The 54,527-nt window shown below is 63.2% G+C and carries 60 protein-coding genes and 3 pseudogenes (2 of these 63 cut by a window edge); 19 read left to right on the top strand and 44 right to left on the bottom strand.

Going from position 1 to position 54,527, the window contains the following annotated elements:
* From FJ419_RS18890 to FJ419_RS31205, 6 genes are all read right to left on the bottom strand, one after another.
* Positions 1-502: the 5' portion of a TIGR04290 family methyltransferase gene (locus tag FJ419_RS18890; RefSeq protein ID WP_140696639.1), read on the bottom strand. Its footprint begins 260 nt before the window's first position; only the first 502 of its 762 coding nucleotides appear in the window; the start codon lies at positions 500-502; the stop codon falls past the left edge of the window.
* Positions 503-504: 2 nt separating this feature from the next.
* Entirely contained in the window at positions 505-1,308 is an 804-nt protein-coding gene (locus FJ419_RS18885) for a nucleotidyltransferase family protein (protein WP_140696636.1), read from the bottom strand.
* Entirely contained in the window at positions 1,308-2,405 is a 1,098-nt protein-coding gene (locus FJ419_RS18880) for a glycosyltransferase (protein WP_140696633.1), read from the bottom strand. The genes FJ419_RS18885 and FJ419_RS18880 overlap by 1 nt, the downstream gene beginning before the upstream one ends.
* 14 nt (positions 2,406-2,419) lie before the next feature.
* Positions 2,420-3,016 (bottom strand): histidine phosphatase family protein, encoded by a 597-nt coding sequence (locus FJ419_RS18875; protein ID WP_140635089.1) that lies wholly within the window; start codon positions 3,014-3,016, stop codon positions 2,420-2,422.
* Positions 3,013-4,116, bottom strand: a complete 1,104-nt coding sequence (locus FJ419_RS18870) for an inositol-3-phosphate synthase (protein WP_140696630.1) — start codon at positions 4,114-4,116, stop codon at positions 3,013-3,015. The genes FJ419_RS18875 and FJ419_RS18870 overlap by 4 nt, the downstream gene beginning before the upstream one ends.
* Positions 4,117-4,218: 102 nt before the next feature.
* Complete coding sequence (locus FJ419_RS31205; RefSeq protein WP_246679248.1) at positions 4,219-4,542, bottom strand: hypothetical protein; 324 nt, start codon at positions 4,540-4,542, stop codon at positions 4,219-4,221.
* Positions 4,543-4,752: 210 nt separating this feature from the next.
* On the opposite strand from FJ419_RS31205, the gene FJ419_RS18865 reads away from it, so the two are divergent.
* On the top strand, positions 4,753-6,018 hold the full coding sequence (locus FJ419_RS18865) for a hypothetical protein (RefSeq protein WP_246679247.1): 1,266 nt from the start codon (positions 4,753-4,755) through the stop codon (positions 6,016-6,018).
* On the opposite strand, the gene FJ419_RS18860 is transcribed toward FJ419_RS18865, so the two are convergent.
* The 9 genes from FJ419_RS18860 to FJ419_RS18820 form a co-directional block, all read right to left on the bottom strand.
* Complete coding sequence (locus FJ419_RS18860; protein WP_224544254.1) at positions 6,019-6,168, bottom strand: hypothetical protein; 150 nt, start codon at positions 6,166-6,168, stop codon at positions 6,019-6,021. It abuts the gene before it with no gap.
* A 114-nt stretch (positions 6,169-6,282) separates the two neighbouring features.
* Complete coding sequence (locus FJ419_RS18855; protein ID WP_140696798.1) at positions 6,283-7,317, bottom strand: UDP-glucuronic acid decarboxylase family protein; 1,035 nt, start codon at positions 7,315-7,317, stop codon at positions 6,283-6,285.
* A 23-nt stretch (positions 7,318-7,340) separates the two neighbouring features.
* Complete coding sequence (locus FJ419_RS18850; protein ID WP_140696625.1) at positions 7,341-8,450, bottom strand: glycosyltransferase; 1,110 nt, start codon at positions 8,448-8,450, stop codon at positions 7,341-7,343.
* Positions 8,447-9,541 carry a glycosyltransferase gene (locus FJ419_RS18845; protein WP_140696622.1) on the bottom strand — a complete coding sequence of 365 codons (1,095 nt, stop codon included), beginning with the start codon at positions 9,539-9,541 and terminating at the stop codon, positions 8,447-8,449. The genes FJ419_RS18850 and FJ419_RS18845 overlap by 4 nt, the downstream gene beginning before the upstream one ends.
* Positions 9,538-10,665 (bottom strand): glycosyltransferase, encoded by a 1,128-nt coding sequence (locus FJ419_RS18840; RefSeq protein ID WP_140696619.1) that lies wholly within the window; start codon positions 10,663-10,665, stop codon positions 9,538-9,540. Before FJ419_RS18840 ends, FJ419_RS18845 begins: the two co-directional genes overlap by 4 nt.
* A gap of 2 nt (positions 10,666-10,667) precedes the next feature.
* Complete coding sequence (locus tag FJ419_RS18835) at positions 10,668-11,768, bottom strand: glycosyltransferase family 4 protein (RefSeq protein ID WP_140696616.1); 1,101 nt, start codon at positions 11,766-11,768, stop codon at positions 10,668-10,670.
* Positions 11,753-13,045: a TIGR04295 family B12-binding domain-containing radical SAM protein gene (locus FJ419_RS18830; RefSeq protein WP_140696609.1), complete on the bottom strand. Its 1,293-nt coding sequence runs from the start codon at positions 13,043-13,045 to the stop codon at positions 11,753-11,755. Before FJ419_RS18830 ends, FJ419_RS18835 begins: the two co-directional genes overlap by 16 nt.
* Positions 13,042-14,115, bottom strand: coding sequence for an NAD-dependent epimerase/dehydratase family protein (locus FJ419_RS18825; protein ID WP_140696604.1), 1,074 nt, complete (start codon positions 14,113-14,115; stop codon positions 13,042-13,044). Before FJ419_RS18825 ends, FJ419_RS18830 begins: the two co-directional genes overlap by 4 nt.
* Positions 14,112-15,218, bottom strand: coding sequence for an SDR family NAD(P)-dependent oxidoreductase (locus tag FJ419_RS18820; RefSeq protein WP_140696601.1), 1,107 nt, complete (start codon positions 15,216-15,218; stop codon positions 14,112-14,114). The genes FJ419_RS18825 and FJ419_RS18820 overlap by 4 nt, the downstream gene beginning before the upstream one ends.
* A 190-nt stretch (positions 15,219-15,408) precedes the next feature.
* On the opposite strand from FJ419_RS18820, the gene FJ419_RS18815 reads away from it, so the two are divergent.
* Together FJ419_RS18815 and FJ419_RS18810 are read left to right on the top strand one after the other, a co-directional pair.
* The gene (locus FJ419_RS18815) at positions 15,409-15,681 is read left to right on the top strand and encodes a hypothetical protein (RefSeq protein ID WP_140696597.1); all 273 of its coding nucleotides are present in this window, start codon (positions 15,409-15,411) and stop codon (positions 15,679-15,681) included.
* Positions 15,682-15,842: 161 nt separating this feature from the next.
* Positions 15,843-16,049: a hypothetical protein gene (locus tag FJ419_RS18810; RefSeq protein WP_140542319.1), complete on the top strand. Its 207-nt coding sequence runs from the start codon at positions 15,843-15,845 to the stop codon at positions 16,047-16,049.
* 243 nt (positions 16,050-16,292) lie between these two features.
* Here FJ419_RS18810 and FJ419_RS18805 read toward each other — a convergent pair whose 3' ends face one another.
* Positions 16,293-16,616 (bottom strand): hypothetical protein, encoded by a 324-nt coding sequence (locus tag FJ419_RS18805; protein WP_140696594.1) that lies wholly within the window; start codon positions 16,614-16,616, stop codon positions 16,293-16,295.
* A gap of 586 nt (positions 16,617-17,202) precedes the next feature.
* On the opposite strand from FJ419_RS18805, the gene FJ419_RS18800 reads away from it, so the two are divergent.
* Positions 17,203-17,583 (top strand): histidine kinase, encoded by a 381-nt coding sequence (locus tag FJ419_RS18800; RefSeq protein ID WP_181170753.1) that lies wholly within the window; start codon positions 17,203-17,205, stop codon positions 17,581-17,583.
* A gap of 11 nt (positions 17,584-17,594) precedes the next feature.
* Here the strand turns inward: FJ419_RS18800 and FJ419_RS18795 are convergent, their stop codons facing one another.
* The 3 genes from FJ419_RS18795 to FJ419_RS18785 are packed head-to-tail and all read right to left on the bottom strand — an operon-like array spanning position 17,595 to position 22,585.
* A complete protein-coding gene (locus FJ419_RS18795) occupies positions 17,595-17,969 on the bottom strand; it encodes a response regulator (RefSeq protein WP_140696581.1) in 375 nt (124 codons plus the stop codon).
* Between the two features lie 34 nt (positions 17,970-18,003).
* A complete protein-coding gene (locus tag FJ419_RS18790) occupies positions 18,004-21,576 on the bottom strand; it encodes a CheR family methyltransferase (protein WP_140696578.1) in 3,573 nt (1,190 codons plus the stop codon).
* The gene (locus FJ419_RS18785; RefSeq protein WP_140696573.1) at positions 21,530-22,585 is read right to left on the bottom strand and encodes a chemotaxis protein CheB; all 1,056 of its coding nucleotides are present in this window, start codon (positions 22,583-22,585) and stop codon (positions 21,530-21,532) included. The genes FJ419_RS18790 and FJ419_RS18785 overlap by 47 nt, the downstream gene beginning before the upstream one ends.
* 324 nt (positions 22,586-22,909) lie before the next feature.
* Between FJ419_RS18785 and FJ419_RS18780 the strand changes: the two genes are divergently transcribed.
* Complete coding sequence (locus FJ419_RS18780) at positions 22,910-23,341, top strand: hypothetical protein (RefSeq protein WP_140635110.1); 432 nt, start codon at positions 22,910-22,912, stop codon at positions 23,339-23,341.
* 45 nt (positions 23,342-23,386) lie between these two features.
* Here FJ419_RS18780 and FJ419_RS18775 read toward each other — a convergent pair whose 3' ends face one another.
* Entirely contained in the window at positions 23,387-23,962 is a 576-nt protein-coding gene (locus FJ419_RS18775; protein WP_246679246.1) for a response regulator, read from the bottom strand.
* A 455-nt stretch (positions 23,963-24,417) separates the two neighbouring features.
* Between FJ419_RS18775 and FJ419_RS18770 the strand changes: the two genes are divergently transcribed.
* Positions 24,418-25,020: a diguanylate cyclase gene (locus FJ419_RS18770; RefSeq protein WP_140696570.1), complete on the top strand. Its 603-nt coding sequence runs from the start codon at positions 24,418-24,420 to the stop codon at positions 25,018-25,020.
* 14 nt (positions 25,021-25,034) lie between these two features.
* On the opposite strand, the gene FJ419_RS30825 is transcribed toward FJ419_RS18770, so the two are convergent.
* Entirely contained in the window at positions 25,035-25,172 is a 138-nt protein-coding gene (locus tag FJ419_RS30825) for a hypothetical protein (RefSeq protein ID WP_181170751.1), read from the bottom strand.
* A gap of 17 nt (positions 25,173-25,189) precedes the next feature.
* The gene (locus tag FJ419_RS18765) at positions 25,190-25,393 is read right to left on the bottom strand and encodes a DUF2934 domain-containing protein (protein ID WP_140696567.1); all 204 of its coding nucleotides are present in this window, start codon (positions 25,391-25,393) and stop codon (positions 25,190-25,192) included.
* 150 nt (positions 25,394-25,543) lie between these two features.
* Between FJ419_RS18765 and FJ419_RS18760 the strand changes: the two genes are divergently transcribed.
* The gene (locus tag FJ419_RS18760) at positions 25,544-25,858 is read left to right on the top strand and encodes a hypothetical protein (protein WP_140696561.1); all 315 of its coding nucleotides are present in this window, start codon (positions 25,544-25,546) and stop codon (positions 25,856-25,858) included.
* A gap of 168 nt (positions 25,859-26,026) precedes the next feature.
* Here the strand turns inward: FJ419_RS18760 and FJ419_RS18755 are convergent, their stop codons facing one another.
* On the bottom strand, positions 26,027-27,787 hold the full coding sequence (locus FJ419_RS18755; RefSeq protein ID WP_140696553.1) for a thiamine pyrophosphate-dependent enzyme: 1,761 nt from the start codon (positions 27,785-27,787) through the stop codon (positions 26,027-26,029).
* 143 nt (positions 27,788-27,930) lie between these two features.
* On the opposite strand from FJ419_RS18755, the gene FJ419_RS18750 reads away from it, so the two are divergent.
* The gene (locus tag FJ419_RS18750; protein ID WP_140696549.1) at positions 27,931-28,827 is read left to right on the top strand and encodes an alpha/beta hydrolase; all 897 of its coding nucleotides are present in this window, start codon (positions 27,931-27,933) and stop codon (positions 28,825-28,827) included.
* A gap of 1,028 nt (positions 28,828-29,855) precedes the next feature.
* Entirely contained in the window at positions 29,856-30,119 is a 264-nt protein-coding gene (locus FJ419_RS18745) for a hypothetical protein (protein ID WP_140542264.1), read from the top strand.
* Between the two features lie 35 nt (positions 30,120-30,154).
* On the opposite strand, the gene FJ419_RS18740 is transcribed toward FJ419_RS18745, so the two are convergent.
* From FJ419_RS18740 to FJ419_RS18715, 6 genes are all read right to left on the bottom strand, one after another.
* Positions 30,155-30,367 (bottom strand): hypothetical protein, encoded by a 213-nt coding sequence (locus FJ419_RS18740; protein WP_140696544.1) that lies wholly within the window; start codon positions 30,365-30,367, stop codon positions 30,155-30,157.
* 49 nt (positions 30,368-30,416) lie between these two features.
* Positions 30,417-31,016 carry a hypothetical protein gene (locus FJ419_RS18735; RefSeq protein ID WP_140635117.1) on the bottom strand — a complete coding sequence of 200 codons (600 nt, stop codon included), beginning with the start codon at positions 31,014-31,016 and terminating at the stop codon, positions 30,417-30,419.
* Between the two features lie 14 nt (positions 31,017-31,030).
* Complete coding sequence (locus FJ419_RS18730) at positions 31,031-31,897, bottom strand: DUF4142 domain-containing protein (RefSeq protein ID WP_348642821.1); 867 nt, start codon at positions 31,895-31,897, stop codon at positions 31,031-31,033.
* Between the two features lie 216 nt (positions 31,898-32,113).
* Complete coding sequence (locus FJ419_RS18725; protein ID WP_140696541.1) at positions 32,114-33,184, bottom strand: HWE histidine kinase domain-containing protein; 1,071 nt, start codon at positions 33,182-33,184, stop codon at positions 32,114-32,116.
* A complete protein-coding gene (locus FJ419_RS18720; RefSeq protein WP_140696792.1) occupies positions 33,184-33,927 on the bottom strand; it encodes a Crp/Fnr family transcriptional regulator in 744 nt (247 codons plus the stop codon). Before FJ419_RS18720 ends, FJ419_RS18725 begins: the two co-directional genes overlap by 1 nt.
* Before the next feature lie 483 nt (positions 33,928-34,410).
* The gene (locus tag FJ419_RS18715) at positions 34,411-34,629 is read right to left on the bottom strand and encodes a hypothetical protein (RefSeq protein WP_140696538.1); all 219 of its coding nucleotides are present in this window, start codon (positions 34,627-34,629) and stop codon (positions 34,411-34,413) included.
* A gap of 454 nt (positions 34,630-35,083) precedes the next feature.
* Here FJ419_RS18715 and FJ419_RS18710 point away from each other — a divergent pair, with 454 nt between their 5' ends.
* A complete protein-coding gene (locus FJ419_RS18710; protein WP_140696535.1) occupies positions 35,084-35,395 on the top strand; it encodes a hypothetical protein in 312 nt (103 codons plus the stop codon).
* Between the two features lie 232 nt (positions 35,396-35,627).
* Here FJ419_RS18710 and FJ419_RS18705 read toward each other — a convergent pair whose 3' ends face one another.
* Positions 35,628-35,816, bottom strand: coding sequence for a DUF3606 domain-containing protein (locus FJ419_RS18705; RefSeq protein ID WP_095768840.1), 189 nt, complete (start codon positions 35,814-35,816; stop codon positions 35,628-35,630).
* 275 nt (positions 35,817-36,091) lie between these two features.
* Complete coding sequence (locus tag FJ419_RS18700) at positions 36,092-36,400, bottom strand: DUF982 domain-containing protein (RefSeq protein WP_246679245.1); 309 nt, start codon at positions 36,398-36,400, stop codon at positions 36,092-36,094.
* Positions 36,401-36,774: 374 nt separating this feature from the next.
* Between FJ419_RS18700 and FJ419_RS30820 the strand changes: the two genes are divergently transcribed.
* From FJ419_RS30820 to FJ419_RS18690, 3 genes are all read left to right on the top strand, one after another.
* Positions 36,775-36,936 (top strand): hypothetical protein, encoded by a 162-nt coding sequence (locus FJ419_RS30820; RefSeq protein ID WP_181170750.1) that lies wholly within the window; start codon positions 36,775-36,777, stop codon positions 36,934-36,936.
* Positions 36,937-37,029: 93 nt separating this feature from the next.
* Positions 37,030-37,836 carry a hypothetical protein gene (locus tag FJ419_RS18695; RefSeq protein ID WP_095768838.1) on the top strand — a complete coding sequence of 269 codons (807 nt, stop codon included), beginning with the start codon at positions 37,030-37,032 and terminating at the stop codon, positions 37,834-37,836.
* Positions 37,829-38,578 (top strand): metallophosphoesterase, encoded by a 750-nt coding sequence (locus tag FJ419_RS18690; RefSeq protein ID WP_140696531.1) that lies wholly within the window; start codon positions 37,829-37,831, stop codon positions 38,576-38,578. The genes FJ419_RS18695 and FJ419_RS18690 overlap by 8 nt, the downstream gene beginning before the upstream one ends.
* An 86-nt stretch (positions 38,579-38,664) precedes the next feature.
* Here FJ419_RS18690 and FJ419_RS18685 read toward each other — a convergent pair whose 3' ends face one another.
* From FJ419_RS18685 to FJ419_RS18660, 6 genes are all read right to left on the bottom strand, one after another.
* Entirely contained in the window at positions 38,665-39,837 is a 1,173-nt protein-coding gene (locus FJ419_RS18685) for an MFS transporter (protein ID WP_181170749.1), read from the bottom strand.
* Between the two features lie 406 nt (positions 39,838-40,243).
* Positions 40,244-41,056 carry an SDR family oxidoreductase gene (locus FJ419_RS18680; RefSeq protein WP_140696525.1) on the bottom strand — a complete coding sequence of 271 codons (813 nt, stop codon included), beginning with the start codon at positions 41,054-41,056 and terminating at the stop codon, positions 40,244-40,246.
* A gap of 88 nt (positions 41,057-41,144) precedes the next feature.
* The gene (locus FJ419_RS18675) at positions 41,145-41,648 is read right to left on the bottom strand and encodes an SRPBCC domain-containing protein (RefSeq protein WP_140696522.1); all 504 of its coding nucleotides are present in this window, start codon (positions 41,646-41,648) and stop codon (positions 41,145-41,147) included.
* A gap of 3 nt (positions 41,649-41,651) precedes the next feature.
* Complete coding sequence (locus FJ419_RS18670) at positions 41,652-42,251, bottom strand: NAD(P)-binding domain-containing protein (protein ID WP_140696520.1); 600 nt, start codon at positions 42,249-42,251, stop codon at positions 41,652-41,654.
* 29 nt (positions 42,252-42,280) lie between these two features.
* Positions 42,281-43,048, bottom strand: coding sequence for an SDR family oxidoreductase (locus tag FJ419_RS18665; RefSeq protein ID WP_140696517.1), 768 nt, complete (start codon positions 43,046-43,048; stop codon positions 42,281-42,283).
* Positions 43,049-43,112: 64 nt separating this feature from the next.
* Positions 43,113-43,847, bottom strand: a complete 735-nt coding sequence (locus tag FJ419_RS18660) for an SDR family oxidoreductase (protein WP_140696514.1) — start codon at positions 43,845-43,847, stop codon at positions 43,113-43,115.
* Positions 43,848-44,073: 226 nt separating this feature from the next.
* Between FJ419_RS18660 and FJ419_RS18655 the strand changes: the two genes are divergently transcribed.
* On the top strand, positions 44,074-44,970 hold the full coding sequence (locus FJ419_RS18655) for a LysR family transcriptional regulator (protein ID WP_140696511.1): 897 nt from the start codon (positions 44,074-44,076) through the stop codon (positions 44,968-44,970).
* 92 nt (positions 44,971-45,062) lie between these two features.
* On the opposite strand, the pseudogene FJ419_RS18650 reads toward FJ419_RS18655, so the two are convergent.
* Positions 45,063-45,783 (bottom strand): annotated as a pseudogene (locus tag FJ419_RS18650) (SDR family oxidoreductase).
* A gap of 421 nt (positions 45,784-46,204) precedes the next feature.
* Between FJ419_RS18650 and FJ419_RS18645 the strand changes: the two are divergent.
* The 3 genes from FJ419_RS18645 to FJ419_RS18635 all read left to right on the top strand — a co-directional run bounded on the left by FJ419_RS18645 (position 46,205) and on the right by FJ419_RS18635 (position 47,998).
* On the top strand, positions 46,205-47,110 hold the full coding sequence (locus tag FJ419_RS18645; protein WP_181170748.1) for a LysR family transcriptional regulator: 906 nt from the start codon (positions 46,205-46,207) through the stop codon (positions 47,108-47,110).
* A gap of 91 nt (positions 47,111-47,201) precedes the next feature.
* Positions 47,202-47,558: a carboxymuconolactone decarboxylase family protein gene (locus FJ419_RS18640; protein ID WP_140696783.1), complete on the top strand. Its 357-nt coding sequence runs from the start codon at positions 47,202-47,204 to the stop codon at positions 47,556-47,558.
* Between the two features lie 2 nt (positions 47,559-47,560).
* Positions 47,561-47,998 carry a DUF302 domain-containing protein gene (locus FJ419_RS18635; RefSeq protein WP_140542248.1) on the top strand — a complete coding sequence of 146 codons (438 nt, stop codon included), beginning with the start codon at positions 47,561-47,563 and terminating at the stop codon, positions 47,996-47,998.
* Between the two features lie 112 nt (positions 47,999-48,110).
* Here the strand turns inward: FJ419_RS18635 and FJ419_RS31200 are convergent.
* Positions 48,111-48,206, bottom strand: a pseudogene (locus tag FJ419_RS31200) (DUF736 domain-containing protein); the annotation flags it as partial.
* A 38-nt stretch (positions 48,207-48,244) separates the two neighbouring features.
* Between FJ419_RS31200 and FJ419_RS31450 the strand changes: the two are divergent.
* A complete protein-coding gene (locus tag FJ419_RS31450; protein ID WP_281405826.1) occupies positions 48,245-48,367 on the top strand; it encodes a hypothetical protein in 123 nt (40 codons plus the stop codon).
* On the opposite strand, the gene FJ419_RS18620 is transcribed toward FJ419_RS31450, so the two are convergent.
* The 5 genes and pseudogenes from FJ419_RS18620 to FJ419_RS18600 all read right to left on the bottom strand — a co-directional run bounded on the left by FJ419_RS18620 (position 48,364) and on the right by FJ419_RS18600 (position 53,087).
* On the bottom strand, positions 48,364-48,756 hold the full coding sequence (locus FJ419_RS18620) for a nuclear transport factor 2 family protein (protein WP_140696502.1): 393 nt from the start codon (positions 48,754-48,756) through the stop codon (positions 48,364-48,366). The genes FJ419_RS31450 and FJ419_RS18620 overlap by 4 nt on opposite strands.
* Before the next feature lie 667 nt (positions 48,757-49,423).
* A pseudogene (locus tag FJ419_RS31580) lies at positions 49,424-49,987 on the bottom strand (epoxide hydrolase N-terminal domain-containing protein); the annotation flags it as partial.
* Positions 49,988-50,297: 310 nt separating this feature from the next.
* A complete protein-coding gene (locus FJ419_RS18610) occupies positions 50,298-50,795 on the bottom strand; it encodes a DUF2938 domain-containing protein (protein WP_246679244.1) in 498 nt (165 codons plus the stop codon).
* On the bottom strand, positions 50,792-52,198 hold the full coding sequence (locus tag FJ419_RS18605; RefSeq protein ID WP_140696496.1) for an MFS transporter: 1,407 nt from the start codon (positions 52,196-52,198) through the stop codon (positions 50,792-50,794). Before FJ419_RS18605 ends, FJ419_RS18610 begins: the two co-directional genes overlap by 4 nt.
* Positions 52,199-52,421: 223 nt before the next feature.
* A complete protein-coding gene (locus FJ419_RS18600) occupies positions 52,422-53,087 on the bottom strand; it encodes a metalloregulator ArsR/SmtB family transcription factor (protein ID WP_140696493.1) in 666 nt (221 codons plus the stop codon).
* A 464-nt stretch (positions 53,088-53,551) separates the two neighbouring features.
* On the opposite strand from FJ419_RS18600, the gene FJ419_RS18595 reads away from it, so the two are divergent.
* Positions 53,552-54,527: the beginning of a DEAD/DEAH box helicase gene (locus FJ419_RS18595; RefSeq protein ID WP_246679243.1), read on the top strand. It continues 1,517 nt past the right edge of the window; the window shows 976 of its 2,493 coding nt (coding positions 1-976); the start codon lies at positions 53,552-53,554; its stop codon lies beyond the right edge, outside the window.

Raw genomic sequence — 54,527 nt, 5'->3', positions numbered from 1 at the left:
GCGGCAGGACTTCCCCGCTGCCCCTCTGCATCGACTGGAAGATCATCAGGTCGCCTGCGACATGCGCGCGGATCAGGTCGAGCGCCAGCAGCGGATGGCGCAGGTGGTAGAGCACACCCATGAACAGCACGATGTCGAAGCGCTCGCCAAGCGCCCCGACGTCGTAGACGGACATTTCCCGGAATTCGATATCGCAGTCGGCGATCTCGGCGGCGAAGCGCGCCTGGGCGAGGTAGGCCTGGTCGAAATCGATGCCGAGCACGCGATCGGCGCCACGCTTCTTCATCTCGATCGAATAGAAGCCGGCGTTGCAGCCGATGTCGAGCACGGACATGCCCGAAAGGTCGGTCGGAATGGCATCCGCGAATTTGCGCCATTTGATCAGCGGATAATTGCCGAGGAAATGATCCGGCGCGGTTTCCACGCCCGCAAGCTCCATATTGTGGAACCACGGTCCCAGTGCGTCGATGCGGCGGCGTATTTCCGTGCTGGAATGCAGCATGGCTAAGCTCCTTCGCCTGGAAGAGTTGGCGCCGTTGAGAGATCTTGCGATGCGAACATCGGCGGGGTCTCCTCTTCAGCGACATCGTTGCTTTCGAGCAGCCTGAGCGCCGTGCGATATCCATCGAAAGTGCCGACGTCGACATAGGCCGTTCCGGCCTTGACGCCGTAGGCCTCGCCTCCGGCTGCGAGATAGGCGTTGACCAGCGTGCCGAAATACTCGTCGAAGCCGTCGCGCTGGCGCCACAGTGCCGCGAGCTGGTGGAAGATACGGCCAGGCATCTTGAAGGCGCCCCAGACCCAGTTTGTTGCGGCATCAGCTTGCTTGACCTGGATTTGCTCGACACGTCCGCTCTGATCCAGGACGACGGCGTCGAAGAGTTCCGGGCGATCGACCGGAAACATCAGAAAGGACAGCCGGTCGTCGGCCAGGCGGCAGAAGCCGTCCTCGGGGAACCAGATCGTGTCCGGCAGGCCGATCAGGACCGTTTCTTCCGGCGTGACCAGCGGCTCGGCACGGAAGATCGCATCGCACAGTCCGATCGGGGAGGGCTGCGCGACGAAGATTGCTGCGGCGGTGTCATAGCCCGCGGCATAATATTCGAGAATGTCCGACTTGCCGGAACCGATGATGAAGCAGATGCGGTCGACGCCGTTTCGGACCATCCGCCGCACCAGATATTCGCTCACCGCGCAGGGGCGCTCGGTCTGCCCGTCCAGCCGGCTGCCGACCGGCAGCAGCTCCTTGGAAAAGCCCAGCGGCTGAATGCGGCTGCCGCGGCCCGCGGCAGGCACGATCCCCAACATCAGATGGCTTCCTCCATTGCTCCATTTGCCATGGACGCGGCGGCGTTCAAGATGCGATCGAGTTCGGCGGCGCGGTGCGCGGACGTGTGCTCGTCGAGGACGCGTTCACGGGCGCGGCGGCCAAGCGCCTCGATGTCGTTGTCCGACAGGCCAAGCGCGGCGACGACATCGCCGGTGGTGTGTGCCAACAGAATCTCGCTGCCGGGCGTGAAGAAGCTGTCGAGGCCGGCCCAATCGTCGGAGATGATCGCGGCGCCGCAGGCGGCTGCCTCGAACAGCCGGCCTGACGGGCACCAGCCCTTGCGCGCCATCGCCTCGCGGGTGACGTTCAGCGTCAGGCGCGAGGAGGAAAAGAAGGCGGGGTGATCCGCGGGCGGCAGGTGCCTGACGAAGAAGATATTGCCGCTCCATGGAAAGTCCGCTGGATATTGTGCACCGCCTATGATGAAGCGGCGGTTCGGCAGTTGGGCCGCTGGAGCTACGAGCAGTCTTTCCACGGCCGCCTGCCGGTCCTCGGCATAGGTTCCGAGATAGGAGAGATCGCCGGCGAACTCGGACCGTGGCCGGGCCGGCTGGTGCCGGTTGGGGTCGACATGTCCGTATAGCGGCAGAACATGGCGCACGCCGAGAATACGCTTCAGCGCATCGATCGCCGGTCCTCCGGTATAGCTCAGGATCAGGTCGAAATCGCGCAGGCCATCCGGCTCGAAATAGGCCGGATAGTCACCTTGCTCGATTCTCGCCAGCGTTACCGGTGTATCGAGATCGTAGAACACCTTCAGCCCGCGGCAGCTCTCGTTGGCGAGCCGCGAGGCCCTTACGGCGTCCGGACAATAAGAGGTGACTATGACCACGTCGGCCTGCCGTATCGCGGCCTCGGCCTCATGGCGGATACTCTCCCAGTCCGGGTAGAGAATGATGTTGCAAGCATCGAGCCGGTCGAGGTCCCTGGCACCGGCGTAATAGGGCGTGTCGCGCTCGAAGAAGCTGATCGACCAGCCAAATGGGGCCAGAGCGCCTATCAGCCCACGCCAGAGCGTGGCATGGCCGTTGCCCCATGAGGACGTGACGGTGAGACCGAATATGACCATGCGCATAGCCAGCCGCTCCGTCAGGGGAGTTCGTTGAGGCGAATGAGCTTGGAACCCCAGTCGCCATGAACGACTGTGGTGACCGAGGCCGGCGCGATATCGAAGCGGAAGCAGTCGCCGAGCTGCAGGCCGAGGATCGCGCAGACGGCCGCCTTGATGACGTCGGCATGGCTGATAAGGGCGATGCACTGACCCTGCCCATTCTCGCGCAACGCGTCCATCAGGCCGACGATCCTGTGTTGGACATCCAGCATCGTCTCGCCGCTCGGCGTGCGGGCGCTCTGGCGCTGGTCGTTCCAAAGGCGCCAGCTTGCGTCGCCGTTCAACTCCTCGAAGGTCTTGCCGGACCATTCGCCGAAGTCGATCTCGTCGAGTTCCTTGCAGATCGCGATCTTCTCGACCTCGCAGGCGATCGCAATCGGCTTTGCGGTCTCCAGCGCGCGCTCGCGCGGGCTGCTGAAAATTGCGGCGAGCGGCTCACGTGCCATGCGGCGCGCGAGCTGCAGCGCCTGGGCCTGGCCGGCTTCGTCGAGGCGAACGCCTTCGAGCCGGCCGGCCAAATAGCAGCCGACATGATCATGTGCCGCGTGGCGGATGAGAAAGAAAGTCGTGGTCATTCGGCGGCATCGAGCAACGGCTCGTCCCCGCCGGCGATGAAGGCCAATGTGCGCAGCCGCGCCTCGGCGTCGGTGAACTGCTGGGGCGGCGACTTCATGAAGTAGCTGCTGGGGCCTGTGAGCGCGCCGGCAATGCCACGGTCGAGGGCCAGCTTTGCGCAGCGGACGGCGTCTATGACAACGCCCGCGGAATTGGGCGAATCCCAGACCTCAAGCTTGAGCTCGGCATTGAGCGGAACGCCGCCGAAAGTGGTACCTTCGACCCGTATATAGGCCCATTTGCGGTCAGTCAGCCACGGGACATGATCACTGGGGCCGACATGGATGTTGCCGGCCTCGAGCGGGACGTCGATCTGGCTGGTGACGGATTGCGTCTTGGAAATCTTTTTCGATACCAACCGCTCGCGCTCAAGCATGTTGAGGAAGTCGGTGTTGCCGCCGAAGTTGAGCTGATAGGTGCGATCGATGCGCACGCCGCGCTCGCGGAAGAGATTGGCGAGCAGCCGGTGCACGATGGTTGCGCCGACTTGGCTTTTGATATCGTCGCCGACGAGGGGAAGACCGCGCTCCTCGAAGCGCTGGCGCCATTCCGGCCGCGAGGCGATGAAGACAGGAATGCAATTGACGAAGGCGCAGCCGGCCTCAAGCGCGCATTCGGCATAGAAGTGCGTCGCCTGTTCGGAGCCGACCGGAAGATAGGATATCAGCACCTCTACCCCGCTTCGCCGGAGCCGGGCGGTTACGTTTGCCACCGGTTCCTCCGACTCTTCGATCTCGTCTCGGAGATATTTGCCGATGCCGTCGAGTGTTGGGCCGCGCTCCACACGAACGCCGGTCGGCGCGACATCAGCAAAACGGAAGGTGTTGTTGGGCGCGGTGTAGATCGCTTCCGCCACATCGCGCCCAACCTTGTTTTTCGCGACATCGAAGGCGCAGACGACCTCAATGTCGTCGACATGATAGCCGCCGAGGTCGGCATGCATCAGCCCGGGGATCGGCTCGTTGCCGTTGGCGTGGCGATAGTAGGAGAGACCTTGCACAAGAGATGACGCGCAATTGCCCACGCCAACGATGCCGATACGAACTTTCTTCGATGTCACGAAACCGCTGCCTCTTTGCTGGAGGTAAGTTCCTCGCGCCGAACCGGGAGCGACCTCGAATGTTCCTTCGCGCCGCGAAAAATTGCTGAGCCGGACCTCGGATCAAAGAGGCGCCGCTTCGCGTTGGCGGCCAGACAGGGGGATAGGAGCCGCATGATCGTCTTCGGCGACCACAAGCGAACGCGCAGCGCACAACAGCTCAGGGAAGCTGCCTTGGCCGCAGCGGCAGCAATCGGCGATTTGCCCGCCGGTATCGAACGTCACGCCGCCGTGGTCGATCTTTTCGTCAGCGCCTCCGAACTTGTGCAAGGCCTTGCCGATGCGGAATTCGACACCAGGGGTGCCGATTGCAATTCGTCGACACAGAAGCTGGGGTCGGAAATTCTCGTCGAGTTGTCGGAGGAAGTGCTGCGATCCTGGCAACAAGGATTTGTCCGGAGCGGAGTGCTCGACCCGTTGCTGCTTGCGAAGCTTGCCACCATCGATTGTAGCGGCGAAATAGTTACCGGCCCGGCCGAAGGCTACGCGCTTTATGCGCTATATCCGGAAACCTATCTGGTTGCGGCGCTGCAGTCGGGCCTCGACGCAAACACCTGCGTCATCGGGATCCGCGGCATCGGTCTCGGCCTCGCGGCGATGGTCGCCGCCGCGTTGCATGCGCCGCCTCCTGTCAGTGTGCGGCCGATCGGTCACCCGTTTAGCCGCCACATATGCGCCGCGCCCGAACTCCTCGGCGGCTGGCGCGACGGACCTCATGCCAAATTTGCCATCGTTGATGAAGGTCCGGGCCTCTCCGGCAGTTCCTTTCATGCTGTCGTTGCCTGGCTGCGCCGGCATGGCATCGATCAGGAGCGCATTCATCTGTTCCCGAGCCACCGCGGCGGGCCGGGCGTGCAAGCTTCGGCAGACATGCAGGCCATTTGGAGCCACTGCTCGCGCCATGTCGCGGATTTCGAAGCAGCCTTCGATGGATGCGTCGCGCCGAACCTTCGCCACTGGGTGGCGAACCTGCTCGGCAAGGCCGATGTCGAACTCAGCGAGATTTCCGGCGGCGAGTGGCGCAAGCATATTTCCACGCCGCGGGAGCATTGGCCTCCGGTGTTTGCCGGCTTTGAGCGGCGAAAATTCATGGCACGGGCGGGCACGGAGCGTTGGTTGGTAAAGTTCGCCGGTCTCGGCGGGACCGGGCAGCACAAGCTGAACACGGCGAGGTCGGTGCACAGGGCCGGTTTTGGAACGCAGCCTGCCGGACTCTGCCACGGCTTCCTGATCGAGCGTTGGACAGAGGCGGACAGGCTGGATCGGACAGAGCTGGCCAGGGACCTGCTGGTCGAATGGCTTGGACGCTATCTCGGCTGGCGCGCCGCCGAGTTGCCGACCGAAGAGGCCGGCGCGTCGCTGGATGGGCTTGCGGACATGGCCGTGCAAAACTGCAGGGAAGCCTTGGGGGAAGGGCCGGCCGAAGCATTAAAGGGTTGGTTCGCCCGCCACGCCTCGCATCCCTTCCTGCGCAGGATCGAGATCGACGGACGCCTGCACCCGTGGGAATTTCTGGTTCGGCCGGACGGAACCCTGCTCAAGACGGACGCCGTCGACCATTGCCGCTCGCATGAGATTGTCGGCTGTCAGGACATAGCCTGGGACATTGCAGGCGCGACAGTGGAATATCAGCTTTCCGACGCCGAGCTTTCGCGGCTCATCCAAGGCATCGAGGCAGAAATGTCGCGCGCCGTCGACCATTCCTTGGTGGACTACATGGAGCCCTGCTATCTCGCCTTCCAGCTTGGGCTATGGACGATGGCAGGTCAGTCGACACACGGCGATGAGCGGGTAAGGGCCACGCGCGCCGCCGACCGCTACGAAGCCGGGCTTTCGCGTTTTATCGAGCGCGCGAGGACCTGATCAGTCCAGCCTGCGCAGCATGTCCGCTTCCTGCTCCAGAATTGTGGCCACTTCCTCGCGCTGCAGATGTGTCATCATGAGGCTGACGCAACATTCGAGATAGGTGATGGAGGCTCGCCGCAGGAACGCGGCGGTTTCGGCGGCCGCCATCTGGTCGATGTCCTTGATTGGTCGCTTCGGCTGCACAGTTCTTCTCCATGACGGTTGTCATGTCCAACCGCAATCCCGGTCGGTTGTTCCGCTGCGGTGAAGGAAGCCACCGCCTCAGAGCTGAAGGTTTCGAACTTTTCCGGCCTCAGTCCTGTTAACCGGAGCGATCGGCTCAATCGCGAGGTCGTCGAGGCTGGAGAAAAAGGCGATGGTTTGCAGCAGGCCTTGCCTGAGAGGCACCTTGGGCGACCAGCCGAGAAGCGCCCTTGCGCGGCCTATGTCGGGCCGCCGGCGGCGCGGGTCGTCCTGCGGCAAGGGCAGGAATTTCACGGGCGATTTGGTGCCGGTCAGTTCCCGAACCAGCCTTGCCAGTTCGAGGATCGAAAACTCGCCGGGATTGCCCAGATTGACCGGCTGTCGCGGATTGGGATCCACATCCATAAGGCGTCGCAATCCTCCGATCATGTCGCTGACATAGCAGAATGAGCGGGTTTGCCGGCCGTCGCCGAATATCGTCAGCGGCCGTTTCTCGATCGCTTGCATGACCAGGTTGGACACGATGCGGCCGTCGGCCGGGTCCATTCTGGGACCATAGGTGTTGAAGATGCGGGCGATGCGAATATCGGCCATCTCGGCCCGCAGATAATCGAAGCAGAGCGTCTCCGCGGTGCGCTTGCCTTCATCATAACAGGCGCGCGGTCCTGTGCAGTTGACGTGGCCGACATAGTCCTCGCGCTGTGGATGCTGTTCCGGATCGCCGTAGACTTCGCTGGTCGACGCCTGCAGGAAGCGGGCGCCGTTGCTTGCGGCGAGCTCGAGCAGATTGAGCGTTCCGATCACACAGGTGCGTGTGGTGTGGACCGGATCGGCCTGGTAGCGGGGCGGCGATGCCGCGCAGGCCAGGTTGAAGATGCGGTCGACAGTCTCGCCGAGTTCCAGCGGGACGCAAACGTCCTGCTCGATCAGCCGGAACCGGGCTTGGCCGATCAGCGAGCTGACATTCTCCATTCGGCCGGTAAGAAAGTTGTCGACGCATATGACGCGATACCCTTCGTGAAGCAAGGCCTCGCATAAATGCGAACCGAGGAAACCGGCACCGCCGGCGACAAGCGCCGTCTGTGTCTGCTGAACCCTTCTTGATCGCCGCATCTGCAAAGTCTCCTGTCTGCTATTCATGCTGCACTTTCCACGTTCAGATCGATCGCCGCGCGGGCATGGACAGACTGGGTCAAAGCCAGAACGAATTCACGCGCCCGAGCGCCGCCGGTGTGGCTTGCAAGCACCGCCTCGCGTGCCGAACGGGCCATATCGAGTCTGGCCCGCTCCGATTTGGCTGTGAGGATTTCCTGCACGTCGGCGGCACTGGCTGCGGTCTCGATCGTCGATTCCGGGAAGAAGCTATCGAGACCGGGCCAGCGGTCGCTGATGATCGGTGTGCCGCAGGCAGCGGCCTCGAAGAGCCGCACGCTGGGCGACCATCCTGCCGCGATCATCGACGCGCGCGTAAGGTTCAGCGTGTAACGCTGGCGGCTATAGAACGCGGCGTGTTCGGCGGGCGGCAGGTGCTCGATCCGCTCGACATTGTCCGGCCAGGCGATATCGCACGGATATTGCGAGCCGGCGACGACGAAGCGGCGCTCCGGCAGGCGCCGCGCCGGCTCCAGCAGCAGCGTTTCGAGGGCGAGCTGCCGGTCGGCACTGTATGTTCCAAGATAGCCGAGATCCCATTCGATCGCGTCTCTGGTGCGATGGTGTCGCTTTGGATCGACCGAGCAGTAGAGCGGCTCCGTTCGGCGGGCGCCGAACTCCGATCTGAGGCGCTGCAACGTCGGTCCGCCGGTGAAAGAGAAGTAGACGTCGAAATAGGGGATCTGCCTGCGGGCAAGGTAATCGCAATCGTCCTCGGCAACCCGCGCCAGCGTCACTGGCGTGTCGATGTCGTAAAAGCAGAACTGTCCAGTGCATAGCGAAGCGAGGTCGTCGATGATGGTCCTGCCTTCCGGCACGAACGAGCCTATCACCACCGCGTCGGCCCGCTGCAACTCCTGCCGGTGATTGCGGGGCAGCTCGGAGACTGTCTGGTAGTAGCGCAAGTCGCAGAAATCGGGGTCGCGCAGGTCCCGCTGATGCGCGTACCAGGGCACGTCGCGTTCGAGGAAGCTGACGCGATGGCCGAGGTCGTTGAGCGCGCGCAGCAGTCCCCGGAAAGTCGTAGCGTGGCCGTTGCCCCAGGATGAGGATAACGAAAGTCCGAGGAAAACGATGTCGAGCGGTTTCGTCATTCCGCGGCCTCCATTGCCCGGCGCTCGAAATGCGCCTTGAAGATGTCGTCCACCAGCCGGGCTCTCAGCGTGTAGGTATGCTCGGCCAGAACGCGCCGCAGCGATGCGGCGCCGATCGCCTTCGCCCGTTTCGGGGTCAGCGTGCGCACGATCTCGGCGACGTCGGCACCGTCCCGCGCGACCAGGATCTCTTCGCCTGGGGTCAGGAACAATTCGACGCCGAGCCAAGCATCGGTGATCAGGCATGCGCCCGCGCCCGCCGCTTCGAAGACGCGTGTCGCGGGCGAAAACCCGTTGGCCGCCATGCTGTCGCGGCTGATGTTGAGCACCGCCTTCGGCGTCACGTTGAAGGCGTTGTGATCGCGCGTACCGACATGGCCGAGCCACGAGACGTTCGCCGGCAAGGGCTTGTCGCCCCAGCCGGATCCACCGAGCAGGAAGCGTTGGCTGCCAAGCACACGGGCCGGATCGAGGAAGAAGGCGTCGACGCGCGCCTCGCGGTCGGGCAGCCGATTGCCGAGGAAAGCCAGGTCGCAGGCAAAGCGCGGATTCGCGGCGACCGGATGATGTGTCTCGGGATCGAGCGCGTTGTAGATCGGCACGCATTCCGCGGCGCCGAGCGCGCGATAGTCCCAAACCACGGGATCGCCGCCGCCATAGGTCAGCACAAGGCCGATCCTCTTCAACGCCTCATGCAGCGGATGTTCGGCATGATTGCGCAGCTCGCTCAGGGTCGCCGGCGCGTCGACGTCCCAGAACACGGTCAGCGCATCCGGGCGAGCGTTGTCGAGAACCGCATGCAGCAGCGCCTCGTCCTCGAAACCGACGCCACTTGCCTTGACCACGACGTCTGCCTGCGCGGCGCGCGAGGCGACCTGCATCAGCGCATGCGCTGTCGGCTCGTAGACGACGACGCTGCACCAGTCCGGCACCTCGATATCGCGATGCTTCTGGCGATCGTAGACATCGGGCTCATAGAAGACGATGTCATAGCCGCGCTTCGACAACGCCTTGAGCAAGCCCCGATAATAGGTGGCCGCGCCGTTCCAGTAGGACGACAGAAGGCTCGATCCGTAAAAGGCGATCTTCATGCAACGGCCTCCCTTGCAGGTTTGAATTCAGCGACCTCGCGATTGCCGCATGCAGCGAGGATGTCGAACAACTCGTCGACGCGGTGCCGGCATGTGTGGCGCGCAAGGATGGTTTCCCGGCCGGACGCGGCCAGCGCCTCCGCACGCTGGCTGTCGTTCAGCACGTCGCGAAGGTGACCCCGCATCTCGGCGCCGTTCCGGGCGAACAGGAAATCGGTGCCGGCACGGAACAGTCCTTCGACATCCGACCATGGCGCCGAGACCAGCGGAATGCCGCAGGCCATCGCCTCGAACATGCGTATGGTCGGAATGCCGGGCAGGCTCTCCCGATAAGGCCGGCGGGGGATGTGCATGGTGACGCGATGCCGGGCGAAGCTCTTCGGCACGTCGGCATTGGCAATCCAGCCATCATAGCGCAGCCCTGCCTCGGCAAGCGCGGCTCGGGCATCGGTCGGATAGCGCACGCCGTGCACGGTTCCCGACAGCGCGAGAGCGCTCGCCGGCTCGATCAGGAACTCGGCGATCTCGGCGCTGCGTTCGTCGTCGCCCCAATTGCCGATCCAGACGAGGTCGCAGACGGGCTCGACATCCGGGCACGGCTTGAACAGTTGGTCGTCCGCCGCCTCATGCCAGGTGAAGACCCGTTTGCCCCAGCCGGCGCGAAGATAGCTCTCGCGCAGCACCTCGCCGAAGACCAGCACCCCGTCATAGTGCTCGAGCTGAAGTGCCGCTATCGCCTGCGTCGCCGATACGGCGCGGTGATGGGTGTCGTGGAACAGGAGCGTGAAATTGCCATAGGCTCGCGCCTGTCCGATGCGCGCGACAAGATCCTTGTCCGTCCATTCGTGGACGATCACGACATCCGCACCGGCGAGCCAGGCTTCGTGTGCGAAGCCGGCGCCATAGGTCAGCGCCATCAGCTCCGGGAAATCCTTGCGGAAGCGCTCGACAGCGAAAGGGCCTTGCTCGGCGAGCAGATTCGATCGGCTCCACCCGTCGGCGGGTTCCAGCGCGACCGCCTCATGTCCGCGCGCGACGAGCTCGCGCATGATGCCGCGCTGGAAATGCGCATTGCCGTGATTCCAGTCCGAAACGGCGGAGTGAGTGTAGAACAGGAAGCGCATGGTCAAAGCCCTGCCATGGCCGTCGCCGCCCGATCGTAGACCTCTCGCATCCGCGCCGTCTGGGCGCTGAGCGAGAATTTGCGCGCCCTTCGGGCGGCGCGCTGACCGAAATGGCGCCGCAAGCTTTCGTCACGCGAGAGCCTGGCGATGCAGCCGGCAAGCGCGTGGGGATCGCGCGCGTCGAAGAACGTCGCTGCTCCGTCCCAGACCTCGCGGTAGGTCGCGATGTCCGCCAATACCAAGGGGGTGCCCGCAGAAGCTGCCTCCAGGGCGGCCAGCCCGAAAGGCTCGTAGATGGACGGCGAGACAAACATGCTGGCCCGCGCCATCAATTGCCGAACCTCGCAATGGCTGATCGAGCCGAGCGAGATGCAATTGTCGAAGAACAGGCGCTGCCCGTCCGGACCTTCCGTTTCGCCTGCGGCGAAAACGGGAGGGCCACACAAGGCAGCCGCTGCATCGAGGGCCAACCCGTTTTTACCCTCATCCCACCAGCGCGCGGCAGCGACAACGAAGGACTCACGATGCGCGCCTGTCGGGCCGGGGAGCGCGCCATTGTGGACGACGCTCAAGCCCGCGATCGGGCCGTAGCAGGCCCCGAGCATGGCGGCATGGCTTCGGCTCGGCGCGACAATGGCGTCGGCGCGGTCGAATCCGGCCCGGTTGCGCTCTCGTTGCCAAGCCCAATCGCCCTCGGGCATTTGCGCCCGCACTGCATGCAGCCATGTGACCACGCAGGAATGCGATACCGCGACGATCGGACAAGTCAGTTCGAGACCGGCCGCCTGCGCCGGCGCATTGAGGTGTATGAGATTGATTGCATAGTCCGACGCAAGCTCCTGCAATTCGCCAGGCAACCGGTCGAGATCTTTCGTGTCGCGCGTCATCCAGTCCGGCGGGCATTTCAGCCAAACCAGCGTGGCGAAGGACCGCGCCTCCCGGGCCTGTTCGGGGGAAGGTTCGGGTCCCAGCCCGGCAAGCACGATGCTGTCGCCGCTGGCCGCCAGCTCTCGCGCCAGATCGAGCGAATAGCGCCAGACTCCGCCGACGGCGTCGGTCGTCATCAGAATGCGCCGCGGACCATGGGTCAGTGATTGCAGCATGAGGACTCCAACTCAGCCAGCGCATGCGGACGCTGGTCCTGGATGTCGCTGAAGGATCGGAAGGAGGCGAGGTAGTGCTCATGCGCTCGCTCCCAGGCAGTATCGTCGGGTTCGCCCCAGAGTTCGCGGTAGCTGGGCGAGCTCGGATAGGGATAGAGCGGCACGGGCTCGTTCGCCCAAACGCCGCGATCGATGAGGTGCTTGCGCCAATAGTCCACCAGTGCCGGGTCGTCCTCGACCACGCCGATCAGATTGGCCTGAACGAAAGGCACATGGCGACGGGCATCGACCAAAAGCGCAGCCAGATCCTCCGTGCCGAGCCGGCAGCGCTTGGCGAGCATCGCACGGCCCTCGACGGTCAGGCTTTCCAGGCCGGCTTCGATCGAGACGCAGCCGGCCTCGCCGAGCAGCTTGAGCAGGTCCGGCTTCCACAGGTCGATGCGGGTCTGGACACCGAACTGGATATCGCGGTCGACCAGCGCTTCCAGCAACGCCTTCTGCGGCAGGAAGATTTCGTCAATGAAATAGATGTAGCCGACCCCTTGAGCGATCAAACCGTCGATCTCGGCTATGACGGCATCGTGCTTCCTGCGCCGATACGCATCGCGGAAATCGATCTTGGCGCAGAAGCTGCAATTATAGGGGCAGCCGCGCGACGCTTCCACCTCGGCGCCGGCGCCCTTCTGGTGGGCATCGAACCTGTGGTGGTGGTGGCCATGCGCGGCGATCCAGTCGGACGGCCAGGCGAGCGCAGGATGATCGACGAACGGGCTGGCATGCACCCCGCCATTGCACACCGGAAAGTCGTTTTGGAGCCTGGCCGTATGCGCAACCTTGCTCCAGTCGCTCTGCCGTGCAAGCTCCGTCACGACCTCCTCGCATTCACCGCGCACGACGACATCGACGCCGAGCTTGCGCAGGGTCGGCGCCGGCGTCGCCGAGCCATGCGGTCCGACCGCCACCGTGCGTCCGCCGCGCCCGGCGAGATGATTGAGGAATTCCGCCGGCACGCGCAGCTCGGGCGGTGCGCAGCGCCAGAACAGATAGGTCGGCGCGGTTGTCACGACGGTCATGTCCGGTGCGAAAGCCGCAACGCTTTCCGCAAGGGCGGCGTTGTCCAGCCCTTGCAGCAAGCCGTCCAGCATCAGCACGTCGTGCCCTTCGGCTTCCAGCATCGCCTTCGAGTAGCCGAGCTCCAGCGGCAGATGCGGCTGGCGGCAGCCGAAATAGATGCTGTGCTCGTATGTCCAATGAGGATTGACCAGGGCTACCTTCATGCGACGTACCTCGTGGCTTCGGGGTGCGGTTGGAGCCGATGCCGCAGCAGCCAGCTGGCGAGATCGCAGACGCCTTCGCGCCATGGGACACGCGCCTGCCAGCCGATCGCTGCTTGCAGCTTGCGCGTGTCGGCGACGAAGAAGGGTTGGTCGCCAACGCGCTCGCGGTCGTGGCAAAGCGCGACATCGCTGCCCGTCATGTCGGCGATCTCCGCCAGCAGCACGCGCAGGCTGACCGCATTGCTCGGGCCGCCGCCCAGGTTGAATGCCTGGCCCTTGAGGTCCTGAATCCTGGCCAACACGCCGCGATAGGCGGCTACGGCATCGGACACATGCAGGATGTCGCGCACCTGCCTGCCGTCGCCGTAGATGGTAATCGGCCGGCCGGACAAGACGCTGAGAAGAAAATGCGCGACCCAGCCCTGGTCCTCGGTGCCGAACTGGCGCGGCCCGTAGATGCAGCTCATGCGCAGCACCGCTGTCGGCAGTCCGTAGGATTTGGAATAGTCGAGCACATACTGATCGGCCGCGCCCTTCGAGCAGCCATAGGGCGTGCAGAAATCAAGGCCTATCTTCTCATCGACCCCGCTCGCACGCACCTTCTCGTCGAGCGGCTCGTAGTGATCGTCGGCTTGCCGCACCGCGATCTGGGGCAGGCTGCCATAGACCTTGTTGGTGCTGGCGAAGACTACCGGGGCGCCGGTGCTGCGAGCGGTCTCCAGCACGTTGAACGTGCCTTTGAGGTTGATGTCGAAATCCTGCGCGGGATCGGTCAGGCTGGTCGTCACGGCGGTCTGGGCGGCGAGGTGAAAGATCGCCTTTGCCGGCGCCAGCGCCGCTGCCAGTGCGCCGGCATCGCGTATGTCGACGATTTTGGCGCTCAGCCGGTCGCCATGCTTTTGCGCCAGCCAGTCGAGATTCTGCTCGACGCCTGGGCGACCGAGATTGTCGACGACCAGCACGGCCTCGCCATCGGATAGCAGGCTGTCGGCCAGGTTGGAGCCGATGAAGCCGCTGCCGCCAATGATGGCTATCGGTGCCTTGCGCGAATGGCGGTGGCCCTGGGTCATGAGACCAATCCCCGCTCTTCCAGCTCGCGCCGCATGTCGGCGCCGCGGTCGATAACGACGCTGTTGCGGACCCATGCCGCGAATTCGCCGAGCGAATCTTCCAGTCGATGCTTCGGCTCAAAGCCGAGCAATTCGCGCGCCTTGGCAATGTCGGCGAAGCAGTTGCGTATATCGCCGGAGCGCGCCTTGCCGAGAATTTCGGCGGGGCGCTTCGGAACGCCCATGGCCTTGGCAAGCAGCCGGGCCACCTCGCTGATCGAATAGGCGCGGCCGCTGCCGATGTTGATGGCGTGGCCGGCTGCCTGGCGTTGCTCCAGCGCCAGGCGGAACGCGGTGGCGACATCGCGCACATGGACGAAATCGCGCTTCTGCTCGCCGTCCTCGAAGATTGTCGGCTGTTTGCCATTGGCGAGGCGTGAAGCGAAATTGGCGAGGACCCCGGTATAGGGATTGGAAAGCGCCTGCCCGACGCCGAACACGTTGAACAGGCGCAGTGCAACGGCATCGACGCCGTAGGCCTGGCCGAAGATCAGCACCGCGCGTTCCTGCGCATATTTGGTCAGCGCGTAGATCGAGGCGAGATCGGGCCGCTTCTCCTCGTCTGTCGGAAGAGGCGACAGTGTTTGGCCGGTCGCCGATACCAAATCCCAGCGGCCCTCCCTTATATCGGCAGGCTTTCGGCGCGCATTGTCGATCCGCTCGCCGTCCGGAGTCTGATAGAGGCCTTCGCCATAGATGCTCATGGAGGACGCCACGACGATCCGCTCGACCGGACGCTTGATCAACGCCTCTAGCAGCACCGCGGTGCCGAGATCGTTCGCGCCGACATAGCGGGCGATCTCGTACATGGACTGGCCGACGCCTACCTCGGCCGCCAGATGGATGACGGCACCGACGTCGGAAACGGCTTCGGCGACAGCGTCGGGGTCGCGCACGTCGCCCTTGATCAGTTCGGCCCCCGCAGGGAGGTTGATGGCTTCGGCGCCGTGCACCTGATCGACAAGCGCATCGAGCAGGCGCACCTGATAGCCATGGTCGGTGAGTTCCTGGGCGACGTGGCGGCCGATGAAGCCGCAACCTCCCGTAACCAATACACGTTTCACGATGACTCCCTTGCGGACTTTGCTTCGGCGCCCCGAACTGCGCGGCAAAAGGTTTGTTCCCTGCTTCAACAAAGTTCCCGTCGCAGGCGGTGCCGCAGCTTCGACAGGGAGCCGTTCCACCATCTGGAACATTGCCTGTTGGCTGCCGTTAGGACCGCTCATCGGCCCCCGCTGCAGAAAGGAAAAGTCCATGTCCGAGGCCAAGACGACCACCAACCACGACGAAATCCGCAAGTGGGTAGAAGAACGGAATGGCCAGCCGGCTGTCGTTCGCACGAAAGGCAAGGGCGGCATTCTGCGCATCGATTTCGGCGAGCCCGAAGACACGCTCGAGCCGATCGAATGGGACGAATTCTTCCGCATCTTCGACGAGAACGATCTCGCCTTCCTGCATCAGGATGAAGCCGGCAGCGGTGGAACGAGCCGCTTCAACAAATTCGTCGAGCGCAGCCAGAAAGGTTGAGAGGCCGAAAACCTGGCGTCATGGCGCCGTGGGGAGGCGGCCCTGCGGCGCGCGGCAGGGGTCAGGCTGTAGCCATCCCCGGCGCAGGGTTTTCGCGAATGGCGTCGGCAGAGGGAACCGCGTAGGCGCTCCGGCTGTTGGATCAGCAAGGAGCAATGACCATGGGACTCTTTTCCGACCTGAACAAGAAGCTGACCGAAAACCTGTACGCCCATGGCAGTTATCTGAGCGATCCGAGCGCCGACCTGCCGCGGCGGGTGGAGGAGACGGTCGACCTTCTGATGCCCTTCGTGCGGCCGGAGGCCCGCGAAACGGTGAAGCTGCAGATCCTCGGTATCATCCACGAGCATATCTATGACGAGGACTGACTGCGGCGACCGCTCGATCCGCCGGAGACGCTAGCCGAGGAACGCTTTCAGCCATTATCCCGAACGCCGGGATCTGCCTTGCTTTTCGGCGTCGCGGAGCAGCCGCACGATGGCGTCCACCGGAGACGGGTCCATGGTCGGCTGCGCTTTCCAGCGCCATAGATGACGAAACAAACTTCTCAAGCGCGGCATCGCAATTACCTCCTTGCGCTATCAAACCTGGAGCGGGGGACGATGTTCCTTTCATACCTGGCGGAAGATCGCGGCGAGCAGAAAAACAACCGCGGCCAGGACGACCAGCGCCACGATCACCAGCACCGGGCCGTTCCTGCGCGGCTGCAGGCCGGGTGCGTTCTCTGGCGGCCGCATCGCGTTGGCAAAGCTTGCCTGGTTGGTGAAGCTCGGTTCGCGCAGCTCTGCCGGCTTGGCGGAAGTCGGGATATCGCCGGCCTCGGCATCCGTCTCCTGCGGCGCCGCCGCAGGGTCGAACCCAGGGGTCTTGTCCTGCGTCCTGCCGGCCTGGATTTCGCCGCGGGCTTCGGCGGGCGTGCGTTGGTTGGGTGACATTCGGGCGCCTCCTTTGTTTCCAAACCTGCTTCCGGCCCCGCTGTTCCAACCGCGCCACTAAGACGGATATCGATCAGGGCGCTGCCTTCGAGTTCATCGCGAGCGTTGCGGGATGCCAGGCGCGGCTATCCAAGTCGATTGTTGAACTCGAGCGGAACTTTCGGGAGCAGGGGAGCTTTGTATCCTCGATACGGAGACGAAGCTCGGCGGGAGGGCTGGGCGGTTCGGGTTCGCGACGGCGACGTAATCTTGTCGGTCGTTTTCGATGAGGCAAGGCAGGAAAAGTCCGTCGCCGCATTGTGATGAGGCAAGTCTGTGAAGGATCGGACGATAAAGACCTTTATGCCCCTGCACGCGATTGCCGCCGCACGGGGCGATGGGCTGAGGCCGGAATTTCTTCGCCTGTTCGAGGCCCGCGCGGCCTTGTCAAACCTCGACGTGATCCAACTCAGCCGGGGCGAGGACGCAGGCTTGGACCAAGCCGGCCCGAATCCCATCGGCAGCCGCGCAGCCGTTTCCGGGCGAAATGTCGTGCGCTTCCCGGGCCGGCGGAGTACAACAAGCCGTTTGCCAGGGGGACGTAAGCGTGCCAGAGGAGATCGTCATGCAAGCGCCCCTGGCACTGATCATTGAAGACGAATATCTGATCGCTTGCGATGTGGCGGATGGCTTAAAAGCGCTCGGCTTCGAGGTGGCCTGCGTGGCCTCGGAACGGGCAGCCGCGACCTGGCTGGACGACAACCAGCCCGATCTGGCCATCATCGACATCCAATTGCTCGACGGCCAACGGGGGGCCGCCGCCGCTCGCCTCAAGGAAGCGGGTGTGCCTTTCGTCGTCCATTCGGGCTACGATCCGGCCTTCCAGTCGCCTGTCTTCCACGGCGCGCCTTTTCTGCCGAAGCCTGCGCCGATCCGGCATCTGGTCGAACTTGCGAGCCGGTTGGTAGGCGATCGCACCATGTCGTAGGTGAGGCTTTCTCAGTCCGGCGCATCGCTCTTGCGGAACCGCGACACCGCTTCGATCAACAGGTTGTAATCGACCGGCTTCGACAGCTTGGGCTTGTCGCGAAACCGGTCGGGAAAGACGGTGACGCTGTCGTAGCCGGTGAGGAAAATGAAAGGGACACCGCCGAGCGTGAGATGCTCGGCCAGGGGAAAGCTTTGCTCGCCTCGAAGGTTCACATCCAGAACGGCTCCGTCTAGAGCAACGCCCTCGATTTGTGCAAGCGCCTGTCTGACCGTCGGTGCCGGGCCGATCACTGTGCATCCTGCTTGGGTCAACTGGTCGGTGAGGTCCTCCGCAAGCATAAATACGTCCTCGACCACGAGGACATTCAGGCCGGACAAGAGCATGTTGTGTCCACTCCTCATCGCTCAGCGGCAAATGTCAGCGACCTGTGCCCGACGCCAGCGGAATTTCTATGTCGCATTCAAGTCCGGAGCGTTCGAACCTCAGGTCGACCTTCCCTCCCAGCTCGTACTCCAAACTTTGCTGGATGAAGCTCGTTCCGAAATTCCGCCTTGGCGGTTCTTCGACGACAGGTCCGTCGATTTCCCTCCAGCGGATTGACAGAATGCCCGGTTTGTCGGTGTTCCAGCCTACTTCGACGCGGCCGTCCTCTGTCGATAGGGCTCCGTATTTCGCGGCGTTGCTGGCAAGCTCGAAGAACACCATGCCGAGTGTCGCGGCCGCGCTCGCGCCTAGCTGCAAAGGGCTTCCGAGGATAATGATATTCTGGCGCTCCTTGCTGCTGTAAGGCGACAAGACTGCCCGCAGCAACTGCTCGAGATCGGCATCTGTCCAGTTGTAGGAAGACAGCACGTCGTGCGTTCGACCCATTGCCTGCAGCCGCTGCTGGAAGGACGTGGAAAAATCGCTCATCGAACTGGATGTGCGAACCATGCGGGACGTCAGCGCGGTGACCGTGGCCAGGATATTCTTCACGCGGTGCTGCAATTCGTGCAGCAGCCTTTCCTGGCTGCGCTCGGCCTCCTTGTGGCTGGATATGTCGACCAGCGCCGCGATGGCGCCGCGGACCTTGCCCTTTTCGTCGAACAGCGGGTTGGCCGACATCATCACGTCGATAGCGGTACCGTCTTCATGCTGGATACTCGCTTCATAGCCGGGAATTGCCCTGCCGGTGCGCATTGTCTTGAGCAGTGGCTGGTCATCGGTGCCTACCTTGGTTCCATTGAGCGTCAGCGGCAGGATTGCGGGCACGGATATCGGCTTGGTGCCAGTAGCGGGCCGACCCAACAGCTCCGCTGCGCGCCGGTTGGCGCGGATTTCCACGCCGGCGCCATCCTCTGCGATGAAGATGCCGATCGGCACGAGGTCGAGCAGGGCTCCCAGGCTTTCGACGCGGTTGCGCAGGTCATGCGAGAGCGCGCCGATCCTTTTCTCGGCCTGCGTGATCTGGGTGACGTCGACGAAGGTGACGACGATGCCCGCTATGATATTGTCGACTGTCCGGTAGGGCAGCACCCTCATGATATAGCTCTGGCCGTTGTCCATGCCCTCGACCTGCCGCTCGATCGTGCCAAGCCTTTGCAGCACCTGTTCCATGTCGGCCTGCAAGCCGTCGGCCGTGAAGCGCGGACGGACATGCGCCAGCGGCCGTCCGACATCGCTTTCCACCAGCCGGAACAGGTCGCGCGCGGTCGGTGTGAAGTTCTTGATGCAGAGGTCGCGGTCGAGGAAGATGGTGGCGATCTGCGTGCTTTCGAGCAGGTTCGCCATGTCGTTGTTGGCGCGGGTGAGCTCGTCGACGCGCAGACTGAGCTCGGCATTGACGGTGTGCAACTCCTCGTTGATCGACTGGAGTTCCTCTTTCGAGGTTTCCAGTTCCTCGTTGGACGACTGCAGCTCCTCGTTGATCGAGGAAAGCTCCTCGTTCGAGGATTTCAGCTCTTCATTGGAGGATTCGAGCTCCTCCGTCGTAATCTGCAGGCGCTCCTTGGTTTCCCTCAGCTCCCTTTCGAGCTGACTGACATTGGCGCTTTCGACATCGTCGGTTGTGTGGACGGCCTCGTCCTCGGCTTCCGGCTTGATCCCGCCGATATCCCGGAAGACCAGCATATAGAGCGGGTCGGAAGAACCATCGCCCGGCAGCGGCTGCACAGCCAGGCTGATCGTCTGACGCCCGCCATTGGTGCCGATGCTGATCTTGTTCTGGACCGCCACCTGTCCGGTGCTTACGGCCTTGTGGAGAGCGGCCCTCAGATCCATGCGCAACCCGCGACGCGCCATGGAAAAGACGTTGTGGCTGGGGGCGCCGGCAGCGAGCTCCAGATATTTGCCCGTGCCGCCTGAGCTGTGCATCATCTCGCCGGCGGCATTGACGATCACATAGGCCGGCGAATAGCGCTCGACGAGCAAACGCTCCGCGATTTCCTGCAGGGTTCCGGCCGTTGCCCGCCGGCGCGCACTTGGATCCGTCGATCTCGCCGCGGTAACGAGCGGGAATTCCGGCAACCGATGTGCGGTGGCCCCGTTGCGCCTCTGGAAGATGCGGCTTGTCTTGTCCACCGTCGAGAACAGCTGCGGATGGCGCGTGACGTTCTCCGAGGAACCGAGAAGGAGATAGCCGTTGTTGCGCAATGCGTAGTGAAAGATCGGGACGATCTTTTCCTGCAGTTCCGGGCCCATATAGATCAAAAGGTTGCGGCACGCGATCAGGTCGAGCTTGGAAAAGGGCGGATCGCGCAAGAGATTGTGCGCCGAAAACAGGCAGATCTCCCGCAGGTCGGCGGAAATGCGGTACGTGCCGTCCTCGCGCGAGAAGAACTCCTTCAGCCGCTTCGGCGTTATGTCCGGCGCGATCGTCGCCGAGTAGCGGCCGGCGCGCGCTACTTCCAGCGCGCGCTCGTCGATGTCGGTGGCGAAGATCTGCAAGTTGGGCGAGGCGGCGCCGCGCGGCGCGTTCTCCTTCAAGAGCATGGCGATCGAATAGGCTTCCTCGCCTGTGGCGCAGCCCGGCACCCATACCCTGATCGTCTCGCTGGGCTTGCGGTTCTCGAACAGCCGGGGAATGACCACACGCTCGAGAGCGTCGAAAGCCTGCGGGTCGCGGAAGAAGCTGGTGACGCCGATCAGCAGGTCCTGGAACAAAAGATCGACCTGCTGCGGGTCCTCCCGCAGTCGCTCGTAGAAGACGGTGGGATCGTCGATCTGCAGCACCTGCATGCGGCGCTGGATGCGCCGCAAAATGGTGTTGTCCTTATAGCCGCTGAAATCATGGCCCGTGCGCGAGCGAAGCAGGGCGGCGATGCGCGAAAGCTGTTCGGTCACTTCGCGCTTGCGTCGGTCCCGCTCGGTCTCGGTGCGGCTCGCGTGAGTGAAATAGCTGACCAGCTTGCCGGCCATCTCCTCCGCGGGAAGCACCATGTCGACCAGGCCGCTCTGGACGGCGCTGCGCATCATGCCGTCGTACTCGGCGCTCTCTTGCGCAAGCGTCAGTCCGCCGCACTCCTTGATGGCCCTCAAGCCGACGGTGCCGTCGCTGCCGGTTCCGGAAAGAATGATCCCGGCGGCGTTCTCGGCCTGCTCCTGCGCAAGCGAGATGAAGAAATCGTCGATCGGCGCCCGTTTGTCGCGCGCGGCCGCGATCTTGACCAAGTGAAAGCGCCGCTCTTCAATCCTCACCGAAACACCTGGCGGGATCACATAGATGTTGTCGGGTTTGACCTCTACGCTCTCGGCAACTGTTTGCGTTTCGATCGCGGTTGAGCGCTGGATGATGCTGGCAAGCGCACTTTCATGCTCGGCGTCGAGATGCTGGATCACGACATAGGCGAAGCCGCTGTCGGCGGGCACTTCGGGGAAAAAGCTCCGCAATGCCGCGATGCCACCCGCCGATGCGCCGATGCCGACAATGGGGAAGGACGCCGGCTGTTTTTCGTCGTCGCGCGAACTAACCCTTGCCTTGTGAGTACTTGCCTTCCGCGCTGACTTCGCCATTGCCCCTTACCTGAACCCGCCTGCTTTCGAGAATGCGTTCGATCACAGCGGCATCCGCCTCATATTCCTTCGCCCGCCTGCCCATTTCGGCGGCGAGTTCGGAGCGGCGCTTCGCCCGCTCCCGCTCTGCCATACGCGTGGCAAATGTTGCCCGCTGCTGATGCGAGCGGAGCAGGCTCCACAGGATCTCTTCGGCCTCCACCGCCTGCATCTCCATCACCGCGTCGGTGGTGAAGGCATGCCCGGTATGGCACCGATAGCGCAGCATGTCACCGTCTTCGATCTCCCACAACGGCCCGTGACATTCCGGGCATGTAAACACCGACAATTCGCCAAGTCGATCCGCTTCCTGCATCGTCGAATGCTCCTGCGCGGCAATGGCCGCTTCCAATCTAACCGCCGGCGGGGGAGGAAAGGATTCTCCGGCCGGCTCGACGGCAAGTTTTGCCAGCAAAGGGCCGAGTTCGGCAGCGGGCAGGCAGTGGTCGACCTCGACATAGCGCAGCGCGCTTTCAATCATCGCCGGCACCAGCGCGTCCTTGGGGTGCTGGACGACTGCCAGCCCGCCGACGGACTTGACGGCCCTCAACCCGGCGGTGCCGTCGGAAAGCGCGCCCGACAGCAGAACCCCGATGACACTCGCGCCGTAGCTCAGCGCCGCCGAGCGGAACAAGGGGTCGATGGCCGGCCGGGCAAGATTCTCGCGCGGGCCGCGTCGCAGCATCATGTGATCATCGTGAAGGAGAAGATGGAAGCCGGGCGGCGCGACATAGATGCAGCCGGTCCTGAACTCTTCGCCGTTCGTTGCCGGCCGCGTTTCGAGCGTGCCCGCGCGGTCCAGGATCTCCGGCAGGCAGCTGACCTGGCCGATATGCAACACGACGAAGATGGCCGCCGGCAGATCGGCCGGAAGGTTGGCGACGATCTGCTTCAACGGCTCGATTCCGCCGGCCGACGCGCCGATGACGATGATGTTATGGCGGTTGGATAGACCTTTGGAACGGGCCATTCCGCTACGAGCCTCCAAACTGGGCTGTAAGAAGTGTTCCGTTGGGTGACGGCATCATCGCGGTTCAGCGACAGGTCAGATGTTTAACCCTGCAACCTGCACGAAGTTCCGTTTGCTGCCGGCCAGGCTCGTCGCGAAGGATGGCGGGAACATAGGGGATGACTGGCAGTTGGGGTTCGCTTCAGACGCCACGCCAGGCGTTTGTCGAAGATCGGTGGGCAACAGCTGATCGGTCTGCGCCTGTCCCTCGCAAGCGCGGGCTTCAGGCCCGGCAGTCTGCCGCGCGCTGTACAGATGTCGCCGCCAAAACCACAGGAGACAGCAATGAAGCATCAGACCTCATATGAACTTCAATCGGTGGCAGTCGTCGACCGGCTTGGATTGATCCCCCTTGCCACGAGAACGCAGCGGATCGAGCGGTGGGCGGAACTGCTGGACCGCAATCCGCTTCGGTGTCTCTCCGCGCTGACGGGCACTGAATATGTCGATCCCGAGGTTCGCGAACAGGTGCGGGCGGACGGATCGCCGCTCGCGGTTGCTTTCGATGATCCGTTGCTGCGCGCGGCCGGTTTGCAGTCCGACACCTACGGCGAGGCGAAGCGCTTTTTCGAATTGTCCGATTGGCAATTGCATGACGTCGTGTGCAGCTGCCATGCCGGCGCGACGATGCAGGCCAGCTGGGCTGCCGCGCGGGTCCGTCGGATCATAAAAGGCAACCGGATCATTGCCTGGCTCAGAAGCCGCCTGACGCATTGAGAATGCTGGTCGCCAGGCGAGCGCAGGTCGCCGGCGGCTCGGCGATCAGTGCAGCAGGCAAGCTCCGCGCAGCCGCGCTATTTTGCGCATGATGGTGTTCAGCCAGTCGGCTATCGATGACCCCTCGGGCCTTTTGTCGATATCTTCAAGCGCCTGCTCCAAAGTGTGCTCGACAAGGCGGTCGGAAGCGCCGGCATCGTCCAGCAGCAGACGCGCGGTGAGCCGGAGCTTGGGGAGCAGCGCAACGACGTCCTCCGCCGCGGGCGCCGGCTGCGCGACGGTCACTGGCTCCCCAAAGGGTTCCGGCGGGAACAGCGCATCAACCACGACGGCGCCGTTCGAGGACTTGCTCAGGCTGCTCGCGAAACGCAAACGCTCGGGGATGGCGATCTCATCATAACCGCTGAAGAAGACGAAGGGCACGTTGCGCCGCATCAATTCGTCCGCGACCGGGAAGACGAGGCGACCATGCAGGTTGACATCCAGAATCGCTGCGTCCGCCGCCTTTGCATGTCGCCCGGCTTGCTCCACTGTCGCTGCCGGCCCGAGAATGATGGCGCCCATCCCAGCGAAGAAGGTCGCCAGATCGCTGGCCAGCAGCCACTCGTCCTCCGCGATCAAGAGGTGAAGTCCCCTGAGGTTTCGCACACGAAGCTCCTTGGTTCATATTCTGACGTTGGTGAGACCTCAGTCACGGGGCATGCCGCGTCGATACCGGCGCGTGTATTCATGAGGTCGCAGGGAAGCCAACTGGTAGAACGCGGCGATGGGTGAACCGTTCCGGCGGTTCGCTGCGCCGGATCCGACAGGTATGGAACCATTCCGCCGGCCGGCGGTTCGACACCAGGCGGGAGTCGGCCGGGTACCACGACCCATGACGTCGCACGGCGAAGCTTCCAGGGAAGACAGCGGCGCCAAAATGCCGACCGTGTCCGCGACCTTGCGGAAAGAATGAGAATCCCAAGCGGGTTGGTGCTGGCGCTGATCCTGAAATACGGCAACGAGCCGAACCTGCTCGATCGCGAGGCTGCAAAGTTCAGACGCGACGTGAACGGCGGCAGATAGGGAGCTGCGGCGTGCTGGCCGATCCCATGGTCCTCATCCTGATGTACTTCATCCTGCCTGTCTGGTTGGTTGCGGGCTTTGCCGACTGGCTCTGCCATCGCGCCAGCCACATCGAATCGACGACCGGTGCGAAGGAATCGCTCATTCACTTGCTGATGTTCGCCGAGGTTGGAATCCCGCTGCTTGCGGCAATGTTCCTGGAGGTGAACGCCCTGGTCATCGCCGTGATGATCGTCACCTTCTTCGTTCACGAAGCGACGGCGATATGGGACGTGCGCTATGCGACCACGGCTCGCACGGTGAGCCCCGTCGAGCAGCACGTGCACAGCTTTCTGGAAATGATTCCGCTGATGGGGCTGGTCATCGTGGTGGCGCTGCATTGGGGCCAATTCCTGGCGCTGTTCGGCGCCGGAACGGAAAGGGCTCGCTTCGATTTGACCTGGAAAGAACAGCAACTGCCGGTGATATACATTGCCGCCGTGATGATCGTGATCGTGCTGTTCGAGCTGCTGCCCTATGTGGAGGAGTTCTTCAGAGGCCTGCGCGCCAACTCGGGCCGGCTGGTGCCTGACAAGGCGAGGCGGCATGAGCCCGGCGACACCGCGACGCGCTGAGGCTGGCTGTCCTGTCAGCCATTCTGGTCGATAGCGTGCGGCGAGGGCTGCTGGGCACCACCGCTCGGGCGCCGGCCGTTTTGGTCAGCCCAGACCCAAACGGCGACCAGGACGATCACCAGAATGCCGAGCGCAATCAGGATACGACGCATCCGCGGGCCGACGTGCTTCAGCCGCCTGGCCTGTTGGCGGCGGGGTCAGAGCTGGCGCCAACCGCGGGATCGGGCGCCACCGGACCGCGCTCGACTTCCGAACCTTCCGACTCGATCTCCTGGACGGCTTGATCCCAGTGTTCCTGCTGACGGCCCTCCGGTCGGCCTTCACGCTCCCAGATCTCATGGGCGCGTTGCCTGATGCGTTCTTCCCTGTCCATGCCTGGCTCCTCTCGCACGGCTGAACTGCACTGTCTGCGCCTAATCGGATGCCTGGAGGTTTGTTCCACCGGACTTGAAACGGACTGCCCAGCAGTTGGGAACGCCGCTCTCGCGCCGGTGTTATCTTTCATCCAACCGGAGACAGAGTCATGAAGAACAGCCAGAACCGTCGCGAGACCGGCGCCAGGAAATATCCCGCCAATACCGATCCGGATCCGAGCGACGAATTTTCCCAGGACGCCGCCGGCAATGAAAAACCCCATGTCGATCCGGGCCTCAGCCGTAAGCAGGGCGAGGTCGAGGACAAGACCCGTCAATCTGAGGGCCGCAATCCGCCCCGACAGCCGACGCCAAGCACGGCGACGGAAAAGAGCTCAGGGGCAGGTCCCACTGTCGCGGAGCATTCCAAGGACGCCAAGGCGCCCAGGAGCGGCCGTCAGCCCGGCGCGTATGTAAAGGAATGAACGCGGGCCGTCCCATAGGCCAATTCCTCGTAACCTGGGTCCACGAAGATTTCGCGCGGAATCTCTGATATCGCCGCCAGGATTTTCCCGATCCGGGATGCCGCCGCCGAGATGAACATCGACCATTCGACGGCGCCGGCGGGAAAGGTCGAGTGTCAGAATTCCCGCCTATTCGCCGGCCTCCATCATCGTCTTGGCTGGCTCCTGCGCGACGTTTTCCTCGATCTGGTCGCGGCCCGGAGTGCGAGGCAGCGCCTTGCGGAAGTTCTTGACGTAATCGGGCGGCATTTTCGGCGGCATCATCGGCTCATAGGCGTCGACGAGCGCTTCTATGATCACCGGCCCGCTGGCTGCGAAAGCCTGGTCGAGCACGCGCTCGACCTCCTCCGCCCGCTCGATGCTGAAACCTTTCCCACCCATCGCCTCAGCGGCCTTGGCAAAATCGATCGGCTGCAGCTCGCAGCCGAATTGGGGATTGCCGAGGAACATCATCTGCTCCCAGGCGATCTGGTTCAGCATGTTGTTCTTGATGACCAGGAGTTTCAGCGGAATGCCATAGCGCACGGCCGTCGAAAACTCGCCCAGTTGCATGGCGAGCCCGCCATCGCCGACGATCGCCGCGATAGGGCGGCCGGGAAAGGCTATGCCTGCGGCGATCGCATAGCTGAGACCGCAGGACATGGAGGCAAGCGCACCCGAAACGCTAAAGGCTTGCCCCGCGCGGAGATCGACATGACGGGCGGCAAGCTCCGTGTTCTGGCCGGAATCGGTGGCCAGGATCGCATTCTCTGCAAGACGTTCGCCGAAGGCGCGCGCGACGCGTTGCGGTTTGAGAGGATGAGCCGAGGCGTCTTCGGACTGGCGCATCATCTCGCGCCATTTGCGCATCGAGCCTTGCGCCGTCGCCAGGAACCCGCCGTCAGCTTTCTGCTTCAGCCGCTTGTTGAGGGCGCGCAAGGTCTCCGCCGCATCGCCGACCAGACCGGCTTCGACCGGAAAGCGCAGGCCGATGCGCTGCGCATCGCAATCGATCTGGACGCCACGCGCCTTGCCCGGCCGCGGGTAGTACTCGATGTAGGGGAAGGTCGAGCCGACAATGAGGACGGCGTCGCATGTTTCCATCGCCTCCTGCGATGGCAAGGTGCCCAGAATGCCGATGCCGCCAGTGGTGTAAGGATGGTCGTCCGGCAGCACCGCCTTGCCCAGCAGCGCCTTGATGACCGGCGCCTGCAACAGCCGCGCCGACTCTTCAAGCTCGGCTGCCGCGCCGATCGCTCCGCGTCCCGCGAGGATCGCCACGCGCCCTGCGTCGTTGAGAATGGCCGCGGCCTTGTCCAACTCCGCGTCTTGCGCGACGCAGTGAGGAGCGAACATGCCCTGCGGCGTGTGCGCCGGCCGGTTGCGCTTGGATCGCTTGGCCGCGTCGGCGGGCTGTTCCTGGATATCGCTGGCGATTGAAAGATGGGCGACGCCCTTGCGGGCGAGCGCGGTGCGGCAGGCGAGGCTTGCCACGTTCTCCATATGCGCCGCGTCCGAGACCTGGACGTTGTAGACGCTGACGTCGTTGAAGACGCGGGTGAGATCGACATCCTGTTGCGTGAATGTCTCGATCAGGTCATGGAACTGCATGCCGGTAATTGCCAGCACCGGCGCCTGGTCGAGCTTGGCGTCGTAGAGCCCGGTGAGAAGGTGAGTACCGCCGGGTCCCGACGTTGCGAGGCACACGCCGAGCTTGCCTGTCCATTTGGCGTAGGCGCAAGCCATGAACGCGGCCGATTCCTCATGCCGCACCTGGACGAAGGATATCCTGTCCCGGTTTTTGCGCAGCGCCTCCATGACGCCGTTGATGCCGTCACCGGGCAGCCCGAACACGACTTCGACGTTCCAGGCAATCAAGGTGTCGACGAGGATTTCGGCTGCGTTGGGCATGGCGAGGCTCCGCGGTTGGTTTCCGAACCGGCAAGACCACGGTTGGTTCCCTCGTCGGATCGGGCCGAGCCGGCGGCCACAAGGAACAAACCCGATTGCACAGGGTTGGGCGGCCACTGCAATTGCTGCTCTGAGGAGGATCTGTGGAAGAGCCTGTCTTCTGCGACACGCCGCTGCTGCGGGTCGCCTATGTGAGCGGCGGATCCGAGGACGGAGCGCCTGTGCTGCTCCTTCATGGTTGGCCCGACGATGCGACCACTTTTGCGGACGTGTCGCCACTTCTTCACGCTGCGGGCTTTCGCACCTTCGCGCCATGGCTGCGCGGGTTTGGAGGGACTGTGTTCCACTCCGCCGAAACGATGCGCTCAGGCGAGATCGCGGCCATGGCGCAGGACGCGCTCGACTTTGCCGATGCCATCGGCCTCGAACGGTTCGCGGTTGTCGGCCACGACTGGGGGGCACGCATCGCCTACCTGCTCGCCTCCGTCTTTCCGCAGAGGATAAGATGCTGCGCGGCGCTTTCGCTGGGATGGCAACCCGGCTCGCTTCCGACGCCGCCTTTGGAGCAGACGAGGGCCTTCTGGTACCAGTGGTTCATGGCGACCGAGCGCGGCGAGGAGTTCGTGCGACAGCACGGCCACTCCTTCGCTCGATTCCAGTGGGGCAGCTGGAGCCCGCCAGGCTGGTTTGACGACGCGCTGTTTGAACGTGTCGCGAGGTCCTTCAAAAATCCGGACTGGCCGGACGTGACGCTGCATTCCTATCGCGTGCGCTGGGGGGAGGCGGATCCCGACCCGCGCTACGCTGAACTCGCGCGCAAGCAGGTTGAGGCGCAGGTCATCTCGGTGCCGACACTGGTCCTTCATGGCGATGACGACCGCGTCGTTCTGCCGGGTTCGTCCGAAGGCAAGGAGGAGTATTTCTCGGCAAGCTACGAACGTGAGCTTCTGCCGGGCGTCGGCCACTTTCCGACCCGCGAGGCGCCTGAGCAGACCCGAGAGGCGCTGGAGAGCTTCCTGACAAGCTTCGGCAGGCAATAGGCGGGCCCGACTTCGATATTCGGGACAGCTGCGCCCGGGAGGAAGTGCGTCGGTCCAGCAGACGGACGAGACAGGAACCTTTTTCCCGTCAGTGGGTTAATGGGGCAGGCATTAACCCATGTTAGGGGAACGGCCGTGACACGCAAGGTTCGTCAAGTGCTCAGATCGGAGGAGGAACCCTCCAAGATCACGACGCCGGAGCGCGAGACGAGCGTCGCGTTGGAGGCGCTGAGATGCGAGAATGCACCGTCTCGAATGTTGGCACTGGCGCGTAAGCTCGACGCCGCGATAGCGTTGCGGACGCGCAAAGCCCGCCCGAATTGATTGTCGACTGGGACGTTCCGATCGCGACGATGCGGAACAATCACGGCCGGCAGTTGTTCGTCTCCAAACCTTCCATGAGGCGATCGGATGAAGGGCATAATTCAAAGCCTGATTGCCGAGTTCCTGCCGCGATGGTGGCGCCGAAAATCTCGCGGCCCGGCACCGAGGCAAGCGCCGGTTCGTGTGTTCTCGCGGGTAGAATCGGACAGTTCCCAAGCGACCGGGGCAGGGGAAGGATCGGACAAAGGTCCAAGATGGCCAAGCTAGGGCATGCCCGCTCCGCCGGCTGAAATCTCAGTCCCGATTGCTCGTTCGGCAACATCATTTCAGCTACACGAGGGCTGGTTAAGTTTACGACCGACAATTCAGCGCGCACTTTCATGGAAACTTGCCGCAAGCTCCGGCCGTGGGCGAGAAGATTGCCGTCAAATTCTGAGTGTTCACCCGACGCGCTAGAAACGTGAAACTTTCTCCGGAACATTTCTGTCGCCTGCCGGTTCGAAAGCCGATCGCCCTCCCTCTAGCGATCCAGGGTCCCATCAGGCCCATGGCCCGTTGCCGCATGCAGGCAGCGGGCCTTCTTCGTATGGATCGCCGCGTGGATCTTCGATTGCCGCGAGGCTCCCGAACCGGGCGCAAGGGGAACAAGCGGGATATCTCCGGGTTCCTCTGAGATAGCGGGAACTGTCAACCGGGAGGCCGCAATGAGCGAGGCTATGACGACCTCAAATCACGAAGTGATCCGAGCTTGGATCGAGGCGCGCGAGGGCAGGCCCGCCGTCGTCGCCGGGCCGGGGAAGGGCGCGATCCTGCGGGTCGATTTCGGCGCAGGCGACGAAGATCTGAGGCCGATCGAATGGGAAGACTTCTTCAAAGTGCTGGACGACGACAATTTGGCGTTCGTCCACCAGGACATGACCGCGGAGGGTACCATCAGCCGCTTCAACAAATTCATCGCGCGTGAGTAGGCCTCCAGGAAAGAGCAGATATCGCGCTCGAACTGTCACTGAACCCCCGGCATCTTGCTGGCATCCTGTGGATTCTTCGTGATGCCGGCGGCCGGCGAGGTATCCTGCGGCGCGTTCCCGCCCTGGTTTTGTTCGGGCGTCCGTTTGACGGGCGCTGTTTGCCAGCCTGTGCCGACATAGACGAAGGCCCAATAACAGAGCACCAGGACCACCGCAGCCAATATCAGTGGCAGAAGCACCCGTCTCATGTCGAACTCCTGGCTGGCTTTGCGTCTGTTGTGGCCGCCGACGGCGAGGTTAGGCCGTCCTTCGGCGCGCCGCTTCCCGCTCGACATCCTCAGCCGAATAACCGCCGGCAGCCGGATCGAAGGCTGCCCACCCGCCCGCTTCATATTCGCTGCGGCGGTCGGCGATGTTGACTGACGCGGAGCTGTGAAGGACTTCCCGGGCTTCCGAAGCGAGGTCGTCCTCGACGCGAGCTGTCACCAGCGTGCCGCCGCGGCGGACGCCTTCGGCATAGACATGCGCGTCTTCCTCCGGCACGCCGGCATCGGTCAGGCTGCCGATAATGCCGCCGGCCGCGCCGCCCACAATCGCTCCGGCGACGGCGCCCGCGGCTGTCGACGCCAGCCAGCCGGCCGCGACGACCGGCCCGACGCCCGGTATCGCCATGGCGCCCAGGCCTGTCGCCAAGCCTCCGGCGCCGCCCACGACCGCCCCGATACCGGCGCCGCTGGCGGCATCCTCGGCGGCCGGCGATTGCGTGTTTCGATACCAGCCGCGGGCATTGTTGGCCATGATGCTGATGTCGGATGACGGGACGCCGGTGGACTCCAGCTCGCCTACCGCGTCAGCGGCGTCATCATAATCGTCGAACAGCGCGGTGATCGTTTGCATGTCGGTTCTCCTGTCTATTGTTGGCCGGCGAAGACGTTGCCCTGATAGTCGAGTGCAACGGAGGTGCCCTTGCCGTCCTTCGTCGCCTGACCGCGCCAGATGCCCTGCTCGTCCTTGGCGAGCGCTGACACGTCCGCATAGCCGGCATCCTGGATGCGCTTCTTCGCCTGTGCCTCGGTGAAGCTGTTTGCGCCGGGAACCGGAGCGGGTGGTTTGGGTGTCGACGCCGATTTGACCGCCGGCATGCTCGCGCTGGCGCGGGCGATCTTCTCGATCATGTCCTGATGCATTTTCAGTGTCGGCAAGGTTTCCGCCGCGAAAGATTTGAGCGCGGGATTGTCTCCGTCCTTGGCGTAGGCCTCGAACAGGCCGACTGCGTCCGCGTGTGCCTTGCGCTGCATCTCCACGTAAGGCTGATCCAGCGAGGCCGTCGTGCTCTGCAACCGTTCCAGATCGCTCTCATGCTGCGCATCGGATCGCGTCGGTACCTGCAATTTCTGCTCCGCGGCGATCTTCTGCAGTTTGGCGTTCGCCGCGCCGTGGTCGGTGATCATCCGCTTGGCGAAATCCTTGATCTGCTGATCCTTCGCATTGTCTTGCGCGATCTTGCTGGTATCCACCTCAAACATCCCGCCGATGGCAGCCTTGTCGACGAAGGTCTGCGCGTCGTCGGCCGCGAAGGCCGGAAGGGCAAGCATCAACGCGACGGCCGTCGATGGAACGAGCAACATACGCATGCTCATGGCTGAAGGCTCCCTTGCTGTTTGATGGGACCGAACCGCTATTCCCAGCCTTTGTTCCGCGACAGACTTGTGGCGTGTCAAAAGGCCGAAATGGAACCCGCCTGCTCCGGCCGGGCGGGTTTCTGATCGATCGATCATGGCGAAGCCCGGTCAGCGGGCAAGCGAGGAGCCGGTGAATTCATCGATGAGGATCGGCCCCTTTTTACAACGGGGGCGGGCCTTTGCCCCAATCAAGCGCTCAGCGTCGAGGCGAACCGGCCTTTGTCTCAGAGCTCTGCTCGCGGGTGGAACGAAAGCCGAATCCGGGAGGTCTGGAAGTGGGCGGCAACCATGCCTCCCATAGCCGTGGTCGTGCTACTGGCCGCCTATGGCGCCAAGCGGGATGGCAGCCGTGAAATTGAGCCCGCTCGGAGCGAGCCGCAAATCCACTGTCGCTCCGAGCTCGTACGGCAAGGTGCCCTCCAGAACCTCCAAGCCGAAGCCGCGCCGCTCGACGGGTTTGAAACCGTGGGATCCGCTCTCCTTCCATTTGAAATGGAGCAGGTCCTCTTCCAGCTGCCATTGGATGTCGATGCGCCCCGCGCGGCTGGACAGTGCTCCGTATTTCAGGGCATTGGTCGCTAACTCGTGAATGGCCAGCCCCATTGTCTCGGCGGCCTTGGGCGCAAGCGTCAAGGGCGGACCTTCGATCGTCAGGTTCTCGCCTTCCCGGCCGCCCGCAGCACGCAATTCTTCCGCCACGATCAATGCCAGACTGATACCGATCGACGGGCGGCGTGTGATGGCCGCCTGGACCCGGGCGAAGGCGTTGATGCGGCCTTCCAGATGGGCCGCGGCTTCGTCCAGGGATTCGCTCTTCTCCATCGTGCGCCGCACGATCGAGCGGATGACGGCCAGCGTGTTGCGCACGTGATGCTGCAATTCGGCGAAGCGGGCCTGCTGTTGTTCCTCGCATTCCTTCTGACGCGTGATGTCCTGACCGATGCCCCCGATCTGGGCGACCTTTCCCGCTTCATCGCGCATCGGAAAATCGGCGTTGCGCAGCCAGCGTATCTCATTGTCGGCCGGCCGGCATATCCGGTATTCGAAGGTGACGCTTTCGCCGTCGCGAATGCGCTCGATCTGGGCCAGCACATGCTCGCGGTCTTCAGGCAGGACAAGGTCGATCCAGCTGGCGAAGTTGTCGCCGGCCAGGGCCTTTTCACGGCTCGTGCCGTAAATGGCGTCGAAGGCCGGGGTCAGATATTCCCACTGCAGCGTCTCGGCGTTGCGGATCCAAAGCACGTCCGAGGCGGCCTCTCCGAAATCCTGCAGGTTCTCCTCGCTTGCGCGCAGTCCGGCTTCGGCACTCGCATGCTCGTTTAGGGCCGCCTTGACCTCGGGCAGGCTACGTTCAAGCGGCTTTTTGGGCGGACCCTTTGACATCACTCTTCATTGGCATCGAGATGCCTGCCTTCACGATCGAGATGCAGATAATTGGGATTGAACAGCGCGACGTCCTGTAATGCCTGAAGGTTGGGAATGGTCAGCGTCCTGTCCCTTAGCACGATGAGGTTCGAGGCGCGCAGCTCCTGCAGGGTGCGATTCACATGAACCGTCGACATGCCCAGCGTCTCGCCCAGTTCCGTCTGCGTCAATGGGAACTCGCAACTGCTATTGCTCGTGCAGCCGGCGGCTTCAAGCCGGATGAACAGCTCGCATAATAAATGCGCCATGCGCTCCAGTGCATCGCGCTGCCCGAGGTTGACGGTCCACTCGCGCTGTATTGCCGCTGCGACGAGCGATTCCCACCACAGCGCCTGGGTGATGCGCGGATGCCCGATCATCATCTCGTCGAAGGCCGTGCGCGAGATTTCCGACACCACGACCGGCGTGATGGCGCCGATAGAGTGGTCCATTTCCTTCAGGACGAAGACATTCAGATCGCACAGGTCCCCAGGCAGGAAAAATGCGATGATCTGCCTGCGGCCGTCTTCGAGGGTCTTGTAGCGGCAGGCCCAGCCCTCGCTGATCAGATTGATGAATTCGGGCTTCTCGCCCTCATGGATGATATCCTCGCGCGCGGCGAAACGTCGAACCCGTTGCGCCGCTATTCTTAGCAGCATGTCCTTGTCGGCTTGCGAGAGCCGCGTGAACTTCTCGAGCTTCCGGATCAGAGGCCGCCTCATCCTTATCCTTCTTGTCCGTGATACACAGAACGACCGGGCAACGACCTTACCTATGTTAACGTCCATTTGCCGCGCACGGCTGCGCGCAGGAAGCGCATATGGACGAGAAAGTCGCCGATGCTCGCGCACCGTCCTGGAGACGCGTATTTTCCTGAGCAGGATATCACAGCCGCGATTTTCGCGCTCGGTTTCACGGCTATCGATCCCGTTGCGACGTGCGAAGAGGCCTTGGAAGCGCCTGGCCAAGGTCGCGTCGAGATGGGCATGACCGATCTCGACCGGCCGGATCCGCCGATTGATCATGCATCGTGAGCCAGCGCTGAGAAGCGGCTGCCGCGGGTGTCCGCCACCGGCTACGACGCAGCCGCGTCCCTCTCGTGTTGCCGAAATCGCGGGCTTGACAAGCCACTGCCGACCGATCCGGCGCGCCACCCGCTGGACATGACACGCCGGCCTTGCGACCCTTGAAAGATCCTCGCCGGATTAAACTGTCATCAAGTCGAAGCTGACGGCGTGTCCGTGCTTGACGGCCGACCGCGCGATCATGTTGCTCAATTGAGGAGACTCTATCGAGCAATCCGGCATGACAGTCAGGATGGCCCGCGTGGCCGCGGCCACCGACACCGGCGAGCGGCGCGAGGAACGCGTTTCCATATAGTGCTCGATGAGTTCGTTCAGACGGACAGGATGATATTTGATCACGCTGCACCTCCCTAAGCCGCGTTTTATCTGTCTTGCAGCCAACGAATGCTCCCGGTCTCGCGGTCGCGCATTAACCCATGAGAGGGAGGTGGAAATTCTTTGAAGCTTCGGCGCTGCAACGACACGTCCGGAGCAGCCGGCATCTGAAAATGCGCCGCCATTGAGATTTCGGGCCGCGGAGCCCTTTCCGCTCCGAGATGCATCGACCGCGAGATGTCGTCGCGTCTGTCGCTGGTGCGCAGGGTGGGTTGCGAAAGGATCAAAAAAGCGGTCAATCAACTCGACTCCGGAGAATAACTGCCGCACCATTCGGCGGCAGACCGCCCGGTACCGGCAAGAGGCGCGTCGAGCAGCGCTACGGTGTTTCGAGGAGCCCTGGCCATGATAGAGAAATCTGAGCTCGGCGGCCGCACCGTCCTGGTCGTGGAGGACGAGTATTATATCGCTCATCGAGGTGGCGCGCGCGCTCAGCTGCGCCGGCGCCGAAGTCATCGGGCCTTGTCCATCCGATCGGGCTGCGCGGGCCGAACTCGAAGAGCGGCGCCCTCATGCGGTTCTGCTGGACATCAATCTCGGACCCGGGCCGTCATTCACCTTGGCCGACTCCCTCAAGGACATCGGTGTCCCTTTCGTTTTCATCACCGGCTACGACCAGGATGTGATTCCCGGCCGGTTCGACGACATCGAGCGGCTGCAGAAACCGGTGCAACTCAGGCAAGTCGTCGGAGCCATTTCCAAGGCGCTGGACGGACTCCAGCGGCAGTGACGAGGGCGAGGTTCCGCGAGGCCGCAAGCAAGTGGTCGAGGCGTTGGCGCTTCGGTCGATGACATCGGCTTTGCGCGCATTCCCTTCGCCGGCGGCTTCAGCCAGACGCATCCGCGGCAGGTCATTCCGGGCTAGAGCAATTCCAGGAAAAGTGTGAGCGGTTTTCCGTCCGGAATTGCGTCAAAACAAAGAGATAGAGCGGTTCGCCGTTTCCGTGAAACGGTGAAACGCTCTAGCGAGAACCGAGCGCCTTGGCTTCGCGCTCCAGCGTTGCGCGGTCATTGCCGTGTTTGCGAATAAGCTCCCGGGCTTCGGGCATCGTCAGCTGGAATTTCCGCGCGAAATACGCGACCTCATATTCTTCGTCGCCCGATACGCGGTCGCGGTCGCGGAAATCGCGCTTGTTCTTGTCGTCGGCCATCACCGTTCCTCCTGGTTGAAGAACAACGTCCGCCGGTAAACGTTCCGCCGGCCGCTGCACCGAACATGCGGCTCGGTCCGGTTCGGAAGTCCTCCGTCGCACCCACCGGCGCACTGACGCACTGATCGAAGAAACGGCATGGCCGTCGCGAGGAGCCGCCTTTTTGCCGGAACGATCCCGCTGGCAGCTGGATCAGATCGGGGCGGACAAAATCTCGGCTCGCCGATGGATGCCGGCCAGCACACCGGGGCGGCAGACCCGCTGGCATGCTGATCTCAGCTCTGGTCGCCAAGCAATATTCTGGCGTCCTCGGCAGCAGCGACGAAAGCCTGGCGTGCGACCCTTGGCGGCTCCTGATTGCGCAACACCGCAAGGCAGGCCTGGATCGCGCGGTGCCGTGTCCTCAAATCAGGCTTGGGCCAATCATGCAAAAGCACGTCAGCCGCATCCAGCACCGACACGACGACGCGGTCGCGGTCGATGCGACCTGGCTGCACCACGACCGGTTTGCGAAAACGTTTGCTGCGATAGCGCATAGCCGCTTTGCCGCTGAAACGGTGATCGGACACGGCATCATCCTTCAATCGGCGTTTGCGACAACAACCTATGTTAAGGCGGCGCGACCGATCGTGGCGCAAAGTGCGGCCGCCTTAGTTCCCTCACCGAGGCAGGCCCGGTCTGCGCTCCTGTGTCACCAACGAGGATAAGCAGACCGGGCTTTCAATTGCCTGCCGCAATGCGTGCGGGTAAAGGCCTTCAGCGATCCCATCCTCCCTCGAAAGCGCGCTTCTTCAATAGACATAGACGCGACCGCTACGATTTCCGTCTGGCCGAGCATGGGCGCCGCCGTGAAGCGAGATCGGCCTAACTGTCGCCTCGCACGGACGGCGGGCGGAACATTTGGCCGCCAACTCGGTTAGCCGGACGACCGACCGCCTCCAACCGGGAAGGAAAAGCCATGCTCGGTATCGATCTGTGGGCCTTCGTCGTGATCGGCGGGCCGATTATTCTCCTGCTCGTGCTCGTTTATGCTCTTTTGACTCGCCGGCACCGAGGACCGGCCGAACGCCGCGAGAGCGATCGTGCAACCGAGCGCCTATACCGCAAGCAAGAGGACTGAGGTGAGGCTCACCCACAGTCGCCGGCAACGGAACCAGCCGGTCAGGTTGCTGTTTACATCCCGGAACAAGATTTGAGCTCGGAGCAACGGTCGATGGCCGATGACGAGTTGCCGGGCGTGCTGGCGACGCTGCCTGTGATTGACGCCAAGGCGGAGCCGACGCTGAAGAGCGCGGAGGCGGAAGCTTTCTATACGCACGCGATCCGCGAGCTCGCCGCCACCGACATTCCTTTTCTGGTTGCCGGGACATATGCGGTGAGCGCCTATACCGGCGTCGTGCGCCAGACCAAGGACCTCGATATCTTCTGCAAGGCAGGCGATTGTCCGCGCATCCTCGCCCATTTCAAGGATATCGGCTACGCCGTCGTGATCGAGGACGATCGCTGGCTGGGGAAGGTCTTCGAAGGTCCGCATTTCTTCGATGTGATCTTTGCTTCCGCCAACGGCACCATGCAGGTCGAGGACCAGTGGCTGGAGCATGCCCGGCAGGTCGAGCTGCTGGGCAGCCGGGTCAGGATCATCGGACCCACGGAACTTATCTGGTCGAAATGCTTCATCCAGGACAGGGGACGGCACGACGGCGCCGATATCGCCCATACCATCCTCAAGGCACATGAGCAGATCGACTGGCAAAGGCTGCTGTCTTATCTCGATATCCACTGGGAGGTGCTGCTGATGCAGTTGCTGAATTTCCGCTGGATCTATCCCAGCGAACGCGACCGTATTCCCGACTGGTTGCTTGACGATCTGCTCGATCGGCTCGCCAGGCAGCGGCAATTGCCTTCGCCGAGAATGAAGATCTGCCGCGGTCGACTGCTGTCGCAGGTCGACTATGAGATCGATGTCAAGGAATGGGGCTTTGCCGGTGTCGGCGGCGTTGGAGAATTTCACGATGGCTGAACAAAGCAGGGCAAGCGGCAAAACGAGCGGAAACGGCAAAATCAAAGTCGCCGCGGTGGGCGATCTGCATGTTCAGGAAGATGCCCAGACCTCCCATCGCGATCTGTTCGGCGAGGTTTCGCGCGAAGCCGACATCCTGGTGCTTGCCGGGGACCTCACCAATCTCGGCAAGCCGAAGGAGGCCGAGCTTTTGGCGGAGGATCTTCGGGCCTGCTCGATTCCCGTGGTCGCGGTGCTCGGCAACCACGACTACGAATCCGGTTGCGCCGAGCAGATAGCGGCGACACTTCGCCAGGCCGGCGTTTACCTCCTCGACGGACAGGCGACGGAACTGATGGAAGTCGGCTTTGTCGGCGTCAAGGGTTTTGTTGGCGGGTTCGGCTCGAGGATGCTCGGGTCCTTCGGTGAGCCGGCAATCAAGGCCATGGTGGCCGAGAGCGTCAGCGAGGCGATGCGGCTGGAAAATGCCATGCGGCAAGTCCGCGCCAAGCGGACGCTCGTGGTGCTTCACTACGCCCCGATCGCGGAAACGGTCGCCGGCGAGCCGCCCGAAATCTTCCCGTTCCTCGGCTCTTCCCGGCTGGCGGAAACGATCGACCGGTTCAAGGTGAGCGCCGTCGTGCATGGTCACGCGCATCGAGGCACCTTCGAAGGTCAAACTCCCGGCGGCGCGAAAGTCTACAATGTCGCCATGCACGTCGCGAAGCCGACGGGCCGGCCCTATGCGCTGATCGAGATCTGAGCCGGCCAGGGGCATCCTTCTCGAGATCGATGAATTCATTGGCGCCGTAGGCCCTTCTGAGTCCTCCTGAATGGGCGCCAGGTCAGCTATCGGTGGCCGCGCCCCGCAAGAAGGAACAACGGCAGCGACGCAAGCTGCGCGATCATGACGAAGGCTATAACCGCGGGCAGGGAGCGTTCGTATAGCAGACCAGTCGCGATGCTTCCAACGAGCCAGCCGACGCCATAGGCGGCGTAGAAGAGCCCAAACGCCAGACCGCGCCGGCCTTCCGGCAGGATTCCCGCGATGACTGCCTTCAGCAGGGTGTCCTGCGTTGCGTAGCCGACGCCCCACAACGGCATGGCAAGGACGATCGGCAGCAGGGTGTTCTGGAACGCCAAGGGTGCGAACAGCGCCGAGAGGACCACGCCCGCCAGAATCACCGGGAGGCCGATGCGGTCATAGAGCCTGCCCAGCACGAGGTTGGCGATCACGCCGCAGCCGGTCGAGAGCGCCAGCAGCACAGGTATCCATGGTCCTGCAACCAACTGCATCCGTGCCAGGTGGAAAGCGACGAGCTCGTAGCTCATCAGCCCTGCGGCGAAGACCGCGGCTGCAGCCATGTAGAGCCAATAGGGTGCGCCGAATCCCTTTGCCTCCGCTGTGGGCCGGTCCTCGAGGCGTGCGGGGACCGGAAAGCCGACGCGCGCGGCCGCCAGGGCGGCGCCCGCAAGGACCGCCGAGACGAACAACCACGCGAAACCAGTCCGGTAGTCGCCACCCAGCAACAGCACCAGTGCGATGATCAGCGGGCCGACCGTTGCGCCCGTCTCGTCGAGGGCAGTGTTCAGGCCGTAGGCCCAGCCGCGTCCGAGCTTGCCGGTGGTATAAGAAATCATCGCCTCCACGGTCGGCTTGCGGATAGCCCGTCCGATGCGTTCGGCGATGATCAGGACGCCCGCGATCTGCCAGCTGCCCGCCAGCGCCATGGCGGGGACGGCAAAGAGATTGATGGCGTAGCCCACGAATGTCACCAACCAGTAGCGGCCGGTCCGATCGGCGACGTAGCCGGAGACCGAACGCAAGGCATAGCCGAGAAACTCGCCGGACCCGGCGATGATGCTGACAGCGGCCGCGCTGGCGCCTAACGCACCCAGGAACTGGCCGTTGATCGCGGCGCCTCCCTCATAGGTGACGTCACCAAACAGATTGACGACGCCCATCATGAGGACGAAACGAAGTGCAGGCGAATCTGTGAAACCGGACGTGCGCTTCATCATGACCACCACGAGCGACCGAGCCAAAGGATGATGCGCGAGCGGGCCAGAAGACCTCCCGTTCTAAATGATTTCGCTCATTGGTGGTTCCAGGCTGCAACGCTCACCCGCATTCAACTACGCAGGCTTGACCAACGAAAACGGCGGCTCCTTAGAGCCCGCCGTCGGAACCGTATCGTCGTTATTTCATTGGGAAGCCCAGAGCGCCTGAGAAGACGTGGTTTCAGAAGCTGGAAAGGATTTGCAGCAGATGTCCGCCGTCAAGTCCAACCCCGTCTTCGAGGATTCAGCGCGCTGGCGCGGAAGGAGGACGCGCGCAACGGCATGAAAGCTGTAGCTGTTGATCGATTTGGTCCGCCGTCAGCCCTGACGCTGCATCGGCTTCCGGTACCGAAGCCCGCCCGCACGATCAGGCAACGAAGCGGACTACGCCGCCGTCGACGCGCAGAGCCGCGCCGGTCGTCGCCGAAGCCTGCTCCGAGCAAGCGTAGACGATCATGTTGGCCACCTCATCGGTGGTCGCAAAACGCTGAATGAGGGTGGTCGGGCGCATCGCCTTCAGGAAGCCTTGCTCGGCTTCCTCCTGCGTGATCCCGTTCGCCTCCGCCTGCTTTGCCATGAAGTCACCCAGTATCTCAGATCGAGTAGGGCCCGGCAGGACGGCATTGACGGTGACGCCCGTGCCCGCGGCCGCCTCGGCAAGCCCGCGCGAGACCGCCAGTTGCGCGGTCTTTGTCATGCCGTAGTCGAGCATCTCCTTCGGGATATTGACCGCGGACTCGCTGCTGACGAACACGACCCGGCCCCAGCCCTTTTTCACCATGCGCGGCAGGTAGTGGCGCGTCATGCGCACGCCGCTCATGACATTCAGCTGGAACAGGCCAAGCCAGTCCTCGTCGGGGATATTCGCAATGTCTTCGATGCCGTTGTAGTCCCGGATATATGCCGTACCTACGTTGTTCACGAGGATATCGGCGTCCGGCACCTGCGCGATGAAAGCCTCGACACCTTCGACGGTGGCCAAGTCTGCTGCAACGCCAGTGATATTGCTCCCGGGAATGGTCTGCCGAATTTGTTGCACCGCCTCGTCGACCCGGGCATTCCCACGGCCGCTGATAACGACTGATGCCCCTGTACGGGCCAAACCTTCCGCAGTGGCACGGCCGATGCCCGCCGTTGACCCGGTGACAATCGCCTTCTTACCTTTGAGGTCTATATTCATTTCAACTATCTCCAATCTTGGCCGGCGCGGCCTTTACCCCGCTCAATGTGCTGAGGCGCTGGGCAGCCCAAGTCCAAGGACCCGCAGGTTAACCTGCCTTGACTTCTACTTTCGCCTCCGCCGCGCCGGCGAGGCGTTCGATCCATTCCTGGTGATAGCGATAGAGCCCACCGGGACGCTTGCGCCCGAGTTCGTCGAGGAACCACGAGCCCTGCTGCGTTTCCTCGGTCAGCACGTGGCAGCCATCATCTGTGGGAGTGATGACCCAGCCATGGTACGCGCTCGAGCCGGTGTCATCACCATCGACGGTCGTTGCCCACGCAAGTCGGCGGAAGGGCTCGCACTCCGTAACAACCAGGCTCATCGGGAATCCGACGGTCACTCGGCTGTATTTGGTCCCGCGCGCCAATTGCCTTTCGCCGCTCAGGATTTTGACCTGGTCTTCGGCAGGAAAGTAGCTCGACCAGTTCTCAGCATCGACCAGCAGCTTCCATACCACTTCTGGGGGCGCTTTCACGTCGATGTCGTTGAGCGCATAGATCGCCGACGTTTTGGGGTCGTACTTCTCGGGCCAAATCACACGGTCGTACACCGATTACTGCTCCTTCTTGAACAAGTCCTGGAAGATGAGCCGGCCCCAGATGCGGCCGCGTGCGTGCACCAGCGCGCCGCCCTCGTTGAGCTTTCCCAGCTTGACGGGTGCGAACCCGAGCTGTTTGGCCAAGGCCGCCACGGGAGCGGTCGCGCCCTCGTCGTCGCTCGACAGGAAGACCACCCGATGACCGCCCTCGACGACCGGATCGGCAGCCAGGGTGGCCGCAATGAGGTGATTGAAGCCTTTCACGAACTTGGCGCCGGTGAACGACTTCGCAACGAAGGCGGAGGACGGGAGGCCGTCCAGCTCTTCAGGTTCAGGAAACGCGTTCATCGCGTCGATGACCGTCTTGCCGTTCCAGCTCGGCAGGGCTTTCGCAACCTCGCGATGCTCCCCGAAAGGAACCGCCAAGATGATTGTGTCGGCCTCGAGTGCTTCCCGCAGCGACTTGGCGACCACCGTGGGTCCAATCGCTCGAGCCTGCGGCGCCAAAGCCTCGGGGGGCCGGCGGCTCGCGACGGCCACGTCGATGTTCTTGCGGGCGAAGGCGCGGGCGAGGGCCTGGCCGATCTTGCCGAAGCCGATAATTGCGTAGCTCATTATATTCTCCTTTGCTTCTTTCGTTGTGGTCAGAGCTTGTAGCCGCCGCTTGCCTCAATCGTCTGGCCGGTCACCCAGTGGCCTTCATCGGAAGCCAAGAACGCCACGACGGCGGCGATTTCCGAAGGCTCGCCAAAGCGGCCCAGCGCGATCTGTGCCTCGACCGCCTTTACGAGTTCGGAATTCTCTCGGAAGGCGGCGTTCGCGTCGGTTCGCGTGTAGCCCGGCGCTACGGCGTTCGCGGTAATTCCGCGTGGCCCCAGCTCGGACGCGAGTGCTTGGGTAAGATTGTTGATGGCCGCTTTGGCCATCGAGTAAATGGGCGCGGCTGTCACGGGCTTCGTCGCGGCAGCGGAAGAGATGTTGATGATGCGCGCGCCATCGGCGAGACGACCCATGGCGGCCTGAACGATGAAGAAGGGCGCGCGGGCATAGACGGCGATCAGGGTGTCCCAACTGTCCGGCGTCGCGTCTTTGAAGCCAATCCAGCCGATATTGCCAGCGTTGTTGACCAGAATATCGAGGGCTTTGCTTCCCTTCCGCTTGGTGAACTCGGCGTCGAGTTTCTCGAACAAGGTCGGGACGGTCGCTGGGTCAACGAGGTCCGCGTGGATTGCGAACGCAGTACCTCCAGCTTTCTCGATGGCCGCGACCGCCTCGTCTGCACCAGATTTGCTGGCGTTGTAGGTCAGCGCGACCGTCGCACCATCTTTTGCAAGACGTTCGGCGATAGCGCGGCCAATGCCCCGCGATGCCCCGGTAACGAGAGCAGTTTTGCCTTTAAGGGAGTGTTCCATTTTATTTTCTTCCGTGGGTGTGCGAATAATGGGATCAGTGGAGTGATCGGCCGTGCGAGGCGGGTCAGAGTTGCGCCAGGCCGCCGTCGACGGCGACCTCGCTGGCGGTCATGAAGCTGCTGTCCGACGACGCGAGAAACGCAGCCACCGCCCCGATCTCCGCCGGATCGGCCATGCGCTGGAGCGGAGTCATCGCGCCGTAGGCCTTCTGGCCTTCCTCGCCTAGCGCCTCCTTCGCGAGTTCGGTCGCAGTCGCCCCGGGCGACAACACATTTACGCGGATGCCTGTGCCCTTCAGGTCCTCCGCCCAGGTCCGCGCGAGGTTGCGCACGGCCGCCTTGCTCGCGCTGTAGGCAGTGAATCCCGGGGCGCCCGTGGTGCCGGCGCTCGATCCGGTCAGGATGATCGAGCCGCCCTGGCCCATCAGCGGCAGCGCCTTCTGAACCGTGAAGATCGTACCCTTCACATTGGTGTCGAAGGTTTCGTCAATGTGCGCGGCGGTGATCTGGCCGAGCGGAAGCGGGCCGCCGGCCCCGGCATTGGCGAAGACGATGTCGAGGCTTCCGCGCTCGGCCTTCACTGACGCGTAGAGCCGGTCGAGGTCGGCCCCATTCGAGACCGAGCCCTTCACCGCGCGGGCACTGGGCCCGAGGTCGGCCACGGTGGCGTCGAGCGCTTCCTGCCGGCGGCCAAAGATGAAGACGAAGGCGCCCTCCTCGATGAAGCGCTTTGCCGCGGCGCGGCCGATGCCGGTGGCGCCGCCGGTGATGACGGCGGTCTTTCCATTCAGTCTGTTCATGTCATGCATCCTTCGTTTCGCCGTCTCGTGTCCTTGGCTGTACGGGGAAGTCCCGCGAGAGCCTTGAGATGGGTTCGCCGAAGTCGGGCGGTGAGTGCGCAATCGCGCACATCGGTGGTGCGAAAACGATCCAGTCAGATGATCGAACGCCGCGACGACCGCGCGAACCACGGCTGAGCGTGTTAGAACGGGCTTTGCAAACCGCACTCCGCGGCAGGAATGCACCATGATCGACTGGGATGACGTTCGCTACTTTCTTGCCGCCGCGCGCGGAGGCTCCGTGCGGGCTGCCGCTGAGCGCCTCGGCGTGAACCACTCGACCGTGCTGCGACGCATCGCCCAGCTCGAGGAGCGCCTCGGGGTGCACATGTTCGAAAAGCTGCCTTCGGGCTACCGCCTGACGGCTGCGGGCGAGGAGGTCCTCGAGTTCGCGGACCAGATGGAAGCGTCGTCGCACCTGCTGGAGACGCGCATCCTTGGGCGCGACCAGAGCGTGCGCGGGCTTCTGCGGGTGACGCTGGCGCCGCCCCTCGCGACACACCTGCTCATGCCGGACTTCGCCGATTTCGCGCGTCTGCATCCGGACATCGAGATGGACATCTTGTCGTCCGGCGAGCTGGCGAATCTGACCAACCGGGAGGCCGACGTCGCAATCCGCGTTGTCTACGACCGCAAAACCCTGCCGCTCAATCTTCACGGCCTGAAGGGGCCGGAGGTGTTCGGCGGCGTCTACATGTCTCGCGATCGACTGGCCGCGTGGCGTGCGGGCGCGCCTGATCCCATCCGGTGGATCGTCATAAGCATTCATGGAATTCCGGATTGGGCGAGCGACGGCGAGGTTCGCACCACCGGGGTTCCATTCAGGACCACGGATGGCGAGGCGCAGATCGTTGCCGTACAGCAAGGGCTCGGGATGACCACGCTGCCGTGCTTCGTTGGAGATGCCGACCCTCTGCTGGTGAGGGTGCCGGGAACCGACCTGCACATGTACGGAACGCTCTGGCTTCTCACGCAGGGAGAGTCCCGCAAGACGAAGCGCGTGCGGCTCTTCACCGAGTTCATATCCCGCAGGCTTGCCGCGCACGCGTCGCTTCTCGCGGGGCTGTCCATATCGCGCGACTGACGCGCGGCAGGTCGCCGGGGACGCTTGCGCATCTGACGGTTCGGGCGACGGGAGGCTTCAAGGCGAAGAACTTTTTGAGCGGCTACGGTCTCTTACGGTTTGACGCTTTTGTCGCCATAGCCGCCCCATGCAGCCGGCGCGCTTGCGGCCTGCGCCGCTTGAGCGGGATTGAGCGCAATACTCCACTTCGCGGCGATGAAGCGTCGGCCGGTTGCGTTATTCGAATCATCCGACGCCAGCCACACAACGGGCGCCGCCATGATTTCGGGCTGAAGCAGGGCCTTTGGGTCCGCAACACCTGCCGCCATTCTCGTTGCAACTGCGCCGCCGGGCGAAAGTACGTTGGCCGTGACGCCCGTCGACTGAAGCGACGTTGCGAGAGCCGCGATGAATGCTTCTCCAGCCGCCTTGGTCATTCCATACGCGACATGACCCGGTTCGAGCATGGCATCGAGGCTGGTGGAGATGAAGATGATCCGACCCCATCTGCGCGCGACCATGTCGGGGGTGACGGATCAAATTGATCGAGGCAAGCGTGTTGATCTCGAACAACTGCCGGAACTGATCCGGTGTGACGTCAAGAGGCCGTTGTACCGGCGGGTTTGGGACGCCCGCATTGCTGACAAGGACATCGACGCGCCCGAATGCGCGCATGGCGGCATCGACCAGGTCAGCCAGCTCTTGTTCATTGCCGAGATCGGCAGTCTTCACGGCGGCGCGCTCGCCCGCTCCGCTCGCGCGTCGTGTCTCGTCGAGCGACTCGATATCGGTCGACGTCAAAAATACGCGATGGCCTGCGCTTAGCAGAGCCATCGTCATGGCGCGCCCAAGGCCGCGTCCTGCACCAGTCACGATAGCTACGCGCTCGCTCATAATTCATGCACCTAATTCATGCGTCGGGTCATGGATTAAGAACGCCTCATCCAACCGAGGGTTTCCGCGGCTCTGTCGCGCCTGGGACTCGCGCTCGTAATCGTGCGGGCGCTGAACACCGAGGCAGATGGATGCTGGTGGTCCTTTTTTCGTCAGCCTGAGACCACCATCGTCATCAGAATTTTTCAACAGATCGTCCGATCGCTATCAATAGTCCCCAAAACCGAGCAGGTTCGAATAGCTAGGCCGTGTTGACGAAGTCGGGGTGGACGATTTTAAGCTTCCTCTCGGACCGGAAACCCCGATGCCATGTTCTCGGCATGGAAGGCCGGCGCGCCGAGAACACAGCAGGGGCAGATCGTTGGAATGGGATGACCTGAAATTCGTGCTGGCTGTTGCCCGCGGCGGCTCGCTCTCAGCCGCGGCGCGGCAATTGAAGACGACACAGCCGACCGTCGGGCGGCGCATCGCCTCGTTTCAGAAACGGATCGGGGCGAGACTGTTTCGCCGGGACGGCGGGTCGCTCGTCCTGACCGACGCCGGATTGTCCATCCTCGAGCGGCTGGAGCGGGTCGAGACGGAGGCGCTGGCGATCGAGCGAACGGTGGCCGGCCGTGACGCAGGTCTGCAAGGTGTCGTTCGCGTGACCGCCGCCGAATGGTTCTGTGCGCGCGTCCTCGCGGCAGCGGCGGCGGAAGTATCAAGCCAACATCCGGCCATCACGCTCGAGCTGATCGGCGAGCCGCGCCAGGCGAACCTCGCCCGTCGCGAGGCCGACATTGCTTTCCGGCTGGTCGAGTTCGAGCAGCAGGATGTCGTGCGACGAAAGCTCGGCCGGGTCGCCTTCGGACTGTACGCCGCGCCCGCCTATCTCGAAGGCCGCGGTGTTCCTGACCCGAGGGATGGCTTCGCAGGGCATTCGGTCATCGCGATGCGGACCGAGATGGGGTGGGTGGCGGACCTGGCCTGGCTCGGCGAGACGGCCCACGCGGCCGATATCGTGCTGCGCACGGACAGCCGAGAGGTGCAGGCCCAAGCGGCCGCGGCCGGCGCAGGACTTGCTTGCCTGCCGCGCCTGGTCGGTGACGAGACCGTCGGCCTCGAACGGGTCCATTTGCCGGTCCCGCGCCGGCACGTCTGGATGGGAAGCCACGGCGATGCGCGTCACAGTCCGCGTGTGCAGGCCGTATCGACGATACTCGCCGCCGAGGTGCGCAAGCGGGCGCGGGATCTCGATCCCGCAGACCCGCCAAACGCAAACGCATGAGCTTCATGCGCGGATCGGCAATTCTCTTTGGCAACTCAATGCGCTTGTCTCGTCCTCATCCGCACCGTCCAACCCCAGGGAGCTGCCCATGATGATCGACTGGACCACCTACCACAGGGAACTGCTTGCCCGCATCGGCGAGCTCGGCAGGCTCAGCCCCGATACGCTGAAGGGCTATAAGACGCTCAGCGCCGCCGGCGAGGCGACGCACAGGCTCTCGCCGAAGATCAGGGAACTGATTGCGCTCGCGGTCGCGGTCACCGCGCGCTGCGATGGCTGCATCGTCGTCCATACGGATGCCGCGCTGAAGCACGGCGCGACGCCCGAGGAAATCTCGGAAGCGCTCGGCGTCGCCGTCGCGCTCAACGCCGGAGCCGCGCTGGTCTATTCGGCGCGGGCGCTCGACGCCTTCGCAGCCAGGCAGTCCAGCAATACCGAGGTGGCCTGACGATGAGCGACCAGCAGCTTCTCGCCGTCACGTATGGGCGTCCGGGCGCCGAGCACCCGTTTCAGCACGTCGTGCGATCCCGCCTGTCGTTCGAGCAAACCATCGAAGCGGTGCGTGGCGAGCTTCTCGGCAACGACCTGTGGATCATCCACGAGATCGATCCGCAGATGCTCCTGAAGCGCGGCGGCTATGCGATCGGGCGCACGCGGCAGATACTGTTCTTCCATCCCCGCTACATGGTGCGCCTCCTCGGCGCCGACCCGTTGGCGCTGCCCGAGGCGCCGCTGAAGGCGGTGGTCGTCGAGGAAGGGCCGGACGTGACGGTGCGTTGGTTCAGGCCGGACGTGCTGTTCGAGAAATACAGAAACGACGGACTGGCGGAGCTGGGGCGGGAGTTCGCGGCGCTGTACGAGCTGATCGCCCGGCGGCTGACGCAATAGCGCGCGGCAGTCGAATCTGCCCGACAGGACACACCGCAAGGACAGCGCGCGCCAACCTCTCTCGGCCGGTGTTTGGCTGCCCGACCGCATGGTGGCGCAGGATGAGCATGCTTCAGTCCCGCTCGCCGCGCTTGGGCGGGCGGTTCCAGTTCAGTGTGCAGGCGGATTTGTCGTCGGTTGATTGGAACAGGTTCGCGCGGATCGGCTGTGCTCGTATCCTGTAATGACGTTGTGGTTGGGCCGGCAATGCTCGAAGAAGATCTTCCGATCGATGCGGTTGTCGAGCGAGCTCGTGAAATGGAAATCAGGAGCGATCGGCCGTTCGATCGCGTCGCGGTCGCCATCGACAAGCGCTTTGTGCGAGCCTAGGCGATCGCAGCCGCAGGGCCCCCGGTTGTGGCGTTGTCGCCCACCGTGCCGCGTCCGCGCCCGAAGAACACGAACACCTCGCGGATGCGGTTGCTGTCGCCGATGAGGAGCTCCGCGTTCTGGAAGCTGTCGCCGCTGATCGGTGTCAGCTCGTAGTGGACGAACACCTCGCCATCCCGTTCCCACAGGCGCTTGATGTCGAACGAGCGGGTGCGCTCGCTGTTCGGCCAGCACTTGGCGAAATAGGTCGCCCGGTCGATACGATCATCGAGCGGGCTCGAGAACCGGAAGTCCGGGGTAAGAAGCGCCTCGATTTCCTCGCGGTCCTTGGTCTCGTAGGCGCGGTAATAGCGGCGGACGGCCTCTGCTAGACTCGACGGTTGGGTCATTGAACATCTCCTCTTGCGAGATCTGGATCCATGGGGTCACGCCCGGCGTAGCGTGCGGAAGCAGCTCCGCATTTCCTCGACGAATAGCGCCGGTTGTTCGAGCGCGGCGAAGTGGCCGCCGCGCGCGATCTCGTTCCAGTAGAAGAGATTGGGGGTACATGCGCTCAGCCCAGCTGCGCGGTGCGCGATAGACTTCATGGGGGAAGATGCTGCATCCGACCGGCAGATCGACCGGACCGGCGTTGTTTCTCGGTGCCAGTGCGCGCTGCTCAAAATAGAGCCGGGCCGATGATGCCGCGGTGTTGGTCAGCCAGTAGAGGCTGATCTGGTCCAGCATCTCATCGCGCGTCAACGCTTCTTCCGGGTCATCCTTGTTGTCGGTGACGGCACGGAAGATGTCGAAGAGCCAGGCCGCCCATCCGACCGGCGAGTCCGCGAGCGCATAGCCGATGGTCTGAGGTCGCGTCGATTGCATCGCGAAGTAGCCGAAGCCCTCGCTTTGAAAGCGCGACATGGCGTCGATGGCGCGGCGCTCCTCCGCGGAGAGCACGGCTGGGATCTGGTCGGGGATTACTTGCGGAAAATTGAGATGGATGCCGACGAGGCCCGGTGCGCGCTGCTGGGCCATGGCCGTCGTGACGAACGCGCCCCAGTCACCGCCTTGAGCGCCGTACCGGCGGTAGCCCAGCCTCGACATGAGCGTTGCCCAGCTGCGTGCGATGCGCTGGGCATTCCAGCCGGGCGCGGCCGGCTTGTCCGAGAAGGCGAATCCAGGAAGCGACGGGATGACGAGATCGAACGCGTCGCCCGCCTCGCCGCCGTTGACGACGGGGTCGGTCAGCGGTCCGATCACCTTCAGGAAATCCAGCACCGAGCTCGGCCAGCCGTGCGTGATGATCAGCGGCAGCGCGCCCGGATGCGGCGACCGAACATGCAGGAAGTGGATGGCCAGGCCGTCTATCTCCACGCGGTATTGATCGAAGCGGTCGAGCCGTGCTTCGCAGCGCCGCCAGTCATAGCCGCTGTGCCAGTAATCGATCCAGGATCGCAGCCGCGCTTCGGGCACACCCTGCGTCCAGCCTGAGACTGTCTCCTGCTCCGGCCAGCGCGCTCGCGCGAGCCGGCTTCGAAGATTATCAAGCGCCGCCTGCGGCGCGCGGAAGCGGAAGGGCTCAAGGACCGGCGGCTCCGCTAGAGCCCGCAAGGGGTTGGCCGCTGCCGCCGTCGCCATGGCTGCCATGAAGAAGCGCCTGGACATGGCGCGTGATTGGAGGTGCTGTTGAGGCTTGGCGAACGGCTCCATCTCGTCCTCCATAGGCGTGCTGATTGCATTTCGGAATCGGTTGAGGAATAACAGGTCCGATAGCAAAATGCAACTGCTCTTGAAATGGAAGCGATGCGATATGGGAGGATTTAAAATCGGGCTGCCCGATCATCGAGGTGGTTGGCGACCGAGGGAGCCTGCTGCTGACGCGCCTGTAGGACGTCCGTCTCGTCTCCGTGTTCGCGTCGCATCTCGATCTTTTTGGATAAGGGCCGGCTTAGGACGGGAACATTCGGGCCAGGGCCCAAGCGGAGCCATAGAGTCCGATGCCAAACACGGCGTGAGTGGCAAGGCTGCGCAGGCGCGCCGCATTCGGACTGGGTGTTCTTGACGCGGCAACTCCGAGCCCCATGCCTGGCTGCATGAGGAAGAATGGTGCGATAACCGTAGCAACGCCGACCGCGAGGGCTGGGCCAAGGGAGGGCTGACGAGCCCACTCCACCCCGAACACCGCGATGACCACTGCGGCGAACATAATTCCAATCGCGTAGTGCGCGACCCATCCAATAACCTGCTCGCCGGCTAGGGGAGGCGCAGCGGTGATGCTGGCGTGGATGAACCGGCCGGAGCACATGTGCCCAAGCCATCGACCGACCATTGCGTAATTGAGCGTGGGGACGCCAAAGCCTCGCTTAAGAAGCGCGCCCCACAGATCCATCAGCAGCGTGGCACCAATCCTCACAAGAGCCGCACGGACAATGATTTCGTAGGTCACGAGGTGCATGCTCCTCCCCTTCGGACGCGCAGAGCCAGCAAACCGCCGACAATGTAGGTCGCCGCCGCGACACCGAACGCGAATGCATAACCCTGCACGGCGTCGCTGCGCGTTGCCGCGACAGCCATCAGAAACGCGAAACCCACAGTGGGGCCGAGTTCCATGGCGGTGTTCATCACCCCGCCGGCGAGACCCATCTGATCTGGCGGGACGTTCTCTGTCGACATGACTGCAGCGCCGGAAAAGATCAGCGACATCCCGATTGCAAGCAGAACCTGGGCCGGTAGCAAGACAGAGGCATATGCCGTCTCGCGATCGAGCGCAGCAAGCCAACCAAACGCGCACGCGCCGATCAGGAAGCCCGCGACCGCAGTGGCCTTCGCCCCGAACTTGCCCACAATGGAAGCGGCTAGGAAATTGGTCGCGATGAGAGCTGCGGCGAATGGCAAGAACGAAGCTGCCGTCGCGAATGCCGTCCAACCGCGGTTCTCTTGCAGATAGATGAGGAGCCCGAACTCGATAAGCAGGGATCCCGCTGCCGCGAGCAACATTCCGCCGAGACCGACGAGGCGCACGGCGTCCTTGAGAAAGATGGGCGGGAGCAACGGACTGCGTACATTGCGCTCCGTTACGAAGAAGAGAAGGATAAGAACACTTCCGGCGGCCAGCGGCCCCCACACGTCGCGGGAGTTCCAACTCATTCCAAGACTGGCAATCAATCCATAGCTTGTGAGGGCTATGCCCGCCGTCCCGAGCAGCGCTCCCAGAGGATCAAGACCGGGCCGCTTTGCCTTTTCGGCTGTCGCGCTCGCTGGCAGCATAAACGCGCTGACCGCGAGCCCCAGCAGCGCCGCAGCAATAGGCACGCTGAACATCCAACGCCAGCTGATGAAGCTTGTTATCATTCCGGAGGAAATGAACCCCAAAATCGCGCCTAGCACCGACACGCCGCCCCATATGGCCATGGCGCGCCCGAAGGCGGCCACGTCAGGAAAAAGCGATCGAACCAGCCCGAGTGCGGCCGGGGCGATGATCGCGCCTCCCACGCCCTGTAGAAAGCGCATGGCGATGAGCACCTCGAAACGGGGCGCCAGCGCAGCCGCGAGCGATGCGGCTCCGAACAATATCAGACCGAGCGTGAACATGCGCCGCGCTGCCAACAGATCTGTAAGCCGGCCACCGAACAGGAGCAGTCCGCTGAACGGCAAGCCATATGCGACTTGCAGCAGGAGAATTTGGGATTCCGACAACGCAAATTCGGCGGCGATCTTCGGCAGCGGAATCATGATGAGCGCAATCGTGAAGATCAGCGTCGCCTGGACGGTGGCAAGAACCGCAAAAGCCACCCGACTCTTCGATGCGGGCCCGACGTGGGCATTCGTGGTCGCTGTCGACTGGGACATGGCATTCTCCGGCGGCGCGCCCGGCCTGCAAAGCAAGGCAGCCGTTCTTATCAACTATTCAAGTGAATTATTGAATAGTTGCCGAGCCTCGTCAAGCCCCTCAGGCCGTTTGCGTCAGATTGCTGCGTTGTCGAGAAACAAGCGGAACGGCCGGAGCCCAAGCCGGGCGGCCTCAATCGAACTGGCCATGTAGGCTTTCAACAGGATTGCGGAGGCCGGCCAATCAGTCGGCCACCTCGACGGCGAGGCCTGCCGCCCTCCAATCTGGAAAGCCGGCATCAAGCCGCCGCACGCGAAAACCCTTGGCTTTCAGAAATGAGGCGGCCTCTGACGAAAGTACGCAGTAAGGACCCCGACAATATGCAACGATCTCCTTGCGGCGGGGCAACTCGGAGAGCCGCTCTTTCAACTGATCGACAGGAATGTTGAGGGAACCGGGAAGATGACCGAGCGTGTATTCCTCGTGCGGCCGCACATCGAGCAGAGTTACCGCTCCTTCAGCAAGCCGCTCAAGCAATTCCTCGCGAGAGATCGAGTCCGATTTACCGTCGGCATTCTCGGGATCGGCCGCGAGTTGCCAAATCTCCCGCCGTTGATAGTGGGCATACGCCCGTAAGCCAGCCAGCACAGCTTCAAGAGGACCGTCTCCCAGTCGATAGAGCACATGGTTGCCGTCTCGGCGCGTCTGGACGAGCCCTGCTCTGCGCAAACTTTGAAGGTGCTGCGAGGCATTGGCTATCGAGAGACCGGCGAGCTCAGCCAACCGCTCGACGGAGCGCTCGCCCTGGGCAATATGCTCGAGCAAGACCAGCCGGTGCGCATGCCCGAGAACCCGCGCAAGGTCGGCCAAATCCGAAAATCGCTCCTGCCGCAACTTGCCTTTAATCATTGATCGGCTCACAAGATCAACTGATCAATTAATGCCTTGAATGGAAACTGGAATCAAGCCTTCCCGCGTGCGAGATGAAGATAGTGCCGTCCTTCCGAACCAGCTTCGCGGTCGCCATAGGCCAGGCCCTGATCCAGGCGCTCCCCGGCCGGCAAAAGTTGACCGGATGTACGGACGTGACGGTCGTTCGAAGCCGAGCGTGGTGATTCGCGACCTGTGGGCGGAGAAAATCGACTGATCGTATCGATAGTTGCTGAAACCGAGCAAACCGCAGATCGTCCAAATTCGTGTTTGAAATCAAGAGCGTGATTTTCTGACGGATCGGCGCGCCGGTTCCTTCGGGCGCGGAAAAATTTGCACGGTGAGATCAACGCGCTACCGTATCAGGCAACGGCCTCGCTGGCGCCACGCACGAAAACGGAGCTGTCGGTGACCCAACCGCAACTTGTCGAATGGGATGCAAGATGATGAGATCCAAGCGCGGAAACACGAAGTCGGCGATCAAGCCGAACAGGGAACCCAAGCTCTCGCGTAGCCATGCGCCCGCCGATCTGTCGCCTGTGGACTGGCAGCGCGGCTTGCGCCGCCAGTTCGGCCGCGAGCAAGCCTTCGGGCTCGAGAATCTGACCAGCGAACCGTTTTTCTCTGAGTTTCGGGTCAGCAATCCCGCCTCGAAATCGAGCTACCGCGTGGCGATCCGGGGCATGGGACCCGGTGGCAATTTCTGCTCATGTCCCGACTATGGGACGAGCGAGCTCGGCACCTGCAAGCACATCGAGTTTACCCTCGCCAAGCTGGAGAAGAAGCGCGGCGCCAAGGCCGCGTTTGCTCGCGGCTATCAGCCGGCGTTTTCCGAGCTGTATCTTCGCAACGACGGCAGGCGCCGTCTCCATTTCCGCGCCGGAACGGACAGCCCACCAGCGTTGCGCGAGGCGGCCGCGGCATTGTTCGACGCCGAACATGACGGAATGCTGCCGGACGACCGCCTGGGCAAGCTCGAGTCTTTCATGGCCATGGCATCGAAGTCGGGCCACGAGTTCCGCGCCTATGACGATGCGCTCGATTTCATCGCGGGAAGGCGCGATGCGGAGCGCCGCGCCGCTAAGCTCAACGAACTGTTTCCGCTTGGGGCCGCCGACCCCGAGGTCGGAAAGCATCTCACGGTGCCGCTCTATCCCTATCAGGCCGAAGGCGCCTTGTTCGCCGTGCGGGCGGGCCGGGCGCTGATCGGCGACGACATGGGGCTGGGCAAGACCATCCAGGCGATTGCAGCGGCGGAAATATTGGCCCGGCATTTCGGCGTCACAAAAGTGCTCGTGATCTGTCCGACCTCGCTCAAATACCAGTGGCAGAGCGAGATTCTGCGTTTCTCCGGCAGGAAAGGCGAGAACGCGGCGCGAGTCATCAATGGCGGGCGGGCGCAGCGCCAGAACGACTATC

The organism is Mesorhizobium sp. B2-6-2 (assembly GCF_006440615.1).
Taxonomy (GTDB): domain Bacteria; phylum Pseudomonadota; class Alphaproteobacteria; order Rhizobiales; family Rhizobiaceae; genus Mesorhizobium.
Note: the sequence above shows the minus strand (reverse complement) of the source record. Positions and strands in the feature narration are given on the sequence as shown.

Bases quoted from the DNA above. Each gene is read 5' to 3' on its own strand.
- FJ419_RS18885 (WP_140696636.1), bottom strand. From the start codon at position 1,308: ATGTTGGGGATCGTGCCTGCCGCGGGCCGCGGCAGCCGCATTCAGCCG.
- FJ419_RS18880 (WP_140696633.1), bottom strand. From the start codon at position 2,405: ATGCGCATGGTCATATTCGGTCTCACCGTCACGTCCTCATGGGGCAAC.
- FJ419_RS18875 (WP_140635089.1), bottom strand. From the start codon at position 3,016: ATGACCACGACTTTCTTTCTCATCCGCCACGCGGCACATGATCATGTC.
- FJ419_RS18865 (WP_246679247.1), top strand. From the start codon at position 4,753: ATGGTCGCCGCCGCGTTGCATGCGCCGCCTCCTGTCAGTGTGCGGCCG.
- FJ419_RS18860 (WP_224544254.1), bottom strand. From the start codon at position 6,168: ATGGCGGCCGCCGAAACCGCCGCGTTCCTGCGGCGAGCCTCCATCACC.
- FJ419_RS18855 (WP_140696798.1), bottom strand. From the start codon at position 7,317: ATGCGGCGATCAAGAAGGGTTCAGCAGACACAGACGGCGCTTGTCGCC.
- FJ419_RS18850 (WP_140696625.1), bottom strand. From the start codon at position 8,450: ATGACGAAACCGCTCGACATCGTTTTCCTCGGACTTTCGTTATCCTCA.
- FJ419_RS18845 (WP_140696622.1), bottom strand. From the start codon at position 9,541: ATGAAGATCGCCTTTTACGGATCGAGCCTTCTGTCGTCCTACTGGAAC.
- FJ419_RS18840 (WP_140696619.1), bottom strand. From the start codon at position 10,665: ATGCGCTTCCTGTTCTACACTCACTCCGCCGTTTCGGACTGGAATCAC.
- FJ419_RS18835 (WP_140696616.1), bottom strand. From the start codon at position 11,768: ATGCTGCAATCACTGACCCATGGTCCGCGGCGCATTCTGATGACGACC.
- FJ419_RS18830 (WP_140696609.1), bottom strand. From the start codon at position 13,045: ATGAAGGTAGCCCTGGTCAATCCTCATTGGACATACGAGCACAGCATC.
- FJ419_RS18825 (WP_140696604.1), bottom strand. From the start codon at position 14,115: ATGACCCAGGGCCACCGCCATTCGCGCAAGGCACCGATAGCCATCATT.
- FJ419_RS18815 (WP_140696597.1), top strand. From the start codon at position 15,409: ATGTCCGAGGCCAAGACGACCACCAACCACGACGAAATCCGCAAGTGG.
- FJ419_RS18810 (WP_140542319.1), top strand. From the start codon at position 15,843: ATGGGACTCTTTTCCGACCTGAACAAGAAGCTGACCGAAAACCTGTAC.
- FJ419_RS18805 (WP_140696594.1), bottom strand. From the start codon at position 16,616: ATGTCACCCAACCAACGCACGCCCGCCGAAGCCCGCGGCGAAATCCAG.
- FJ419_RS18795 (WP_140696581.1), bottom strand. From the start codon at position 17,969: ATGCTCTTGTCCGGCCTGAATGTCCTCGTGGTCGAGGACGTATTTATG.
- FJ419_RS18790 (WP_140696578.1), bottom strand. From the start codon at position 21,576: ATGGCGAAGTCAGCGCGGAAGGCAAGTACTCACAAGGCAAGGGTTAGT.
- FJ419_RS18785 (WP_140696573.1), bottom strand. From the start codon at position 22,585: ATGGCCCGTTCCAAAGGTCTATCCAACCGCCATAACATCATCGTCATC.
- FJ419_RS18780 (WP_140635110.1), top strand. From the start codon at position 22,910: ATGAAGCATCAGACCTCATATGAACTTCAATCGGTGGCAGTCGTCGAC.
- FJ419_RS30825 (WP_181170751.1), bottom strand. From the start codon at position 25,172: ATGCGTCGTATCCTGATTGCGCTCGGCATTCTGGTGATCGTCCTGGTC.
- FJ419_RS18765 (WP_140696567.1), bottom strand. From the start codon at position 25,393: ATGGACAGGGAAGAACGCATCAGGCAACGCGCCCATGAGATCTGGGAG.
- FJ419_RS18760 (WP_140696561.1), top strand. From the start codon at position 25,544: ATGAAGAACAGCCAGAACCGTCGCGAGACCGGCGCCAGGAAATATCCC.
- FJ419_RS18755 (WP_140696553.1), bottom strand. From the start codon at position 27,787: ATGCCCAACGCAGCCGAAATCCTCGTCGACACCTTGATTGCCTGGAAC.
- FJ419_RS18745 (WP_140542264.1), top strand. From the start codon at position 29,856: ATGAGCGAGGCTATGACGACCTCAAATCACGAAGTGATCCGAGCTTGG.
- FJ419_RS18740 (WP_140696544.1), bottom strand. From the start codon at position 30,367: ATGAGACGGGTGCTTCTGCCACTGATATTGGCTGCGGTGGTCCTGGTG.
- FJ419_RS18735 (WP_140635117.1), bottom strand. From the start codon at position 31,016: ATGCAAACGATCACCGCGCTGTTCGACGATTATGATGACGCCGCTGAC.
- FJ419_RS18730 (WP_348642821.1), bottom strand. From the start codon at position 31,897: ATGATCGATCGATCAGAAACCCGCCCGGCCGGAGCAGGCGGGTTCCAT.
- FJ419_RS18725 (WP_140696541.1), bottom strand. From the start codon at position 33,184: ATGTCAAAGGGTCCGCCCAAAAAGCCGCTTGAACGTAGCCTGCCCGAG.
- FJ419_RS18720 (WP_140696792.1), bottom strand. From the start codon at position 33,927: ATGAGGCGGCCTCTGATCCGGAAGCTCGAGAAGTTCACGCGGCTCTCG.
- FJ419_RS18705 (WP_095768840.1), bottom strand. From the start codon at position 35,816: ATGGCCGACGACAAGAACAAGCGCGATTTCCGCGACCGCGACCGCGTA.
- FJ419_RS30820 (WP_181170750.1), top strand. From the start codon at position 36,775: ATGCTCGGTATCGATCTGTGGGCCTTCGTCGTGATCGGCGGGCCGATT.
- FJ419_RS18695 (WP_095768838.1), top strand. From the start codon at position 37,030: ATGGCCGATGACGAGTTGCCGGGCGTGCTGGCGACGCTGCCTGTGATT.
- FJ419_RS18690 (WP_140696531.1), top strand. From the start codon at position 37,829: ATGGCTGAACAAAGCAGGGCAAGCGGCAAAACGAGCGGAAACGGCAAA.
- FJ419_RS18685 (WP_181170749.1), bottom strand. From the start codon at position 39,837: ATGATGAAGCGCACGTCCGGTTTCACAGATTCGCCTGCACTTCGTTTC.
- FJ419_RS18680 (WP_140696525.1), bottom strand. From the start codon at position 41,056: ATGAATATAGACCTCAAAGGTAAGAAGGCGATTGTCACCGGGTCAACG.
- FJ419_RS18670 (WP_140696520.1), bottom strand. From the start codon at position 42,251: ATGAGCTACGCAATTATCGGCTTCGGCAAGATCGGCCAGGCCCTCGCC.
- FJ419_RS18665 (WP_140696517.1), bottom strand. From the start codon at position 43,048: ATGGAACACTCCCTTAAAGGCAAAACTGCTCTCGTTACCGGGGCATCG.
- FJ419_RS18660 (WP_140696514.1), bottom strand. From the start codon at position 43,847: ATGAACAGACTGAATGGAAAGACCGCCGTCATCACCGGCGGCGCCACC.
- FJ419_RS18655 (WP_140696511.1), top strand. From the start codon at position 44,074: ATGATCGACTGGGATGACGTTCGCTACTTTCTTGCCGCCGCGCGCGGA.
- FJ419_RS18640 (WP_140696783.1), top strand. From the start codon at position 47,202: ATGATCGACTGGACCACCTACCACAGGGAACTGCTTGCCCGCATCGGC.
- FJ419_RS18635 (WP_140542248.1), top strand. From the start codon at position 47,561: ATGAGCGACCAGCAGCTTCTCGCCGTCACGTATGGGCGTCCGGGCGCC.
- FJ419_RS31450 (WP_281405826.1), top strand. From the start codon at position 48,245: ATGCTCGAAGAAGATCTTCCGATCGATGCGGTTGTCGAGCGAGCTCGT.
- FJ419_RS18620 (WP_140696502.1), bottom strand. From the start codon at position 48,756: ATGACCCAACCGTCGAGTCTAGCAGAGGCCGTCCGCCGCTATTACCGC.
- FJ419_RS18605 (WP_140696496.1), bottom strand. From the start codon at position 52,198: ATGTCCCAGTCGACAGCGACCACGAATGCCCACGTCGGGCCCGCATCG.
- FJ419_RS18600 (WP_140696493.1), bottom strand. From the start codon at position 53,087: ATGATTAAAGGCAAGTTGCGGCAGGAGCGATTTTCGGATTTGGCCGAC.